This window comes from Desulfonatronum parangueonense (genome assembly GCF_054656975.1).
The window spans coordinates 2278357-2332973 of the sequence record NZ_BAAHXH010000003.1 but is presented as its reverse complement, the minus strand read 5'-3'; the positions used below and the strand labels follow the sequence as shown (position 1 = coordinate 2332973).

65 protein-coding genes (2 of these 65 only partly in view) are annotated in these 54617 nt (G+C 57.1%); 50 read left to right on the top strand and 15 right to left on the bottom strand.

Features of this window, described 5'->3' with window-relative positions:
- The 3 genes from ACYQ15_RS10725 to ACYQ15_RS10715 form a co-directional block, all read right to left on the bottom strand.
- On the bottom strand, positions 1–271 hold the 5' portion of the coding sequence (locus tag ACYQ15_RS10725) for a PIN domain-containing protein (RefSeq protein ID WP_459937504.1). It extends 167 nt beyond the left edge of the window; only the first 271 of its 438 coding nucleotides appear in the window; it begins with the start codon at positions 269–271; its stop codon lies off the left edge, out of view.
- Positions 261–491 (bottom strand): hypothetical protein, encoded by a 231-nt coding sequence (locus ACYQ15_RS10720; protein ID WP_459937503.1) that lies wholly within the window; start codon positions 489–491, stop codon positions 261–263. The genes ACYQ15_RS10725 and ACYQ15_RS10720 overlap by 11 nt, the downstream gene beginning before the upstream one ends.
- A gap of 145 nt (positions 492–636) precedes the next feature.
- The gene (locus ACYQ15_RS10715; RefSeq protein ID WP_459937502.1) at positions 637–1116 is read right to left on the bottom strand and encodes a hypothetical protein; all 480 of its coding nucleotides are present in this window, start codon (positions 1114–1116) and stop codon (positions 637–639) included.
- 269 nt (positions 1117–1385) lie between these two features.
- Between ACYQ15_RS10715 and ACYQ15_RS10710 the strand changes: the two genes are divergently transcribed.
- The 10 genes from ACYQ15_RS10710 (at position 1386) to ACYQ15_RS10665 (ending at position 9609) form a co-directional block, all read left to right on the top strand.
- Entirely contained in the window at positions 1386–1787 is a 402-nt protein-coding gene (locus ACYQ15_RS10710; protein WP_459937501.1) for a TVP38/TMEM64 family protein, read from the top strand.
- Positions 1788–1904: 117 nt separating this feature from the next.
- Complete coding sequence (locus ACYQ15_RS10705) at positions 1905–2444, top strand: Na+/H+ antiporter subunit E (protein ID WP_459937500.1); 540 nt, start codon at positions 1905–1907, stop codon at positions 2442–2444.
- Positions 2444–2731: an MrpF/PhaF family protein gene (locus ACYQ15_RS10700; RefSeq protein WP_459937499.1), complete on the top strand. Its 288-nt coding sequence runs from the start codon at positions 2444–2446 to the stop codon at positions 2729–2731. The genes ACYQ15_RS10705 and ACYQ15_RS10700 overlap by 1 nt, the downstream gene beginning before the upstream one ends.
- Entirely contained in the window at positions 2715–3023 is a 309-nt protein-coding gene (gene mnhG / locus ACYQ15_RS10695; protein WP_459937498.1) for a monovalent cation/H(+) antiporter subunit G, read from the top strand. The genes ACYQ15_RS10700 and mnhG overlap by 17 nt, the downstream gene beginning before the upstream one ends.
- Before the next feature lie 6 nt (positions 3024–3029).
- The gene (locus ACYQ15_RS10690; RefSeq protein WP_459937497.1) at positions 3030–3983 is read left to right on the top strand and encodes a hydrogenase subunit MbhD domain-containing protein; all 954 of its coding nucleotides are present in this window, start codon (positions 3030–3032) and stop codon (positions 3981–3983) included.
- 8 nt (positions 3984–3991) lie between these two features.
- On the top strand, positions 3992–4288 hold the full coding sequence (locus ACYQ15_RS10685; protein ID WP_459937496.1) for a sodium:proton antiporter: 297 nt from the start codon (positions 3992–3994) through the stop codon (positions 4286–4288).
- 206 nt (positions 4289–4494) lie between these two features.
- Positions 4495–5766, top strand: coding sequence for a complex I subunit 5 family protein (locus ACYQ15_RS10680; protein ID WP_459937495.1), 1272 nt, complete (start codon positions 4495–4497; stop codon positions 5764–5766).
- A gap of 5 nt (positions 5767–5771) precedes the next feature.
- Complete coding sequence (locus ACYQ15_RS10675; RefSeq protein WP_459937494.1) at positions 5772–7484, top strand: complex I subunit 5 family protein; 1713 nt, start codon at positions 5772–5774, stop codon at positions 7482–7484.
- A 50-nt stretch (positions 7485–7534) separates the two neighbouring features.
- Entirely contained in the window at positions 7535–8593 is a 1059-nt protein-coding gene (locus ACYQ15_RS10670; RefSeq protein WP_459937493.1) for a radical SAM protein, read from the top strand.
- A 17-nt stretch (positions 8594–8610) separates the two neighbouring features.
- Complete coding sequence (locus ACYQ15_RS10665; protein WP_459937492.1) at positions 8611–9609, top strand: ABC transporter substrate-binding protein; 999 nt, start codon at positions 8611–8613, stop codon at positions 9607–9609.
- Positions 9610–9664: 55 nt separating this feature from the next.
- On the opposite strand, the gene ACYQ15_RS10660 is transcribed toward ACYQ15_RS10665, so the two are convergent.
- The 4 genes from ACYQ15_RS10660 to ACYQ15_RS10645 form a co-directional block, all read right to left on the bottom strand.
- Entirely contained in the window at positions 9665–9829 is a 165-nt protein-coding gene (locus ACYQ15_RS10660) for a hypothetical protein (RefSeq protein WP_459937491.1), read from the bottom strand.
- Positions 9830–10114: 285 nt separating this feature from the next.
- Positions 10115–10516 (bottom strand): type II toxin-antitoxin system tRNA(fMet)-specific endonuclease VapC, encoded by a 402-nt coding sequence (gene vapC / locus ACYQ15_RS10655; RefSeq protein ID WP_459937490.1) that lies wholly within the window; start codon positions 10514–10516, stop codon positions 10115–10117.
- A complete protein-coding gene (locus tag ACYQ15_RS10650; protein ID WP_459937489.1) occupies positions 10517–10747 on the bottom strand; it encodes a hypothetical protein in 231 nt (76 codons plus the stop codon).
- An 82-nt stretch (positions 10748–10829) separates the two neighbouring features.
- The gene (locus ACYQ15_RS10645; protein WP_459937488.1) at positions 10830–11093 is read right to left on the bottom strand and encodes a hypothetical protein; all 264 of its coding nucleotides are present in this window, start codon (positions 11091–11093) and stop codon (positions 10830–10832) included.
- A 280-nt stretch (positions 11094–11373) separates the two neighbouring features.
- On the opposite strand from ACYQ15_RS10645, the gene ACYQ15_RS10640 reads away from it, so the two are divergent.
- The 6 genes from ACYQ15_RS10640 to ACYQ15_RS10615 all read left to right on the top strand — a co-directional run bounded on the left by ACYQ15_RS10640 (position 11374) and on the right by ACYQ15_RS10615 (position 14071).
- Entirely contained in the window at positions 11374–11628 is a 255-nt protein-coding gene (locus ACYQ15_RS10640) for a type II toxin-antitoxin system HicA family toxin (RefSeq protein WP_459937487.1), read from the top strand.
- On the top strand, positions 11625–11984 hold the full coding sequence (locus ACYQ15_RS10635; RefSeq protein ID WP_459937486.1) for a type II toxin-antitoxin system HicB family antitoxin: 360 nt from the start codon (positions 11625–11627) through the stop codon (positions 11982–11984). The genes ACYQ15_RS10640 and ACYQ15_RS10635 overlap by 4 nt, the downstream gene beginning before the upstream one ends.
- Before the next feature lie 260 nt (positions 11985–12244).
- Positions 12245–13012: an ABC transporter permease gene (locus ACYQ15_RS10630; protein ID WP_459937485.1), complete on the top strand. Its 768-nt coding sequence runs from the start codon at positions 12245–12247 to the stop codon at positions 13010–13012.
- Positions 13009–13788, top strand: a complete 780-nt coding sequence (locus ACYQ15_RS10625) for an ABC transporter ATP-binding protein (protein WP_459937484.1) — start codon at positions 13009–13011, stop codon at positions 13786–13788. The genes ACYQ15_RS10630 and ACYQ15_RS10625 overlap by 4 nt, the downstream gene beginning before the upstream one ends.
- A 48-nt stretch (positions 13789–13836) precedes the next feature.
- Positions 13837–13923, top strand: a complete 87-nt coding sequence (locus tag ACYQ15_RS10620) for a glycoside hydrolase family 99-like domain-containing protein (protein ID WP_459939575.1) — start codon at positions 13837–13839, stop codon at positions 13921–13923.
- Positions 13883–14071: a glycoside hydrolase family 99-like domain-containing protein gene (locus ACYQ15_RS10615; RefSeq protein WP_459939574.1), complete on the top strand. Its 189-nt coding sequence runs from the start codon at positions 13883–13885 to the stop codon at positions 14069–14071. Before ACYQ15_RS10620 ends, ACYQ15_RS10615 begins: the two co-directional genes overlap by 41 nt.
- Positions 14072–14097: 26 nt before the next feature.
- On the opposite strand, the gene ACYQ15_RS10610 is transcribed toward ACYQ15_RS10615, so the two are convergent.
- Entirely contained in the window at positions 14098–15393 is a 1296-nt protein-coding gene (locus ACYQ15_RS10610) for a tetratricopeptide repeat protein (protein ID WP_459937483.1), read from the bottom strand.
- A 12-nt stretch (positions 15394–15405) separates the two neighbouring features.
- Between ACYQ15_RS10610 and ACYQ15_RS10605 the strand changes: the two genes are divergently transcribed.
- From ACYQ15_RS10605 to ACYQ15_RS10550, 12 genes are all read left to right on the top strand, one after another.
- On the top strand, positions 15406–15708 hold the full coding sequence (locus tag ACYQ15_RS10605) for a hypothetical protein (RefSeq protein WP_459937482.1): 303 nt from the start codon (positions 15406–15408) through the stop codon (positions 15706–15708).
- 298 nt (positions 15709–16006) lie between these two features.
- A complete protein-coding gene (locus tag ACYQ15_RS10600) occupies positions 16007–16147 on the top strand; it encodes a hypothetical protein (RefSeq protein ID WP_459937481.1) in 141 nt (46 codons plus the stop codon).
- A gap of 3 nt (positions 16148–16150) precedes the next feature.
- A complete protein-coding gene (locus ACYQ15_RS10595) occupies positions 16151–16495 on the top strand; it encodes a redoxin domain-containing protein (RefSeq protein ID WP_459937480.1) in 345 nt (114 codons plus the stop codon).
- 168 nt (positions 16496–16663) lie between these two features.
- A complete protein-coding gene (locus tag ACYQ15_RS10590) occupies positions 16664–18514 on the top strand; it encodes a glycoside hydrolase family 15 protein (RefSeq protein ID WP_459937479.1) in 1851 nt (616 codons plus the stop codon).
- A 164-nt stretch (positions 18515–18678) separates the two neighbouring features.
- A complete protein-coding gene (locus ACYQ15_RS10585; RefSeq protein ID WP_459937478.1) occupies positions 18679–19491 on the top strand; it encodes a DUF547 domain-containing protein in 813 nt (270 codons plus the stop codon).
- 113 nt (positions 19492–19604) lie between these two features.
- The gene (locus tag ACYQ15_RS10580) at positions 19605–20285 is read left to right on the top strand and encodes a flavodoxin family protein (RefSeq protein WP_459937477.1); all 681 of its coding nucleotides are present in this window, start codon (positions 19605–19607) and stop codon (positions 20283–20285) included.
- Between the two features lie 97 nt (positions 20286–20382).
- Positions 20383–21090, top strand: a complete 708-nt coding sequence (locus ACYQ15_RS10575; RefSeq protein ID WP_459937476.1) for a TVP38/TMEM64 family protein — start codon at positions 20383–20385, stop codon at positions 21088–21090.
- Between the two features lie 228 nt (positions 21091–21318).
- Positions 21319–22791, top strand: a complete 1473-nt coding sequence (locus tag ACYQ15_RS10570) for a dihydrolipoyl dehydrogenase family protein (RefSeq protein WP_459937475.1) — start codon at positions 21319–21321, stop codon at positions 22789–22791.
- Between the two features lie 40 nt (positions 22792–22831).
- Complete coding sequence (locus ACYQ15_RS10565; RefSeq protein ID WP_459937474.1) at positions 22832–23086, top strand: UPF0175 family protein; 255 nt, start codon at positions 22832–22834, stop codon at positions 23084–23086.
- 135 nt (positions 23087–23221) lie between these two features.
- Positions 23222–24334 (top strand): radical SAM protein, encoded by a 1113-nt coding sequence (locus tag ACYQ15_RS10560; RefSeq protein ID WP_459937473.1) that lies wholly within the window; start codon positions 23222–23224, stop codon positions 24332–24334.
- A gap of 203 nt (positions 24335–24537) precedes the next feature.
- Positions 24538–24981 (top strand): PhzF family phenazine biosynthesis protein, encoded by a 444-nt coding sequence (locus tag ACYQ15_RS10555; protein WP_459937472.1) that lies wholly within the window; start codon positions 24538–24540, stop codon positions 24979–24981.
- On the top strand, positions 24945–25319 hold the full coding sequence (locus ACYQ15_RS10550; protein ID WP_459937471.1) for a PhzF family phenazine biosynthesis protein: 375 nt from the start codon (positions 24945–24947) through the stop codon (positions 25317–25319). The genes ACYQ15_RS10555 and ACYQ15_RS10550 overlap by 37 nt, the downstream gene beginning before the upstream one ends.
- A 12-nt stretch (positions 25320–25331) precedes the next feature.
- Here ACYQ15_RS10550 and ACYQ15_RS10545 read toward each other — a convergent pair whose 3' ends face one another.
- From ACYQ15_RS10545 to ACYQ15_RS10530, 4 genes are all read right to left on the bottom strand, one after another.
- A complete protein-coding gene (locus ACYQ15_RS10545; RefSeq protein WP_459937470.1) occupies positions 25332–25586 on the bottom strand; it encodes a hypothetical protein in 255 nt (84 codons plus the stop codon).
- 21 nt (positions 25587–25607) lie between these two features.
- Positions 25608–26141: a GNAT family N-acetyltransferase gene (locus tag ACYQ15_RS10540; protein ID WP_459937469.1), complete on the bottom strand. Its 534-nt coding sequence runs from the start codon at positions 26139–26141 to the stop codon at positions 25608–25610.
- On the bottom strand, positions 26132–26410 hold the full coding sequence (locus tag ACYQ15_RS10535) for a type II toxin-antitoxin system TacA family antitoxin (RefSeq protein ID WP_459937468.1): 279 nt from the start codon (positions 26408–26410) through the stop codon (positions 26132–26134). The genes ACYQ15_RS10540 and ACYQ15_RS10535 overlap by 10 nt, the downstream gene beginning before the upstream one ends.
- A gap of 151 nt (positions 26411–26561) precedes the next feature.
- The gene (locus ACYQ15_RS10530) at positions 26562–26795 is read right to left on the bottom strand and encodes a hypothetical protein (protein ID WP_459937467.1); all 234 of its coding nucleotides are present in this window, start codon (positions 26793–26795) and stop codon (positions 26562–26564) included.
- Positions 26796–27071: 276 nt separating this feature from the next.
- Here ACYQ15_RS10530 and ACYQ15_RS10525 point away from each other — a divergent pair, with 276 nt between their 5' ends.
- The 8 genes from ACYQ15_RS10525 (at position 27072) to cas2 (ending at position 33843) form a co-directional block, all read left to right on the top strand.
- A complete protein-coding gene (locus ACYQ15_RS10525; RefSeq protein ID WP_459937466.1) occupies positions 27072–27608 on the top strand; it encodes an ORF6N domain-containing protein in 537 nt (178 codons plus the stop codon).
- A gap of 383 nt (positions 27609–27991) precedes the next feature.
- A complete protein-coding gene (locus ACYQ15_RS10520; protein ID WP_459937465.1) occupies positions 27992–28414 on the top strand; it encodes a hypothetical protein in 423 nt (140 codons plus the stop codon).
- 67 nt (positions 28415–28481) lie between these two features.
- Complete coding sequence (locus ACYQ15_RS10515; RefSeq protein WP_459937464.1) at positions 28482–29438, top strand: ParB/RepB/Spo0J family partition protein; 957 nt, start codon at positions 28482–28484, stop codon at positions 29436–29438.
- Positions 29362–30741 carry an IS21 family transposase gene (gene istA, locus ACYQ15_RS10510; protein ID WP_459937463.1) on the top strand — a complete coding sequence of 460 codons (1380 nt, stop codon included), beginning with the start codon at positions 29362–29364 and terminating at the stop codon, positions 30739–30741. Before ACYQ15_RS10515 ends, istA begins: the two co-directional genes overlap by 77 nt.
- Positions 30742–31473: an IS21-like element helper ATPase IstB gene (gene istB, locus ACYQ15_RS10505; protein WP_459937462.1), complete on the top strand. Its 732-nt coding sequence runs from the start codon at positions 30742–30744 to the stop codon at positions 31471–31473.
- A 172-nt stretch (positions 31474–31645) separates the two neighbouring features.
- Complete coding sequence (locus ACYQ15_RS10500; protein WP_459937461.1) at positions 31646–32515, top strand: hypothetical protein; 870 nt, start codon at positions 31646–31648, stop codon at positions 32513–32515.
- Positions 32516–32561: 46 nt separating this feature from the next.
- Positions 32562–33524, top strand: a complete 963-nt coding sequence (gene cas1 / locus ACYQ15_RS10495; RefSeq protein WP_459937460.1) for a type II CRISPR-associated endonuclease Cas1 — start codon at positions 32562–32564, stop codon at positions 33522–33524.
- Positions 33502–33843 carry a CRISPR-associated endonuclease Cas2 gene (cas2, locus tag ACYQ15_RS10490; RefSeq protein ID WP_459937459.1) on the top strand — a complete coding sequence of 114 codons (342 nt, stop codon included), beginning with the start codon at positions 33502–33504 and terminating at the stop codon, positions 33841–33843. Before cas1 ends, cas2 begins: the two co-directional genes overlap by 23 nt.
- A 538-nt stretch (positions 33844–34381) precedes the next feature.
- On the opposite strand, the gene ACYQ15_RS10485 is transcribed toward cas2, so the two are convergent.
- Positions 34382–35008 (bottom strand): transporter substrate-binding domain-containing protein, encoded by a 627-nt coding sequence (locus ACYQ15_RS10485; RefSeq protein WP_459937458.1) that lies wholly within the window; start codon positions 35006–35008, stop codon positions 34382–34384.
- Positions 35009–35484: 476 nt separating this feature from the next.
- Between ACYQ15_RS10485 and ACYQ15_RS10480 the strand changes: the two genes are divergently transcribed.
- The 5 genes from ACYQ15_RS10480 to ACYQ15_RS10460 all read left to right on the top strand — a co-directional run bounded on the left by ACYQ15_RS10480 (position 35485) and on the right by ACYQ15_RS10460 (position 41929).
- Positions 35485–35760 (top strand): type II toxin-antitoxin system Phd/YefM family antitoxin, encoded by a 276-nt coding sequence (locus ACYQ15_RS10480; protein WP_459937457.1) that lies wholly within the window; start codon positions 35485–35487, stop codon positions 35758–35760.
- Positions 35750–36004, top strand: a complete 255-nt coding sequence (locus ACYQ15_RS10475) for a Txe/YoeB family addiction module toxin (protein WP_459937456.1) — start codon at positions 35750–35752, stop codon at positions 36002–36004. The genes ACYQ15_RS10480 and ACYQ15_RS10475 overlap by 11 nt, the downstream gene beginning before the upstream one ends.
- 461 nt (positions 36005–36465) lie before the next feature.
- Positions 36466–39231 carry a DEAD/DEAH box helicase gene (locus ACYQ15_RS10470; protein WP_459937455.1) on the top strand — a complete coding sequence of 922 codons (2766 nt, stop codon included), beginning with the start codon at positions 36466–36468 and terminating at the stop codon, positions 39229–39231.
- 425 nt (positions 39232–39656) lie between these two features.
- Entirely contained in the window at positions 39657–41396 is a 1740-nt protein-coding gene (locus ACYQ15_RS10465; RefSeq protein WP_459937454.1) for an IS1634 family transposase, read from the top strand.
- A 2-nt stretch (positions 41397–41398) separates the two neighbouring features.
- On the top strand, positions 41399–41929 hold the full coding sequence (locus ACYQ15_RS10460; RefSeq protein ID WP_459937453.1) for a transposase: 531 nt from the start codon (positions 41399–41401) through the stop codon (positions 41927–41929).
- Between the two features lie 587 nt (positions 41930–42516).
- Here ACYQ15_RS10460 and ACYQ15_RS10455 read toward each other — a convergent pair.
- A complete protein-coding gene (locus ACYQ15_RS10455) occupies positions 42517–42696 on the bottom strand; it encodes a hypothetical protein (protein ID WP_459937452.1) in 180 nt (59 codons plus the stop codon).
- Between ACYQ15_RS10455 and ACYQ15_RS10450 the strand changes: the two genes are divergently transcribed.
- From ACYQ15_RS10450 to ACYQ15_RS10440, 3 genes are read left to right on the top strand one after another with little or no spacing between them, the layout of a single operon-like run.
- Positions 42674–43975, top strand: coding sequence for a glycosyltransferase family protein (locus ACYQ15_RS10450; protein ID WP_459937451.1), 1302 nt, complete (start codon positions 42674–42676; stop codon positions 43973–43975). The genes ACYQ15_RS10455 and ACYQ15_RS10450 overlap by 23 nt on opposite strands.
- A 50-nt stretch (positions 43976–44025) precedes the next feature.
- Positions 44026–45321, top strand: coding sequence for a glycosyltransferase family 4 protein (locus ACYQ15_RS10445; RefSeq protein WP_459939573.1), 1296 nt, complete (start codon positions 44026–44028; stop codon positions 45319–45321).
- A gap of 23 nt (positions 45322–45344) precedes the next feature.
- A complete protein-coding gene (locus ACYQ15_RS10440; protein WP_459937450.1) occupies positions 45345–46610 on the top strand; it encodes a glycosyltransferase family 4 protein in 1266 nt (421 codons plus the stop codon).
- Between the two features lie 41 nt (positions 46611–46651).
- On the opposite strand, the gene ACYQ15_RS10435 is transcribed toward ACYQ15_RS10440, so the two are convergent.
- On the bottom strand, positions 46652–46792 hold the full coding sequence (locus ACYQ15_RS10435; RefSeq protein ID WP_459937449.1) for a hypothetical protein: 141 nt from the start codon (positions 46790–46792) through the stop codon (positions 46652–46654).
- An 11-nt stretch (positions 46793–46803) separates the two neighbouring features.
- Between ACYQ15_RS10435 and ACYQ15_RS10430 the strand changes: the two genes are divergently transcribed.
- From ACYQ15_RS10430 to ACYQ15_RS10405, 6 genes are all read left to right on the top strand, one after another.
- Positions 46804–47523, top strand: coding sequence for a histidine phosphatase family protein (locus ACYQ15_RS10430; RefSeq protein WP_459937448.1), 720 nt, complete (start codon positions 46804–46806; stop codon positions 47521–47523).
- Between the two features lie 587 nt (positions 47524–48110).
- A complete protein-coding gene (locus tag ACYQ15_RS10425) occupies positions 48111–49373 on the top strand; it encodes a glycosyltransferase family protein (RefSeq protein ID WP_459937447.1) in 1263 nt (420 codons plus the stop codon).
- Positions 49374–49627: 254 nt separating this feature from the next.
- Entirely contained in the window at positions 49628–50482 is an 855-nt protein-coding gene (locus ACYQ15_RS10420; protein WP_459937446.1) for a polysaccharide deacetylase family protein, read from the top strand.
- Between the two features lie 230 nt (positions 50483–50712).
- Positions 50713–51432, top strand: coding sequence for an ABC transporter permease (locus tag ACYQ15_RS10415; RefSeq protein WP_459937445.1), 720 nt, complete (start codon positions 50713–50715; stop codon positions 51430–51432).
- A gap of 280 nt (positions 51433–51712) precedes the next feature.
- Positions 51713–52477, top strand: a complete 765-nt coding sequence (locus ACYQ15_RS10410) for an ABC transporter ATP-binding protein (RefSeq protein ID WP_459937444.1) — start codon at positions 51713–51715, stop codon at positions 52475–52477.
- A 26-nt stretch (positions 52478–52503) separates the two neighbouring features.
- Positions 52504–54617, top strand: partial view of an ABC transporter permease gene (locus tag ACYQ15_RS10405; RefSeq protein WP_459937443.1) — the 5' portion only. Its footprint extends 2944 nt past the window's final position; only the first 2114 of its 5058 coding nucleotides appear in the window; it begins with the start codon at positions 52504–52506; its stop codon lies beyond the right edge, outside the window.

Genomic DNA, 54617 nt, shown 5'->3' with positions numbered 1-54617 from the left:
ATGCGCGGAGAACGTCCTGGCCAGTGGGCGTGACGACGTGCCAGGCACAATAGGTTTCAATCAGGCCGCGGGCAGCCACAGGCGTCAGGGGCCGGGGAATTTTCCTGGTGATGTTGACATAGAATTCTTGCAGCACCTGGACGCTGATCATCCCTTGACCTGATTCCCAGAGTTCAGCCACAAGCGAGGCAGCCAATTTGTGCCGTAGCCCAGCATCCAGGTCGTGGGCGTAGATCAGGATGTTTGTGTCCAGAAATTGTTTATCGGACATGAAGATCTTCCCTGGACGCGGGCCGTCCGCCGAGGTGATACCCAGTTCGCAGTGCGTCCAACGCTTTCTTTTTGCACTTTTCGTACTGCTTTTCTCGCTCTACGATCTCCTTGAGCTGGCTGCTGAGCATGCCGCTTATGGACATGGACCGCTGGGCGGCGATGACTTTCAGCTCAGCCAACAGATCCTTCTCCAGGGCCAACGTGATGTTCTGTTTCATTCCCGATCTCCCTTTTCACGTAAACACGTGCTGCACGAATAGCACGTGTGAGTTGCATAAGCAAGGATGCTTAGGAGAACCTGTCAAGTCTTTGAAGCATGCAGGAGCAGGGAAGGTGGAAGGCAGTATATTGACGCGCCCTTGGTCATATCTTGCCTGCCACGGTCAGCGCGGCATGAATGGTTTTGAGCGGCGAAAACTGGGAGAGGGGCTGATTCTGGAGGGGCGTGGCGCCGTAACGGGAATACCACTGTGTGGCCCGTTCGTCTTTGGCATCGATGAGCAGGGCAATTCCGCCTACCTGGGACGCAGCCAACAAATAGCGACGGCCGGCAGCCAAAATCAGCTGGCCGCCCAAGCCGCGGCTTTGCATTGATCGGGCCAGGGCCAATCTGGCCAGCCTGTCCACGGGAATCTCATAGCGGGCAAGCCCGCGTTTGATCACTGTCGGCGTGAGCTCAAAAGCCAGGGAGGCAGGAGCGAGACTGTAAAATACGAGGATGATCGCCTTCTCCGAAAAAGAATCGGCAGGGTAACTACTCAGCTCATCCGAGAGAAATCGGACTGGATACCGGACTTCGCCGGTATGACATAAATTGGAAAGGACATGGTATGGATACGTCATTCCGGCGAGTGACCACAGAGCATGTGCTGAATAGTTACTCGGCAGGAACAGCTGCCTGCGTCTGCGGAGCGAAGATTTTTTCTCCAGCCGATCCGAAGTCCTTCTTTGTCTGCCTTCCAGTCTGATTCATTCTGATTTGACTCGAGTTTCGAGTTGTCATTATTTTTCAAGTTTTGACGAGATGCGAGCAAGTTGGCGCAGCGGCTGCCGCATTTCACCGAAAAATTGAGGAGCCGTCCTGCTTTCCGCAGGGGCGACAAGGAAGGGTGATGCAATCGAGATCACTGCAAAAAATCGTCTTGGTACTGGTTGTGCTCGCCCTTGCGGGCGGGTTTTTCTTCTTCGATCTGGGCCAGTACCTTTCCCTGGAATACCTCAAACAGTCTCAGCAACGCTTCCAGACTTTGTACGCCGAGCAAACCTTCTCGGTCATCGCTGGGTACATGGGCATATACATTCTCGCCACAAGTCTTTCTCTGCCCGGAGCCGCGGTTCTGACCCTGGCCGGGGGGGCGCTGTTCGGTCTGTGGGTCGGGACCCTGATTGTCTCCTTCGCCAGCACCATCGGCGCAACGCTGGCCTGCCTGGTTTCACGGTTCGTGCTGCGGGACTGGGTGCAGCGCAGGTTCGGCCATAAAATGGAGACGATCAACAAGGGCGTCGAACCTTGACTTAAATTTATCCAGAAAGGATAGTCCATTGGAATAAGTCAGCAGTCTGTGGCTGGTAAGCATGGGGTCGGCAGAAAGAGGGAATTCTCAGTGTATTTCTGGATGGAGATGGCGGCGATGGTGAAGAATGCATCGATAGAAAGCAAGGTCGAAAGATTCTGGCGGATGCAGGGTAGCGGCGTAGGTCTGCCCATACGTTTGACTACCGCTGCACTGATCTGGTGGGTTTTGATGGACGGAGCATGGTACAACATGCTGCCCGGCATTCCGGTGATATTTTTCGTGGCTCTGGTTTCCCCCTATCTTGTGCAAAGTTCCAGCTGGCGCTGGAGTATTCCCGCGCTGTTGCGCTTCGTTCCCGTTTTTCTATGGCTCTCTTTACGTAGCGGGGTTCAGATTGCCTATCTGGCTTTGCGCCGCCTTCAAGTTCTGACTCCTGAAGTGGTGGAGTATCGCTGGCGTTTGCCGCCAGGTCCGGCCCGACTTTTTTTGGCAAGCATCATCAATCTGGTTCCTGGAACTCTCAGCATGCAGATTCGGGATGAGTCACTCGATATCCATTTTCTGCACGATGCCCGGGGCAGTATGCCGTCTGTCCAGGTACTGGAGGAGATAGTGGGATCCCTTTTCCGGATACCTCTGAGCGAGACATCATAATGACCACCATGTATCTTATCCTGGTCTGTATTTTGATGGGAAACATTGCAGTGGGTTTGATCCGCATCCTGCGTGGTCCGACTGCCGCGGATCGGATGCTGGCTGCCGGGCTCCTCGGCACTGTCACCGTGGCCATAATTTTACTGCTGGCTATTGTCCTGGAGAAACCGGTTTATATCGACGTTGCCCTGGTTTTTGCACTACTTTCGGCATTGGCTGTGGTGGCCTTTGTCACCCGCAGCTGGCCAAGTCCGGAATCCGGGGAACAGGATGATGAGCGCGGCTGATATTCTGGGCGCCGTCCTGGCTGTAGCCGGCGTGGTGTTTTTTCTCGCAGGCACGCTCGGTTTGATGCGTTTTCCCGACATCTACACCCGGATTCATGCCTTGACCAAGGCGGACAACCTTGGCCTCGGCCTGATCTGTGTCGGCTCTGCATTGCAATCAGGAAGCCTGATGACGACCTTGAAATTGCTGCTTGTCTGGATCCTGGTGCTTATTGCCTCCGCCACCGGTGCCAGCCTGATCGCCCAAACAGCCCGTGGGAGAGGCATTCGTCCCTGGGAACGGCAGGAATAATTCTTCATGGCGGTTTTTGATCTGATCCTTGGCCTGCTGCTCGTGGTCCTCGTTCGGAAGAGCCTGAACGTAACGGATCTTTTTGGCGCGGTGATCAGCTTCATGGCTTTTGGTCTGCTTATGGCGGTAGCCTGGGTCCGGCTGGAGGCGCCCGATATTGCCCTTGCGGAAGCAGCTATCGGATCGGGATTGACCGGGGTTCTTCTGTTTTCCACTCTCGGCCGACTGCCGCACTCTGAATCAAAACAACCGATACTTTCAAGAGCTGTGAGAAGCGGCCCCGGGTATTGGATGGCGACCGGGTTCTGGTGGCTGTCAGCCATGCTGTTGTTGGCGCTCTTTGTTCTTTCCTTTCAGGATCTGCAAGCCCCGGGGTTGGGCAAAGTGATTCAAGAAAGGATAGCCGAGTCCGGCGTGTCCAATCCGGTCACTGCTGTGCTGCTCAATTTCCGCTCCCTGGATACCGTTATGGAAGTCGCCGTTCTTCTCCTGGCAGTGGTGGTGGTGTGGTCCATGGGAACCGTGGGGGTGCAGACGAAGCAGAAGCTCCCTTCGCCTTTGCTGCCCGGTTTGGTTCGCTTGTTGACTCCGGCTTTTGTGCTGGTGGCGCTTTCCTTGCTTTGGAGGGGCAGTCACGCCCCCGGCGGGGCCTTTCCCGGGGGAGCGATATTGGCAGCAGCTGGAATCCTGCTGCTTCTGACCGGCATGACAATTCGAATCAGCCCAGGTGCCATGTCATGGCTGCGATGGATTCTGGCCGGAGGACTTCTGGTCTTTGTCCTTGCGGGAATGAGCCTGATGATCGCTGGATTCGGCTTTCTCGAATATCCCGAACCATGGGCCGGAACAATTATTTTCCTGATCGAGGCAAGCGCCGGCGTATCCATCGGAGCTATGCTGATGGCCCTGTATATTGGCGGCGAGCCGGATATACATCCAGCCCAACCTACGTCTAGGTGAATCCCCGGATGACAGCTTTCTACTTGATTTTAGCCAGCGTGATTCTGGCTATGGGCTTTCATGGCCTCGTGACCAGACCCAATCTTCTTCGCAAGCTGATAGCGCTGAACATCTTCACCAGCGCTGTTTTCTTGTTCCTCGTGACGTTGGCTCGGCTGGCCGAACCTCTTGATCCGGTTCCCCATGCCATGGTGTTGACCGGTATCGTGGTGACCGTGAGTACGACGGCGGTGGGCTTGGCATTACTGGTTCGTCTGTATCGTCGCAGCGGGTCTCTTTCCCTGCAGAGCACCAACGATGACTAAGCCTGGAGTCCAGTATGAGTGACTGGATTCCCGTTGGGATCATTTTCGTCCCACTGATGGCTGCCGTGCTTGTTTTCACACGGGCCGTACGAGGCTCAGCCGCCACTTTGGCGACAGGTGGACTCGTGCTGACCGGAATTCTCGTCTTAGGTGTCGAGGTTGGCAGTCATGGGCCATGGCTGACTTGGCAACCAGGTGGTTGGCCAGTGCCCCTCGGGTTATACTGGCAAGCCGACAGTTTCAGTGTGACCATGCTGGCGATGACGACCCTGGTGGCGGTGAGCGGAGGGGTGTTCGCGCTGGGATATCTTCCCGCGGCTCTGCCATCGGCCGATCGGTACTTCTGGTCTCTATGGCTTTTTACTTGGTCAGCAATGAACAGTCTGCTCCTGGCAGCAGATCTTTTCAACATCTACGTCGGGCTGGAACTCATGGCCCTAGCCGCTGTGGGACTGATTTCACTGTCCCGGGAAACCGAAGCCCTTCAGGCGGCAATGCGTTATTTCCTGGTGACGCTGTTCGGTTCCATGCTCTATCTTCTTGGGGTGTCGCTGCTTTACGGGCAGTACGGAATGCTGGACCAGGCGGCCCTGGCCACTGTCATTGAACCTGGTCTGGCAAGCGGATCCGCCGCAGTGTTGATGTCCCTCGGGCTGTTGATCAAGACCGCGCTGTTTCCCGTGCACTTCTGGCTGCCTTCGGCCCATGGCAGGGCACCTGTGCCGGTCAGTGCCCTGTTGTCCTCCGTGGTCGTGGCGGTTTGTTTTTTTGTTTTATATCGGTTCTGGAGCGGCCTTTTTTTTGTTTTTCTAGCTGTACAACCGGCTTCAGTTCTTGGGGCCATCGGCCTGGCGTCGATTCTTTGGGGTGGATTGATGGCACTGCGTCAGAAACGCCTGAAAATGATCGTAGCCTATTCCACCATCGCCCAGTTCGGTAATGTGATGCTGATCTTTCCGGTGTTCGCAGCCGGCGGCGCTTCAATTCTCGCCTTGCATGGGGCGGCCCTAATGGTGCTGGCTCACGGCTTGGCCAAGGCGGCCCTATTCTTTGCCGCCGGCTGCATTCATGTCGCCCATGGCCATGACCGGATTCGAGAACTACCCGGAGCGGCCGGCCGTTTGGGCTGGGTATGGCTGGCCTTCGCCCTGGCGGGGGCCAGCATAGTTGGATTGCCCCCCAGCGGAGGATTTGTTGGGAAGTGGCGGTTGCTTCAGGCTGCCCTGCTCGGTGAGGCCTGGTTCTGGGCCGTGGTGATGGTGTTCGGAGCATTGCTGACTGGAGCATACATGTACCGGGGGCTGGAAGCAGCTTGGCGACCGACTGACCCCGAGGCGACGGTGCGAACTGTCCCGGGATTGATGGTGATTGTGACCTTGTTTTGTGCCATGGGGGCAATGGCCATTGGCTTCCTGGCAGTTCCGCTGGAGGTCTTTCTGGGTCAGATATTTCAGCCGTTGCCGAGCGCAGACCATTGATCGCCATGCCCATGGATTTTTTCTCCGGCGGAGGAGTGTCGCTGTTGCTGTTGCTCATTCCGGCCGCTCCCCTGGTCATGCTGATGACCCTGGCTTGGCCCGAATGGAGGGAAAAGCTGGTCAAAGTCGCACCCTGGTCAGCCCTGCCGGCATTGATACTCGGGTATATTCTCCCGTCAGGAACACAGCTCGATTTGCCTGGAACATGGTGGCATGCCGGTTTGATCCTGGACGATACGGGTCGTTTTTTTCTGGTGGTCAATGCTCTCCTTTGGCTCCTTTCCGGTATTTTCGCCACAGCCTGGTTCAAGGGGAATCCTGGGGGCCACTCTTTCATGGCCTTTTACCTGGCAGCCATGGCCGGTCATTTGGGGTTGACTCTGGCTCTGGATATTCCCACCTTCTATCTTTGTTTTGCGTTGATGGGCTTCTCCACCTATGGGCTTGTCGTTCATGACGGAACCTGGTCCTCCCGGCGTGCTGGCCGGCTTTACCTGTTCATGCTGATGATCGGTGAATTGGGATTATTCGGCGGGGTGGCTATGGCGGCAACGCAATCGACGTCGATGATGCTCCCAGGTCTCGGCGGCTCCTGGATTCCCGGCTTTGGTGCAGTATTTCTTTTTGCCGTGGGATTTGGCATCAAGGCGGGTATGCTGGGAGGGCACGGCTGGCTGCCCTTGGCCCACCCGGCAGCCCCAGTGCCGGCAAGCGCCGTACTTAGCGCCGTGATGATCAAGGCCGGATTGTTCGGCTGGTTGAGGTTGACACCGTTGGAGGGCGGTTGGACGGCTGCCTGGTCCGAGCCATTTTTTTTCGGTCTGCTGATCCTGGGGGGAGTAGCCGCAGTATATGGCGCGGTGGTCGGATTGTGGCAAAAATCTCCGAAAACAATCCTGGCATATTCCAGCGTCAGTCAGATGGGATGGCTGACAATGCTCCTGAGTGCGTATCTGGCCTATCCCGGAATGGGCGGTCTTGGGCAAGGCGCACTTTTACTGTTTGTCCTTCACCATGCCCTGGCCAAGGGTTCCTTGTTTCTTGGTGTGGGAATCATGCAGCGCAGCATGGGAATGTCCCGTCGTCTAGCCTGGTGGCTGTTGCTGCTGCCTGGGGCTGCCCTGGCAGGAGTGCCGGCAACCAGTGGCATTCTGGCCAAATATGCCCTTGGCGCAGTGGTCGGATTCCAGGAGGGAGTGACGTTCCTCGCACCCATGTTGTTCCTGGCAACCCTGGGCACCACCCTCTTGATGGCACGTTTTCTTCTGGTGGCAGCAAATCATGGACCGGATGCAAACGCGGGTGTATCCAATAATCTCGGGATGTGGCTCCCGTGGCTGCTCCTGCTGGGACTAAGCGTGACGCTTCCATGGTTCTGGCTGCTGCAGGCATTTCCTGATGAAGCCGCTGCATGGATCGGTGCGGTCTGGACCACATTCGTTTTGTTTAAATCTCTTTGGCCTTTGTTGCTGGGCGGTGTTTTGGTGGTCATGGTTCTCCGCATGCCATGGCCCCAGCCCTTGACGTTCTGGACAGCTCTGGTCACCGGTCTCCGCATCCGGCGTCGTCAGCGGGAACGCCGCGTTTATCGCTGGTGGAGGCGACAGGAGGCTGCGGCTCTGCTTTTCGAACGCCGGCTTCAGCAATGGCCCACTGCAGGCAGGGCCTTAATCCTGTTAGCGGTTGTTCTCGGAGTGAGCCTGTGGTTCGCAGTTTGATCTAAGTGAAGCCATGACTTTAATTTTTCCCTATTGAACAAGGATGATTGATGACCTTCAAGCTTTCCGACAAGGTGGCGGAGATACTTCGCAAAGCCGAGGATTTCGAGGAACTCGCCCAGGACGAAATCGTGCACCTGCTGCGGCTGGATCTTTGTTCCGCGGAAACCTACGCCGTGATGCATGCGGCCAATGCTCTTTCGCGGGCCACGTTCGGAACCAAGGGCGAGCGGCATTTGCATATCGGGCTGAACGTGGAACCCTGCCGGTTCGACTGTCTTTTCTGTTCCCTGACCCGCACGGCAGGCATATTCACTGAAGCCGTGGAGTTCAGCATAGAACAGGTTCTGGACTGGGCCCGGGATGGGCAGAGCAAGGGCGCGGACGGCATGAACATCATGACCACGGGCTTTTATCCTTTTGAAAAGCTTCTGGACATGGGTCGGCTGCTGCGCCGGGAGGTCCGCGTTCCTCTGGTGGCCAACACCAGGGACATCAGCCACAGGGAAGGCGAAGCCCTGCTGGAAGCGGGCTTCGTAGGCTGCTATCATGCGATCCGCCTGGGCGAGGGGCGGGACACTCCGTTTTCTCCGGAAAAGCGCCGCCAGACCATCCAGGTTTTCAAGGATGTGGGGTTGCTCTGGATGAACTGCATCGAGCCCGTGGGACCGGAACACAGCCATGAGGAAATTGCCGGTCTGATGCTTCTGGCCCGCCGGATGGGGGCCACGTATTCCGGCGTGATGCGCCGAATCAATTTTCCGAAGTCGCCCATGGAGCATCATGGGATGATCTCCGAGCGGGAGATGGCCCGTATGGTAGCGGTCAGTCGACTGGTGATGGGCAACGTTCCCCGGGCCCACTGCACCCACGAGCCGCATGCCGCATCGCTGATGGCCGGCGCCAACCTGTTCTTTCCCGAAGTCGGCTCCAGCCCCCGCGACCTGCAGGCCGATTCGGCCAAGGGGCGAGGCTCCGATCTGGACGCATGCGCCGCGATCTTTCAGGAAATGAACCTGGACCCGCTGCTGCCTTCGAACTGCTTCACGGCCGCGCCACCTGACTTTTCCGGCAAAGCAGGCAAATGCGGCGGGCAAATCATGGGTTAGATTTGACGAGGCGCCTCATGTCCAAGCAATCGTTACTGTTCGTACTCTTGGTTATCGGCTGCACGCTTTTCAACTCCAGCACGCACGCATCTGCCCAGCCCTGGCGGGTCGGCACCTGGAAAACCGCCCAGACCATCCAGCCCTACTTCTACGACCGGTTCGCGGAGGGCCAGGAGGTGCGCGTCTTTCCCTTCACCAACCCGGCGGATCAGAAAGCTGCTCTGTTGGCCGGCAGTCTGGACATAACCGGCACGACCCTGGCTCATGCCATTGCCTCGGCCTCCCGGGGAGAACCCATCGTGATCGTGGCCGCGCTGTGCAACAAGAGTTCGGCCCTGGTGGCGGGCCGGGATGATTCGATCCGGGACGCTGCCGATCTGCGGGACAGGCGCATCGGCTATGTTCCCGGAACAATGCACGAGATCCTGCTCCGGGAAGTGCTGGCGCGAAGCGGTCTGGACCCGCGGCGGGATGTTACTCTGGTCCGGGTGGATTTTTTTGACATGGGGCTGGCCCTGGCCCGGAATGACATTGACGCCTTCCTCTCCGGAGAACCGTTTCCGTCCATGGCCATGCATCAGGGATACGGAAGAATCCTGGCTTACCCTTATTTCGACGATTCCATCGGCCCCATCAACGCGGCAATGATCGTGTCCCGCAAGTCTGTTGAACAGCGTTCGGATTTGGTTCAGCAGATGGTTGAAGCCCATGTCCGGGCTACCAAGCATCTCGTGGAAAATGAGGACGAGTGGCTGCAGGCGGCCTCAGAGTTCGGCACTGGGCTGGAAGTTTTGCGGATTGCCGCGGAGAATATCGAGCTGGCCTGGAAAATGGATACAGTCTTTATCCGCCAGGTAGCGGCCCTGGGCAGGCGGATGCTGGAACTGGGGCTTATCGAGCGGGAACCGGATTACGAGCGGCTGATCGATCCGCGTTTTGTCGCGCGGGTTGCCGCAGTGCAGAATTCAGGGTCATTTCGCAAACGCGTCTATTCCGTCCAGGAAGGACACCCGTAGAGACAAGGCATGCCTTGTCTCTACGAATTTCGGCGCGAACCAAACGGACATACGGTCAGAATACGCGAAGAGGTTTGAAGATCTTGCCTCCGTGCAGGGCATGGACAAACCGTTCCACAGGCCAGACATCCAGGTCATCGAAGCGGTAGGACCGAGTCCCGTCATACACGGCGATCATCTTCTCCACGACGACGCCCTGCTGCGCGGCCAGTGAGCGCAACGGGGCTTCCCATTCCCGACGTCAGGCATTGTCTCGCTTCACCTCCAAGGCCACAAGGAGGAAGAGGAGGATGAGTAGGATTGGCAACCTTCAAGATTTCGCGGACGTCTGATTGTTCGCACAGCTCTTGAAAATCGTTCCGGGTGTCCACTCCTTCATCTCCGCTGTTGGTTTTCTTATGTCGTATGCCATGCTGCAACTTCCTCATGTGCGTAACCAAAAAAAAACAAATGCCAAGGGCCTGAAGTCACAGAAAAAACCAGCGTTTTTGATTTCGCCAAGGGCTCAAGCCGTAACCCAGTTTTCCAGCTTCAATCCCCTGATTTTCTCGAATTCCTTGATGTTGTTCGTCACAAGCGTACCGTCATGGCATTTGACAATGGCGGCGATCATCATGTCGTTTGGCCCGACGACATTTCCTTTCATCTCGACGGCCTCTCGAATTTCGGCATAGGCGTATGTGGTCGGATCATCAAATGATGTAATCTCGAACGGTTCAAGGAATTTTTCGATCTTCTCTAAATTTTCCTGTTTCTTTCGGCTCTTGAACGCGCCAAACAGTAGTTCGGCCTTGACGACGCATGGAATGGAAATCTTGCTTGGCGGCAGGGCCAGGATTTTTCTCTTGATACTTTCGTATTTCCCGTTCAAGTAATAGATGCAGGTGTTTGTATCGAGGAAATACATCTAAAGAGGCTCCCTATGGCTGTCCGCGCCCGCGGAAACATCCGGCGGCTCGACAAAGGTGTCGTCGTCAATCGATCCGAAAAGCTGTTCAAACCCGGTTGGATAGACAGCATCGACCCGAGACCTGATCTGGTCGGCAACCCACTTGGATATGGAGACCTGTTGAGCCTTGGCGGCGGATTCCACCTTTCTCAAGGTCGGTTCATCAATATACAATGATATTTGCGGCATGTTCACTCCTTTTCTTGTACACCTATCGAAAATGGCCGCACATGTAAAGTATATGTCCAAGTATATTTTGACGATTAAGAGCTCAGAAGATCTCGCCCCTGTGCAGGGCATGGACAAAACGCTCCACGGACCAGACATCCAGGTCATCGAAGCGATAGGACCGAGGCCCGTCATACACGGCGATCATCTTCTCAACGACTACTCCTTGCTGCGCGGCCAGAGAGCGCAAAGGGGCTTCCCATTCCCGACACCAGGCATTGGCGCGCTTCACCTCCACGGTCACAATGCGGGTCTTTGGACAATTCCAAATGCAAGGATGCGTCCAGCAGGTCAAGGTGAAGTGCATTATCGAACACCTGCTTGAGCCAGGTGGTCTTCCCGGTGCCTCTCGGCCCGAAAAGGAAAAAGGAGTGATCCGGTCGTTGCAGCAACCTTGGCGTGACTTCGAATTTTCCAGCCCTCATGCATTTCTCCATCGATAATGTAAAAATGTAATGCAAAATTACATTTCAAATGGAAAAATGCGAGAGAGTGGGAGTGATGCAGCTTCTGGGCGGAGTCGCAATCATCAGCCTGATACCTTTCCATGTGCTTGCATCATTTCGCTTTGTTGCTATCGTTAATCCATGAACAGCAAGCATCGAAAGACGCTTGAAGCGATTCGCGCCGACCCTGTCAATGGGAACATCGAATGGGCACGCATCGCGGCTTTGTTGGCGGCACTTGGGTGTCGGATCGTCGAAGGCGCGGGCTCTTCGATCACTTTTGAGCGCGAAGACCACAGGGCCACTTTTCACCGTCCCCATCCGGGAAAGGAAGCGTTGCGCTATCGCGTCAAGGCCGTCCGGGAATACCTTGATCGTTTGGAGGTGGAATCATGATGAACGTCATGACGTATCGCGGCTATACTGCAAGCATGGACTTTGACCCTGAGGACAAAATCATCGTTGGCAGGGTTCTTGATATTTCCGATATTATTACCTTTCATGCGGAATCAGTGGGAGAATTTGAAGCCATTTTTCATTCTGCCATCGATGATTACCTGTGCGCTTGCGAGCAGCTTGACAGTTTACCGGAAAAACCGGCCAGCGGCCGACTCATGTTGCGAATCGCGCCCACGGTTCATGCCGCGGCATTGAAAGCAGCCGCCCGAAGCGGAACCAGTCTGAACAAATGGGCCGAACATGTTCTGTGTTCCGCGAGCCGCTCGGGGCGGCAAAAACAAATCAATACGTGACGGGTAACCATTCAGCACATACTCTGTGGCCACGCGCCAGAGCTGGATTCCGGCTTTCGCCGGAATGACGTATCGTCACGTTCTTTCCAAGTTTAGTCATACCGGCGAAGGCCGGTGTCCAGTCCGATTTTTCCCGGGAGATCTGAGTAGTTACCGTGACGTAAAACGTCTGGGAGTCTATTTCTCCTCAAAGGATCATCACCCCCAGTGCACTGCCAGAATTGAAAGCCGTAATCCGACAACTTTTCACCAGAGCGACCATGTCCCGTTTACTGCCGCTACTCCTGCCCCTGCTGATCCTGCTGAGCTGGGCGCTTTTGAGCTACACCGGGACCGTTCCGGCCTACATGCTGCCCGCCCCGGACACGGTGGCGACAACCTTGTGGGTCTACGTGACAGGTTTCGGAACGGGCATGTATGCCGGGAGATTCCCGGCTGATTTGGCGGCCAGCATGGCCAGGATCGGCGTCGGATTCGCCCTGGCGACGTTTCTGGGATTGTCCCTGGGCATCCTCTCCGGGAGAAGCGCCTTCATGCGTCTGCTGCTCAAGGATTTCGTGGATGCCCTGCGGTCCGTGCCCGGGATTTGCTGGCTGCCTTTGGCCCTGGTCTGGTTCGGCATCGGGCTGAAGACGACGGTTTTTCTGATTGCCCTGGCGGCGTTCTTTCCGATCTATCTGAATACCATGGCTGCTGTGACGGCTGTTCCGACAACCTATCTCCGGGCGGGCAGCATGCTTGGGCTGGGCAGATTCGGCTTGATGCGCCATGTGGTGCTGCCCGCAAGCATGGGGCAGATTCTGAGCGGGCTGCGACTGGGGCTGGGGATCTCCTTCGCCTACCTTGTCCTGGGTGAGCTGACCGGAGTGGCGGACGGACTGGGGGCGTTGATCATGGATGCGAGAATGGTGGGCCGCGTGGACGTTATCATCACCGGCATTCTCGTGATTGCTCTGCTCGGGTGGGTTTGCGATCAGCTTCTGGTTCGCGGGATGCGCCTGTTCTCCAGGTCGGCCAGGCGGTTATGAGCGGCAGCGAGGGGAGGGGGCAGGATGGAGCATATCTCCAGGTCCGGGATCTATGCAAAGGTTACGGCACCGGAGCGGAGCGTCGGGAGGTGCTGCGGGACGTCTCCTTCGAGGTCCGCCGCGGCGAGATCCTCGCCCTGCTGGGTGCAAGCGGCTGCGGCAAGACCACGCTCCTGAACATCGTTGCCGGATTTCTGACCGCGGATCAGGGAAATGTTGCCATCCAAGGCAGGCTTTCCGAGGGTCCCGGACCGGATAAGGCAGTGATTTTTCAAGAAGACGCCCTGTTTCCTTGGCTGACCGTGGAGGAAAACGTCAGCTTCGGCCTCCGGGTGAACAGCGTCTCGCGCACCAGGCGCAGGGAGATCGCCCGTCGCATGCTGGACCTGGTAGGACTGGCCGGACGGGAGAGTATGCTGCCCGATCAATTGTCGGGCGGCATGCGCCAGCGCGTGGCCCTGGCCCGGGTCCTGGCCCTGGAACCCAAACTGCTGCTCATGGACGAGCCCTTTGCCGCCCTGGACGCCCTGACCCGGGAGGATATGCACGACCTGCTGCTGGCCCTACATGCCGATTTCCAGCCGGCAGTGGTCTTCGTCACGCACGATGTGGTCGAGGCGGTGAAGCTGGCGGATCAGGTCCTGGTCATGGGCGGGCGGGGCATTGATGAACGGACAACACTCTCGGACAAACGTCCCAGGGATCCAGAGAGTGCGGCTTTCATTGATAACGTTCGCTATCTGCGCCGAATATTACGGCAGATATATGATTCATGAATAAGGACATTGATATGAATATTATTTCCATGCAGGCGAGACGAGTCCATGGTTAAGGTGGTAGCATTTTATCTTCCGCATGAAATTTCTGAAAATAACCATTGGTGGGGGAAAGGCTTCACTGAATGGGAATAACGTCCGAACCGCAAAACCTTTATTTCAGGGGCACAATCAGCCCAGGATTCCACACAGTGCAATCGGCTATTACGACCTGAAAAGTAAATCCTTCTTGAAATATCAGCATGATATGTCCCTTGATCATGGTGTCTACGGGTTCTGTTAATTCCGCTCCGTAACGGCTGATGGATTCTACCGCGTATTATTTCTCCTCGATTCGGCCATTTCCAAGCCCTTGAGAGCATTGCGACGGTTGGGGGTGCGCTGGAGGGATGTCTCGAAAGCGGCTTTCGCCTGCTCAAAACGCTCCTTCTTGAGCAGCAACTCCGCGTAGAGTTCGCGGACGGGCAGCACCTCACCCGGCGTGGTCGGGTGCTTGTCCATGGAGTCCTCGAGATCGGCCCCTTCTCTCATGAGCGAAAGCGCCTGCTCGGTTTCGCCCTGTTCATAAAGAATCCAGGCTTCCACTGCTTTGCCGAGTGCTTCAGTCATGGACGCCCAATACGCATCATCTTCATCCCGCAAGGTCTGAATCCGCTCCTGAAGCCGGTCGTGGTCCTTCTTGGCCTGTTCCAGGTTTCCGGAACGCGCTGCGCCGATACCCCGGCCATAATAAAAAATGGCTTCAGCCGCGGGGAACTGCTCCCAGGGAAGTACCTCCGGCATCACCGGTTCGAGGTCTGCTGCCTGATGCCATTGCTGTTGTTCCAGGAAATGACGAACCTGAAGCGCCGCCAAATTGTAAGCGGCAAAGGGTACGGGGTGCACCTGATCGAGTGTTCGTGCACGCTCAAGAGTTTTTCGCGCATTCTCGGCGTCGCCGAGTTGGAGGTAAGCGTACATCACATAGTCCAGGGAATGGACATAATGAGCACTGGCGTGTGGATCGTCCTTCATAACGTGACGTGCCGCCTTGGCCGCCCGCTTGTCCCGATCGATCGTCTCCTCCCATAGACCGAGCCGCACGAAGATATGGCTGGGCATGTGCAAGGCGTGGGGAGTATTCGGAGCCAGCTTGTCGTAGCCTCGGGCCGTTTCCAATGCTTTATGTGCCAATTCTGAGCTGTCGTAGGCGTGGAGGAGGTAGTGAAAAAGGCCGGGATGCTCCGGATGGTCCTCGAAATATTCCTCGATCAAGGCTCCCGCCCTGCGTTCGCGGGTGAAGTCCCGCTCCTCGTGCGGCGAGAATTGGGTCATCGCGTAGCACACCTCCGCCAGGGCGTAAAATGCCGCTGCATCTACGTCTTCAGGATAGGATTCATGCAGCTCCCGCTGGGCCTTCAACCAGGCCTTGACCCGTGCCTCATGATCCCGAGTGGGACTTTCTCTCCGTGGTTCAGGGTCGGTAAAAAAAGCCTCAACTGCCGCGATGTACCCTTTCTCGCGCTCAGTGGGCGCGCCGAGTTCCCGAGCCCTTGCCAACGCCGCTTGACCACGTTCAAGTCCCTCCGGGGACGTGGGATGCCAGAGCGGCTGAAAACTTGTCATGGCAATGCCCCAATGCGCCATCGCACACGAGGGATCGACTTTCGCCGCCGCTTCAAAATGCGGGCGTGCCTGTTCGTACATCATGTGATGCAGATGAGCCAAGCCCGTATGAAATTCCTCTTGCGCTTTTTCGTTGCAAGAAATGGGAAAGTTGACGACCCCGAGTTGAACTTCGTGTTCTGCCTTTTGCTGAGCCAAAGCGAACGTGCTCAAACCAGCACTCAGTGCCAGAAGTACGGCAATGATTCGAAATATGTATTTGCTGTTCATGATAACTCCTTGTCTCTGGTGATCTTATGGTTAGTTGAAAAATAAGAGTGGGTATGTATGAATGCCATACGGGAAACTCGGTATTTATTGATACAGATTTGCAGTAGGTTTTTTTTGTGGAAGGGGAAAAAGGGCATCCACGATTGGATTTGCTCTACCTGTTGGTCCATATCCCCCCGTGATTTAACTTCGGCTTCATAATTCTTCTGACCTGGACCAGGATCCTGTAACATATCAGTTTGTTGAAACACTCCTCATCGCGACGTCGCCGCTCCTTGCATTTGGAATTATTAAACGGACTGCCGAAGAAGGAACTTTTCAACACGCAGATAAGGAGGCCGTCATGGCGAAAATCGGGTTTGGTTTGGATGCGGGGGATTTGTTTCCAGAAATGCATGTTCGACTGACATCCGGGGAGGTAGTTGACGTCCCCGACTGGTTCAAAGGGGCATACGGCGTTTTCCTCGTCTATCGGGGCCACTGATGAATGTTCTGCCGTCAGCAGTTGGCTGACTTTCAGGCATCCTCCGCCGCATTTCAGTCCGAAGGGATTCCAATCCTGGCGGGATCGGTGGATCCCTTGGACAAGGCCCGCGATATCATGGAGAAAGCGAACATCACATATCCCGTGGTCCACGGTCTGAACGCGGAGGAGGTTTCCAGGTCTACCGGCGCCTACTTCGAACTAGAGAAGAAGTTCCTGCACGCCGCCGGCTTCATCATTGCTCCAGACCGCAAGGTTGCGGTGGCCTGCTACAGCAATGGCGCCATCGGTCGCCTGACCGCGAAGGATTCGCTGGCCCTGATCAGGTATTTCAAGAAATCCGGGTAGCGGAAGACAAGGAGGTTTTTGGAACCACTCGGCACGGTGCCGGCCTTGTCATGGGCGGGGGATGATCCTCTCCCCCGGGTTTGCCGCCGGGGCCAAGCTTTTCAAGGAAAGCACATCCAATCCCGCGATATTGCTTGACCGAATCGTATTCACAAAAGAGGTATTGCCATGGCCTATCAGCCCATCGACAACTACGCCTTGATCGGGAACATGCACACCGCGGCCCTGGTCGGGGTCAACGGCTCCATCGACTGGCTCTGTTTCCCCCATTTCGATTCGCCGAGCATTTTCGCCGCCATTCTGGACGATGAGCAAGGCGGTTTTTTTCAGATCGCGCCGAGCGTCGCGGATGAAGTGACCACGAAACAGCTCTACTGGCCGGAAACCAATGTCCTGGTGACACGGTTCTTTACGACAAAAGGCGTTGCCGAACTGGTGGATTTCATGCCCGTGGTTCGTGGTGAGGGTGATGAACGTCAACACAGAGTCGTTCGCCGGCTAACCATGGTTCGCGGCAACATGAACTTCAGGCTGGAATGTCGGCCTGCCTTTGATTACGCCCGGTCGCAAGGCGAGGTGGTCGTCACGGGGCGCGGGGTAATCTTCCGTGGCCCGGGACTGCATCTGGCCTTGAGCGGGCAACCAGCCTTCACGGCGCTTGACGCCGGTGACGGGCACGCAGCGCCTGGGGCAGCCTGCGAATTCCACCTCCGGGAAAACGAGAGCCTGACCTTTGTTCTGCACCAGATTCCGGAAGATGCCGGATGCAGTCCGGCTGTTCCGGACCAGGAGTCCGAGGAGCTTTTCCGGAGCACGGTGAACTACTGGCGGAAATGGATCGGCAAGTCCACTTACAAGGGGCGATGGCGGGAAATGGTTCACCGTTCCGCGTTGACCCTCAAAATGCTGACCTTTGATCCAACTGGGGCCATCGTGGCCTCGCCGACCGCCGGCCTCCCGGAGGATGTCGGCGGAGAGCGGAACTGGGATTACCGTTATACCTGGATTCGGGACGCGGCCTTCACCCTCTACGCCCTGCAACGCATTGGCTTCACTGAGGAGGCCGGGTGCTTCATGCACTGGATCGAGGCCCGAACGCGGGAACTCAACCCGGACGGTTCCCTGCAGATCATGTACGGGATCGACGGTCGTCATGATCTGACCGAAACAACTCTGGATCATCTCAAGGGATACCGTGACTCCCGTCCGGTGCGCGTGGGCAACGGAGCCTGCAATCAGCTGCAGCTGGACATATACGGCGAGCTGATGGATTCGGTGTATCTCTACAACAAGCACGGTGCGCCGATTTCCCATGATTTCTGGGTGCAGTTGCGCAAGCTGATCAACTGGGTCGTGGACAACTGGCAACGCGAAGACAAGGGGATCTGGGAGATGCGCGGCGGCAGCCGCCATTTCACCTATTCCAAGCTGATGTGCTGGGTGGCCTTGGACAGGGGCCTGCGGCTGGCGGAGAAGCGTTCGTTTCCGGCTGATCGGGAGCGCTGGCTGGCGGCGCGGGATGCCGTCTACGAGGAGATCATGACCAAGGGCTGGAACCAGGATCGTGGAGCCTTTGTTCAGTCTTACGGCAGCGATGCTCTGGATGCGTCCAACTTGCTCATGCCGTTGACGTTTTTTGTCGCACCCATGGACAAACGAATGCTCTCCACCTTGGATGAAACTCTGAAGCCCCCTCAACAGGGCGGTCTGGTTTCCAACAGTCTGACCCACCGTTACAACCTGAACACTTCCAAAGACGGACTGACCGGCGAGGAAGGAACGTTCAATATCTGCAGCTTCTGGCTGGTGGAGGCGTTAACCCGGGCCGGACGCACGGATCCGAAACGCCTGGACGACGCGAGGCTGATGTTCGAGCGCATGCTTGGGTATGCCAACCACGTAGGCCTCTATTCCGAGGAAACCGGTCCCTGCGGCGAGGCATTGGGCAACTTCCCCCAGGCCTTCACCCATCTGGCCCTGATCAGCGCGGCCGTGAACCTGGACAAGGAACTTGGTTGAGTTTTTGCAGCCCCTCCGTGTGATTGTTTCACCACGTGGCACACGGGGTTCACGGGAAAAGAAACCCTGGTTTTTAAGGAAAATGTTCCCCGTGTCCCCCGTGATCCCCGTGGTCAAATCTCCAGCGAGTCGTGTGTTTTTTAATGTCGCCGTAGTGCTGAGGATTGAGGAATAAAGCCATCTCCTGCCGGGTTGCGTCCTTATTGCTCATGGCCCTGGCCGCGCCCAAGGCGGACCTTTGGCCGCGTTGGGAGACCCATGATCCCGATTCAACCCTGCGGGTAGACCATGGCCCCTGGAATTCTTTTCTGTCCGCGTATCTGGTGACTTACGATCCTTCGGGCGTGCATCGGGTCAGGTATGGCGAGGTGTCGCCGGCGGATCGAAAGGCTTTGCAAGGCTACCTTGAACAGCTGCAGGCCACTCCGGTCTCCCGGCTGAACCGTGACGAGCAGATGGCCTACTGGATTAATTTCTACAATGCCTTGACCTTGGAAGTAATTCTGGAACACTATCCGGTCGCCAGCATCCGACGAATCAATATTTCCCCCGGGTTTTTCACCCGCGGCCCTTGGGACGCGCCCCTGGTGGAGGTCGAGGGGGAATCCCTGACCCTGAACGACATCGAGCACCGCATCCTGCGCCCCATATGGCAAGACCCACGCATTCACTATGCCGTGAACTGCGCCAGCATCGGCTGTCCGAACCTGCAACGAAGGGCCTTTACCGCCGAAGATCTGGAAGACATGCTGGATGCCGCGGCTCACGAATTCATCAACCATCCCCGCGCGGTCCGATTCGACGGACGTCGCCTGCGACTGTCCTCCATCTTCGACTGGTTTTCCGAAGATTTTGGACGGAATGAGCGGGAGATTCTGGAGCATGTCGCCGCATATGCCGAGCCACCTCTGGCAGAGACGCTGCGCAGTTACAGCGGTCGCATCTCGTATGATTACGATTGGGCCCTCAACGAATGAACCAAGCTTTCGCTCCACCAAATCTCATGGATCTGAAAATCGATGCTCACGTCGCCAACTTCTCGAGGATATAGCCGTATGACAAAAACAAGCGGTGAAACGTGATCCTTGCCATGCACTCCAGCCCCCGGAAGCAGGGAAATCTGGAAAGGCTGGTCATCCGGGCTGCCCAGGCTTCAGGTCATGAATACAAATTGATTCGACTGGCTGAACTGAGGATCTTTCCCTGTACCGGGTGCGTAAAGTGCGCTCATAGCAAACGCTGCGTCCAGGACGACGACATGCGTTCCCTCTACCCGGAGCTTGAACGGATTGATGGTCTGATTATGGGCGGCGTCAACTACAACGGCCGGGTCAACTCCTTGGCGCACGTATTCATGGAACGCCTTTTTCCGTTGTATCATCAGGAACCGGCCCTCAGGGACATGCCGACGGCGATCGTGGCGGTCGGGGGCGAGGCGCCGGAAAAGGCGGCTCAGGACATGGCCGACTACTTGAAAAACATCTACTTTTGCAATGTGATCGGGGCGGCTCTTTTTACCTCCGATACGCCTCCTTGTTTTTCCTGCGGCCTGGGGTCGGAATGTCCGGTCGGCATTCCGGCTTTGACCTGGAAGGAAAAGGATTTTCAATCGTTCACTCGGGTCAGCAAGGATATGTTTTTGCGGTTTGAAGACAATCCTGATGCGGTTCTGGCAGTCCGTCGTCTCGGTGAAACCTTGGCGAGATCCATCGCCGGCGACTGGGATAGGCCGAGATCCGGCGGGGGATTCTATCTGCCCTCTTCCGGGTAAGCTGGTCGTGGCGAATACGGCGGCTTTGCGGCTGCCGTACTTCGAGCGAAAATGTCAATGAGTTGCTCCGCCTTTTTGGAGGCGACAAGGAAGGGTGATGCAATCCAAAACTTTGCAGAAAATCGTCTTGGTACTGGCCGTGCTCTCCCTGGTGGGTGCGTTTTTCCTCTTTGACCTGGGCCAGTACCTTTCTCTGGAATTCATCAAGCAATCCCAGCAACGCTTCCAGACCCTGTACGCGGATAAGACCTTTTCAGTCATCGCCGTGTACATGGGCATTTACATTCTCGCCACAAGCCTTTCCCTGCCCGGAGCCGCGGTTCTGACCCTGGCCGGAGGGGCGCTGTTCGGTCTGTGGGTCGGGACCCTGATTGTCTCCTTCGCCAGCACCATCGGCGCCACGCTGGCCTGCCTGGTTTCACGGTTCGTGCTTCGGGACTGGGTGCAGCGCAGGTTCGGCCATAAAATGGAGACGATCAACAAAGGGGTTGAACGCGAAGGGTCCTTCTACTTGTTTACATTACGCCTCGTGCCTATCTTTCCGTTCTGGATGATCAACCTGGTCATGGGCCTGACTCGGATGAAACTGTGGACCTTCTTTTGGGTCTCCCAGGTGGGCATGCTTCCCGGCACGCTGGTCTACGTCAACGCGGGACGGGAACTGGGCCGGATCGAATCCACGGGCGACATCCTCTCGCCGGGGCTGATTCTTTCCTTCGTCCTGCTGGGTCTCTTCCCCCTGGCCACGAAAAAGATCATGGCCTGGTACAGGGTGAGACGGGACAAGCCGAAGGTTGTGGAATAGCGGAATCAGCTATCATGAGGTCAACCAGGCGCGGACTTGCTGTTCGTTTCGTAATCCATGAACAGCAAGCAGCAAAGGACGCTTGAAGCGATTCATACCGAACCCACCAATGTTCACCGCCAATGCACTGCCCTGGAATATGTACGCAAACTGCGCGGTTCCTTGCACACCAAGTGTTTTCTGAAGATCGTCGCAACAACCTATTCCTGAAGGATAACAAGGTGAAACATGGCCACCTATGACTACGACATCGCGGTGATCGGCGCGGGAGCGGCGGGGTTGACCGTGGCCGCGGGAGCTTCGCAGGCCGGGGCCAGAACGTTGCTTGTGGAGCAGGAGCCGAACCTGGGGGGGGATTGCCTGCACTACGGTTGCGTGCCCAGCAAGACCCTGATCAAGACGGCAAAGGTCTATCACCAGATGAAGAACGCCGTGCAATACGGCTTACCGGAGATGGATGTTCCGGAGGTGGACTTCGCCCGCGTGCGAGAGCGGATCCAGCGGGTTATCGCCTCGATCCAGCCCCATGATTCGCCGGAGCAGTTCTGCGGGCTCGGGGTGGCAGTAAAATTCGGACATGCTGTTTTCCTGGACGACCATCAGGCGCTCATCGAGGCTAGCGACGGAAAAGCCGAAAAAGTCTCCGCCAAAACCTGGGTGGTGGCCACCGGTTCTACAGCCGCCATCCCTCCTGTGGAAGGGCTCGATGCAACACCCTATCTGACGAACCGTGAGATTTTCTATCTGGATGCGTTGCCGTCCTCCCTGGTGATCATCGGCGGCGGCCCCATTGCCGTGGAATTGGCCCAGGCCTTTGCCCGCCTGGGTTCCAGGGTGGAGGTGATCCAGCGCAGCGCCCAGATCCTTTCAAAGGAGGACGAGGACATGGCCGGGCTGGTCCAGGCCTCTTTGGAGCGGGAGGGCGTAAGGTTTCATCTGAACACGGAATTGGTGCGGGTCCGGGATCTGGGACATGAGCGTGAGGTTGTCTTCAGGACCGGCAATGGAGAGGAAAAGTCGGTCACGGCGGCATCTCTGCTGGTGGCCCTGGGACGCAAGGCCACGGTGGACGGGCTCGGCCTGCGCGGGATTCGCGTGGAGTATGACCGTAAAGGCATCAAGGTCGATGCCCGACTGCGGACCTCCCAGAAGCACATCTATGCCTGCGGCGACGTCACCGGAGCCTACCAATTCACCCATGCCGCCGGATACGAAGGCGGGGTGGTGGTGGCCAACGCCGTGTTTCATTTGCCGCGCAAGGCCGACTATACTTGGCTGCCGGCCTGCACCTACTCCGACCCGGAATTTGCGAGTATCGGGTTGAACGAGAAACAAGCCCGGCAGCAGGGTCTGGAATACACCCTCTGGACCGAGGAATTTGCTGAGAACGACCGCAGTCTGGCCGAGGAAGAGCGGGAAGGACGGATCAAGCTGCTCCTGGACAGGAAGAACAAGCCCCTAGGCATCCAGATCGTCGGCCCCCAGGCCGGAGAACTGCTGTCCGAATGGGTGGCCGTGGTCAACGGCAAGGTCAAGCTGTCCACCATGGCCGGCGCCGTGCATCCCTACCCGACCCTGGCCGAGATCAACAAGCGGGTCGCGGGCAAGCATCTGAGCGAAAAGATTTTCTCCGAGGGCGTACAAAAAACGCTGCGGTTCTTTTTCGGTTTCAAAGGGCGGGCGTGTGGTGAAAGGAGTTGAGTCGGGCTTCAGAAAATGAAGAACTATGGAGGATTTGACTATGTCATTCCAGGTTACCATTCATCTTTCAGAGGATATACTGCCGATATTACGCACATCACCGGAAAATTTTGTCCATGAATTACGACTTGCAGCAGCGGTAAAATGGTATGAAATGGGCAAAGTGTCTCAAGGCAAAGGTGCGGAATTAGCGGGCATAAGCCGTCAGGAATTTATTGATGCTCTGGCCGCCTTCGGAGTATCGCCCATTCAAACGACACCCGAGCAGCTTAAAGCGGAGTTCCGGTCTTCCTGACCCCGATATGCGGATAAGCGGTCTTGATCGATGGAATCGCGCTCCCGGCCGATGAAGAAGGTGCATGAATTGACCAAGAACGTCTCAGCTTTCGGCATGACATGCAAGCAACCATCCGGTCGCCGGAAGAATCTGATGTGGAACATGACACGGAAGTGCAACTTCCGCTGTTCCTACTGCTATTTTCCGCACGATGCCTCGCCGGTCACGGAAACGCTGCCCGTGGAAGGCATTCTGAATCTTCTGGAAGCGCAGACTTCCTCCGAAGCGGCTGGGAACCAGGATGATGATTTGCGCGGCAACGGCTGGCTGGTCGGCCTGACCGGCGGCGAGCCGCTGCTGTATCCGGGTTTCGTCGGGATCTGCCGGGTCTTGACCCGCAACCACTTCATCGGCCTGGACTCCAACCTGAGCGTTTCGTCAAAGGTGCGCGAGTTCGCGGAACGGATCGATCCAGCCAGAGTGGCCTACATCTATGCCTCCCTGCACATCGAGGAGCGGGAGCGGGTCAGGGGTGTGGACGCCTTCATCGCCAACGTGGTCCTGCTCCAGGATCGCGGTTTTAACGTCATCGTCAATTCCGTGCTCCATCCGACCCTGATCGACCGCTTCTCCGCGGACCAGGAGCATTTCGCCCGGCACGGCGTGACGATCATTCCTCGGCCCTTCAAGGGTGAATTCGAGGGCCGACGCTATCCGGAATCATATGGCCCGGAAGTCCGATCCGTGTTTGCCGCCCACCCCCAGGCTGGCGCAAAGATGGTCTACAATTTCAAGGGCGTGCCGTGTTATGGGGGGATGGCCTTCACTAGGCTGGAGCCGGACGGAACGGTGCTGCGCTGTTCCGGGGACAAGACCAGAATGGGCAATGTCCTGGAATCGGTGCAACTGAACATCGAACCGCTGCCCTGCACTGTTGCCAGGTGTCCGTGCCGGGGATTGGACTGGGTCGTGCTTTCTCCGGAGCAGAGGGCGTTCATCGAGGGGCTGAGGCTGGCCGTGATCGGAGAGCGGGAGGCGGCCCAACGAGCCTGGGAGCTCAGCCTGACGCTGAATCCCGAAATGTCCAATGCCGTGAACAACCTGGGTGTGCTGGACTGGGAACAGGGACATGCCGAAGCAGCCGAATCGCGCTTCCGCCGCGCCCTGGAAATTCACCCCGGTCACGAACTCTATATGGCCAATCTGGAAAAGTGTTTCCTAAAAATCGCTCCGCGATTGAGCAATGAAGTTGCTCCCGTTGCCTGACGCAAGCAGGCGGGTGTATTTCGTTATCCTACTTGAGATCGCCAAGCGTTTCAGTTGAGAGATTGTTCCAAGAACCTGATCCGAAAAAATTACGCAACCATTCCCATGCCTGGGACTCGAGGGTTTCATATTTCGGCAGATTGCATGCAGCACTTTGAAACCTCAAAGACAAACTAAATGATGATCATTGAGCGAGGATTGTGATGAAGATTCCCTATTATCAGGTTGATGTGTTCACGGATCGGCTTTTCAAGGGCAATCCGGCGGGAGTGTGCCTTCTGCCTTCGGGCTGGCTCGCGGATGAGGCGATGCAGAACATTGCGTTCGAAAACAACCAGTCGGAGACGGCTTTTGTGGTGGAGCAGGGGGATCGTTTCGGGCTGCGCTGGTTTACGCCGACGCTGGAAATGGACCTGTGCGGCCACGCCACCGTGGCCCCGGCGCATGTGCTTTTCACGGAATTCGGCCTGGAGGCGGAGCGGATCGTGTTCGAGACCAGGAGCGGCGAGGTGAGCGTCGCCAAGGAGGAGGAAAGACTGGTGCTGGACTTTCCCTCAAGGCCTCCGGCGGCGTGCGAGGAACCCGCGGAAGTGGAGCGGGTCTGGGCAAAATGCCCCTGGAGGTCCTGCGTTCCCGGGACTATCTGATCGTCTTCCAGGACGAGGCGGACGTGCGGGACATGCAGCCGGATTTTTGTCTGATGGAGAAATGGGACTGCCTCGGGGTCATCGTCACCGCGCCGGGGAAAGAGGCGGACTTCGTGTCGCGCTTCTTCGCGCCCGGCGCCGGCGTGAACGAAGATCCGGTCACGGGCTCCGCGCATTCGACACTGATCCCCTACTGGGCCGCCCGGCTGAAGAAAAAGGATCTGCATGCGCTGCAGCTGTCGGCCCGCGGCGGGGAGCTGTTCTGCCGACATGAGGGCGATAGGGTCAAGATCGGAGGCCGGGCGGTTACTTATTTGCGCGGAGAGATTGATCTGTAGATGCGCCTTTGGCTAGTCTGCACTCTCCCTGTCGATGAATGGATTGTGGATGAGCAGTCCTTCAATGGATTGCACGGCTTTGAAGTCTTCGCTGATGACGGCAGTGGCCCCGGTATTGGCGGCGGACACGATGATCATGACATTCCAGAACGACAGACTGTTTCGTTCCTGAATTTCGGATGCGCGGAGAACGTCCCGGGCCATGGGCGTGACGGCGTGCCAGGCGCAATAGGTTTCAATCAGGCCTCGGGCAACCGCGGGCGTCATGGGACGGGGGGACGGCCTCGGTCAGATCTTGCCAGCCGCTGTCAGCGCGGTATGAACGGTTTTGAGCGGTAAAACCAGCGAGAGGGGCTGATCCTGGAGGGGCGTGGCGCCGTAACGGGAATACCACTGTGCGGCCCGTTCGTCCTTGGCATCGATGAGCAGCGCAACCCCGCCTACCTGAGACGCAGCCAGCAAACAGCGACGGCCGGCAGCCAAAAGCAGCTGGCCGCCCAAGCCACGGCCTTGCATTGATCGGGCTACGGCCAATCTGGCCAGCCTGAACACGGGAACCTCATGGCGGGCAAGCCCGCGTTTGATCAATGTCGGCGTGCGCTCAAAAGCCAGGGAGGCCGGAGCGAGACTGTAAAATCCGAGAATGATCGCTCTCTCCGCGTCTCTAATGGCCAGGAACGTCTTGGCCCCTCCCAGGTCATGGCTCTTGCGGGCGTGGAGTCGCAGGAATTCATTCAGGGCGGGATTGGCGCAATCAAAGGCATTCCGGTCGTGCTCCCTGGAAATGGGCTCCTCATGCCAGGACGGAACGCTCACCCCCATTTTGGCAGAGCTTCCGCGGCCTTGAGCAGTTCGGCCTTGGGCGCGGGCGGGTTTTCCAGCACTTCGAGGACGTATAGGCTGTCCCGTTCACTCAGCGCAACCCGTTCGGCTCGCCGGACCACGGTTCGGGCCGCCTCCAAGGAGGAGCGGGTGACGAAGCTTGTCAGGGTCGTGCCTTGGAGAGCCACGGCCCGCATCAACAATGCTTTTTCCTCCGGTTCGATCCTCAACGACAGGCGTTGGCAGCTTTCAATGGAAGGTTGGGGCAAGGCTTCACTCCTCTGTAATGTGTGTCATGAAAACGTACAAATGCAAGAGCGCCTTGTCAAGTCGTCATTTTGTCCTTTAATCGACAAGCATTTGTAATAATTGAGGTTCGGAAAGCACGGTCCGGCTGTCCGGCACGCGATTTTTGACCTGTCACCACTCCTTTCCGGCCTTCTCAACAACATAAGCAAAATACTCCGGGTGCTCGCGAAACACGGGCAAGGCCAGTTCCAGGGCCGCTCGGAACAGATCCATGCGTTGAACCCCCAGTTCCCCGCACAACCTTTCCACCTCCGCAGCCCGGCCTTCGGACAACCTGCCGCAAATCAGTTCAGCGACCTCGTCGTCGCTTTTCGGTTTACCCGTCCATCGTTCCAGTATGCCCATGGAACATCCCTCCTGAATTCTTCATCGACCACCGAAAAATCGGCAACTACGATTGCACGCAACCTCGGCGGATCTTTCGCCAGGCGTTGCGGACAACATGACTTCCAATACAATAGCCAGCTCCAAGGCAGAGAAACTTTCAAGAAGGTGCAAGGGCATGAGCAGAGGAATGATGTTCTTTCCTTCTTGACGCGGCTTTACAGGGGCGGATAACCAAAGGCGAATTGCTACACCCCGGAGGAGAGGGGCAAATAACCGCCAACTGGGAGGAGCGCCATGGCAGATTTGGTTCCGATGGAGACCATCACGCGAAAAATTCTGCTCTTGAGAGGCATGAAGATTATTCTGGATCGTGACCTGGCGGAACTTTACAAGGTGGAAACCAGAGCTTTGAAACAGGCCGTCAGGAGAAACATCAAACGGTTTCCAGAAGATTTCATGTTTGAATTGTCACTTGATGAGGATCGAGCTTTAAGATCACAAAATGTGACCTTAAAGCGCGGAGGTCATGCCAAATACCCTCCAATGGCCTTTTCAGAACAAGGTGTGGCCATGCTTTCGTCTGTTTTGAACAGTGAGCTGGCTATTCAGGTCAACATCCAGATCATGCGCGCCTTTACCAAGCTGCGCCAAATGCTTGCCACTCACGAGGACTTGCGACGCAAGATTGAAGAGATGGAATCGAAATACGATGAGCAGTTCCAGGTCGTGTTCGAGGCCATCCACCAGCTTTTGGCCACAGAGGAGAAGCCGGAGCGGAAGATCGGGTTTGTAAAGGAAGAGACGCCGGGCTTTGGGAGTACGGCCGCGTAGGAGCCGGGAAAGCGGGATTTGCCGCGTTGAGGGGACTGGCGGCCAGTCTGGAAAGAACCCGAAGAAGTCAAGACAAAGGCGGTGAATATGGAGCAACGGACCCCGGAAAGCCTGGCCCAGCCGGATTCAGCCAGGGATCCCCTGGAGCCTCAACGCTCAGAGATTTGACCCACCCTATGCTCAGATAATTTGACCCACCTACTTTCAACTACCTCAGAATTGACCCACCCTTTCTGCCGCTGTCCGGCATCGCTCTGCCTCTTTTTCCTTGGCCGATCTCGCAGTTCGCATCTTTATTCCTTCCTGTCAGATCGTAATTTCCTGTCGTCCTGATCATTCATATTTCATGAACCACCAGCATCGTCTTTTTCAAAGAGGTGGCCATGAGACAGAAGCGTTCGTGCAGGGAATGCCGACGACTATTCACGCCCTCGCCCCGGCGTCCTGACCAACGGTATTGTTCCCGGGAGCAATGCCAGAAAGCCCGCAAACGGGATTGGCAGCGGGAAAGGCTCAAGACCAACGAAAAGTATCGCGCCAATCAGCAAGCATCTCAGCAGGCGTGGCAGGCGAAGAACCCTGGCTACTGGGCCAAGTACCGCCAGGAACATCCAGAATATGTCCAACGCAACCGGGAAAAGCAGCGCGAGCGCGGTGCCCGGCTGCGGATTGCAAAGATGGACGTCTTAGGGCTGGAAAGGTCATTTGAATCAGGTACATACAAGATTATTCCTGTCCATGGAGAAATTGCAAATATGGACGTGATATTCGCCAAAATTGAATTGGTTTCAGCAGGTTGCGGATGATTCGGGTGTTGATTGCAAATATGGACGTTATAGGCATCGACGCATTTGTTCTGCTATGACCTACAGCATGTCCATCAAAAACATCGAACGCTTCCAGATCATCCCCCGTTACGCGCATACGCGCATGGCCAGAGCCAAGGCGTTGAACGCGATGGTCGTCTCCATGAACCGGTTTGGGCAGATATCTCCGGTCCTGGTGACCAAGGAGGAACAGGGTTTCGTGCTCATCGACGGCTATTTGCGCCTGCAAGCCGTCAGAATACTCGGGATGGACGTTGTGCGCGCCGATATCCGGGAGGAAAGCGAAGCCGACATGCTGGCCATGGTCTTGAGCAAAAGCAAGGAGCGCCAGTGGGAGTCCGTGGAACAGGGTTTTCTGATCAGAGACCTGACGAGCCGTTTCGAGTGGAGCATGGCTCAGGTGGCCCGGAAACTGGGATGCGATCCCAGTTGGGTCAGCAGACGCTTGGCCCTGGTCAACGACCTGCCCGAAGAGGTCCTGGACGCCTTGTGCAAGGGCCATGTCTCCACATGGGCGGCTGGTCGGATCCTGGCGCCCTTGGCACGCGCCAACAAGGATCATGCCGTCAGGTTGACCGGCGCCCTGATCGAACAGCCCCTGTCCGCAAGAGATTTGAACGTGATTTGGCAACATTACGCGAAATCCAACGCCAAGGTCAGAGACAATCTCGTGGACAATCCGCACCTGTTCATCAAGGCTCACAAGGCCCAGGCCGACAGTGAACAGGACCAGGCTCTGGCCAAAGGGCCGGAAGGCGGATGGGTCAAGGATCTACGTATCATTTGCAGTATTCTTCGGCGTCTGAAACGCAATGCCGGCGTTGTTCTGTATGGAGGCCAAGAGCAGCGAAAGCCGCATCTGCAGGCATTGGAGCAAGCACGCACAGTATTTGATGAACTGCAAACCACTGTCATGGAGGTTACAGGTGGCCAAGCACGAGCAATGCACGGCAGTGCTGGAAATGCACAAGGCCGGAATGTCGATTCGAGAAATCGGATATAAGCTGAACATCTCGCGCAACACCGTACGCAACATCCTCAGGGGCAAGGTACCGCAGCCGAGGCAGAGTCCGTTTCTGGATCACCTGACGAGAATCAGGGAGATGTGTCGTCGCAGCAAAGGCAACCTGGTCCGAGTCCAGGAACTCCTGCACGATGAAGGAATTCAGATCGGCTACACCACCTTGACCCGCCTGGTCCGCGATCACGACCTCCGGGACGCTCCGATCAAACGGGCTGGATTCTATGAGTTCCCGCCCGGGGAGGAGATGCAGTTCGACACCTCGCCTCATACCATCACCCTGGACGGGCGCAGAGGGCTGGCTCAATGCGCCTCGCTGGTCCTGGGCTACAGCCGAAAGCTCTACGTCCAGTACTATCCCGTGTTCACTCGCTTCGAAGCCCGGGCGTTCCTGACCAAGGCCCTGGCCTTCATGGGAGGAGCCTGCCGCCGCTGCATCGTGGACAACACCAGCGTCGTAGTCATTGCCGGCAGCGGAGAAACCGCTCACTTCGCACCAGAGGTGGAAGCCTTCGCCAGGCATTACGGCTTCACCTTTGCTGCCCATGCATTACGTCATGCGGACAGAAAGGGAAAAATAGAGCGACCCTTCGCCTATATCGAAGGCAATTTCCTGGCCGCAAGGGAGTTTACAAGCTGGGAAGATATCAACATCCAGGCTTTGGCTTGGTGTCTGAACTCCGCCAACAAGAAAACCAAGCGCGTTCTGGGGATGAGCCCGGATGCCGCCCACGTCATGGAACTGCCCTCAATGGTTGCGCCGCCGGCCTATATCCCGCCGGTCTATGAAAGCCTGGTCCGCATCGTGGACACGCAGGGATTCGTTTATCTGGAGACCAACCGCTATTCCGTCCCGGACAAGCTGATCGGCAAAACCGTTGAAGTCCAAAAGCATCTCGACATCGTCCGGGTCTACTTCAAAAACGATATGGTTGCCGAACACCGACGACTTGTGGGTGCCCGGGAAAAACGCGTGATCTTGCCCGGTCACCATGCTCCGCTGACCAGAAAACAGCGCTCCGGTCCCAGCCGTGAAGAAGAACTGCTGCGCGGCCAGACCGAAACGCTGGACAAATATGTCGATCTTCTACGGGAAAAATCCCCCGGACGGGGCATCCGCAAACTCCAACGACTGCTCGAACTCAAACGAACTTACCCCCAGGACGCGTTCCAGACCGCGGTAACCAAGGCCCTGGCCTACCTCATGACCGACCTCGTCCGCCTGGAAAACATGATCCTGGATCATATCGCCGGGGACTTCTTTCAACTGGACCAGGAGGAATAGATGCGCAATCAACTCAATGACCTGACCAGGCAACTCCGGCTGGTCGGGATGGCCCAAGCACTGGATCGGGAACTCGACCTGGCTCAGGAGCAGGGCCTCCCCGCCAGCCAAACCCTGTTCAACCTGCTCTGTGAAGAGCTCCGTCACCGCGGTGAGCGCTCCATCCTCTACCGCGTCAAGCAGGCCAAAATGCCCTGGAGCTGGTCCTTGGCCTCCTTCCCCTTCCAAAGGCAGCCTTCGGTCTCAAAAGCCCAGATCATGGAACTCGCCGGCCTGGAGTTCCTCAACAGCTTCAAAAACATCCTGTTCATCGGCCCCACCGGCGTCGGCAAAACCGGTTTGGCCATGGGGGTGCTGCGTGAAGCCCTCATGGCCGGAAAAAACGGCCGTTTCTACAGAGCCCAGGACCTGCTCGACGAACTCTACGCATCCCTGGCCGACAAAAGCTCGCCCAAGCTCTTCAAGCACCTCGCCAAGCTCGACCTCCTGGTCATCGACGAGGTCGGCTACCTGACCATGAACCGCGAACAGTGCAACGCCTTCTTCAAGCTCATGGACGAACGATACAGCAAAAAATCCACCATCATCACCACCAACTTGGAACTCGACGAGTGGTACGACCTGTTCAAACCCAAACACATGGTCGACGCCCTCCTGGACCGACTCCGCCACCACTGCATCACCATCCGTATCAACGGCCCCTCACTCAGGGAACCCGACCAGAACGCCTGACCACCACTCCAGGAGGGCCTTACGGCCCTCCTGTTCGAAAGCCCACCTCAAGATCGTCGAATCGCAACCGACACCAATGGTGTCCGTTCCCGTAATCATCCACGGCCGCACAGCCAAAAAATGCTGTGCGGTCAATGGGTCAGTTTATCTGAGCGCTAGAGGGTTAAAATATGTGAGCGTTGAAGTGGAGGACAAAAAGGCCCTGGACGAACTGTTCATCCAGGTGAAAACATTCCGAAAAAGCACTGATTTTAAAGGGCTGCTCACTTTTATCAAAAGATTTCGCTTCTATTCCCCCTACAACGCCATGCTCATCCAGATTCAGATGCCCGGGGCCACGTTCGTGGCCACGCCGCGGGTCTGGCTGAAAAAATACAAGCGTACGGTCAAGCCCAATACCCGGCCCATCGTGATCCTGCAGACCATGGGGCCGGTGATGTTCGTGTTCGACGTCAGCGACACGGAACCGCTTCCCGGCGCTCCGGCCCTGCCCACGGAGGTGACCAACCCTTTTGACATCCCAGCCGTGGATGTCGAAGAGCCCTACATCCGGACTGTCTCCAACGCGATCCGGGACGGGGTGGAGGTGGCGACCGAGAACGCGGGCTCCCAACTGGCGGGATCCATTCTGCCCTGGGCATCGTCAGGGCAGTTGAAATTCCAGGTCCGGGTCCAGCCCAAGGAAAGCTTTGTCGATGTTCCCAAACGCTACCACCTGTCCCTCAACGCCAAAACCAACACCGCGGGCCGCTACGTCACCCTGGTCCACGAACTCGCCCACCTCTACTGCGGCCATCTGGGCAGTCCCAATGAGAAGTGGTGGCCGTCCAGAAGGGGGTTGAACCAGAACATCCGGGAATTCGAGGCCGAAACCGTGGCCCACCTCGTCTGCATCCGTAAGGGCATTGACAGCAAGTCAGACGCATACCTCTCCGGCTACCTGGAAAAAAACGACGAAATCCCGGATATCAGCCTGGACCTGGTCCTGAAAACCGCCGGACTGATCGAGCGGATGGGGCGGGAGAGGTTGAAGAAGAGGTAGGGGGCGACGAACTTGTTTTTGATATTGCGGTATCGGTGGACATCCTTTGTCGCGTCAGGGATCCGGGGCCGCGATCGTGACTGGGCGCGTGGTGGAGATCGCTCGTGACGGCCTCCATCTTTCCAAGGAACGCGGTTTTTTGGTGGTCAAGGCCCAGAAGGAGGAAGCCGGGCGCATCCCCCTGGACGACATCGGCATGGTCATTACTCATGCCCACGGCCTGACGTACAGCAACAATCTCCTGATGGCCCTGGCCGAACGCTCCGTTCCCGTGGTCTTGTGCGGCGATCGGCATACACCGGCGGCGCTGGTCTGGCCTCTGGTGACGCACCACCGCCAAACCGAGCGGCTGGAGGCCCAGGTCCGGGCTGGAGCGCCGTTGAAGAAACGCCTTTGGCAGCAGATAGTGAAGGTGAAAATCCGTTTTCAGGCCAGGGCGCTGGCGCATGCCGGGCAAGATTTATCTCCGGTGGCTCTGCTGGAGCGCAAGGTCCGCTCGGGTGATACCGGGAACTGTGAAGCCCAGGCCGCAAGGCTGTACTTTCCTCTTCTGTTCGGAGCCGACTTTCGGCGCGAACGTGCGCAGGAAGGAGTCAACGCCCTGCTCAACTATGGCTACACTGTCTTGCGGGCCATCACTGCACGTGCTGTCATGGGTGCGGGGCTGCACCCTTCCTTTCCCTTACATCATAAAAATCTGAATAATCCCATGCGGCTGGTGGACGATTTGATGGAACCGTTCCGTCCGCTGGTGGACTTGCGGGTGCTTACACTGGTTCGGCAAGGGCGAACGGAAGTGAACCCCGAAGCCAAGCGCTTTCTGTCTGCCGTGGGGGATCTGGACATGCAAGGGGAGCGAGGACGGAGTCCCATGGCGGAATGCCTGAAGGTTCTGGCTACTTCCCTGGCTCAAACCCTTCTTGGCCAACGACAAAAGTTGCTGCTGCCGCTGGATTTGGTGGCGGCGGAGTCAGAACGGGAGCGCCATGACAAGGACGACGCAACTTAGCGGATACCGGATCATGTGGATGCTGACCATGTTCGACTTGCCGGTGATCACGGACTTTGAGCGGAAGGAGGCGACACGTTTTCGTAACGTGCTTATTGAACTGGGATTCGAGAGGACGCAACTGTCCGTGTACATGCGATTCGTCGCCTCTCGTGAACAAAAAGATTCCTTGCTGAGAGCTATTCGCCGACAGCTCCCTCCGGGTGGCGAGGTCGCCATTATGTTTCTGACGGACAAGCAGTTTGAGCAGACAGTGAACTTTCACGGCGGAAAGCGTCGAAAGGTACAAGAAAAACCGGAACAGTACACCCTTTTTTAACTAGCCGCGGACGCTTTTTTTGTCTTTGAATAAAAAATAAGTCCCCAAAAACGGGGACTTATACCCGCTTCATTGTAGCGGGTGGGGAAATGGGGTCAAGCCGCAACTGGTGATCGTCGGCGTGACCAGCACCGATCTGCGGCGCAGGCATCGCGGCGAGATTGGGGGCATTACGCATTTTTGATGAGCCTCATCGTTTTAGGCCGCCTACAGGGCTGAAAAAATATCTCATTGATATCCCAGGGCGTTGCCCTGGGCTGTAGTTGTTTCGCCCTTTCAGGGCTTGATTTCAGCCCCAAAGGGGCGACATGTTAGAGCCGCCCAGGGCAGCGCCCTGGGACAACGATGGAAAAGCAGACAAGCCCTGTAAGGGCGACCTACCTCAGTGAGCGCGGTGTGTCATAAACGCGTAATACTCCCGTGGCCGCGACGTGGAGATTGCCGAACCTTACAAAGACAAGTCGCCTACGACCATTGCCGTGCGCTTGACGGACAAGGTGCCGGGGGCGAAAAAAAAGTGTGGCGAACCTGTTCGACGTCAGCCAGGTTCTGGCCTGGTTGGCCAGGCAGCGCCGGGATGTGCAGGAGCAGCTTGCCTGGAGGGAGAAAATCCCGGAGCTGCTGAAGCCACTAATGAATTGATGTGCATTTGCCCGCACATTACGGGTACGACCTTGGAGGCAAAGGAGGCCGCCAGCAGATGATCATGCATGATATCCCCTTTCTGAACCAGAACTCGGCGGCCACGCAGGTCGTCCAGGGATTTGATCGTCGAACCGTCGCGGACGAACAGGCCGGAGGAGACCATGGTATGTGGGACGGAAAAGCCGAAGGTGCGCGCGCGATCGTCGGAATAATACATCCCGGCGAGAATGTCGGCACGACCCGTTTCCAGATCATGTTTGACCGCCTGCCACGGCCCGAGGCGCAATTCAATGGGAAGGCCCAGGATATCGGCCACGGCCTGGATCAACTCGATGTTGAAGCCCGTGGGCCGGCCGTCGTCCAGGTATTCATAGGGAGGGTAGGCATGGTCCGCGCTGACGATGAGCACGGTTCTGTCAGCGGGCCAGGGTGAGGGGGAGTCACTTCCCCGGGCCGTCCAGGACCAGGGCAAAATTGCCGCGACCAAGGCAATAACCAGATAAAGTCGATTCGGCGCCATCTGATTCCCTGTTGCGGGTTGACTCGGCAGGATTATGCAACGTGTAGCACGCTTGGAAGCGTCCGTGCAAGATACAGCGACACGCGTACACTCACGATGTACAAAGCCATATTTTGATCAGCGCATTCCCCTCGGTGCATTTCAAGTCAGGCTGGTCCGGCCGTAACTACTCAGCACATGTTGCTCAATCTGCCTCCGACAATTCGGAGTCGGAATCGGAATCAGAAAAGGAATCGGAATCGATTTTGAAAACGTTGAGGAGCACATCGCAAGGCTTCGCTTTCGATACCGATACCGACGGCGATGTCAAATTCCGCCCGGCAACAGCATGCTGAATAGTTAGGTCCAGCCTTTTATTTTGCCCATTCCTATTGCAAGGGTCCAACTGATGCAGATCCTTGAACCTTGGACTGCTTGCTTGACAAAGGTACAGGATCACGTACATGTACATATTGCCGAAAAGGAGGTGAATGAGCATGGAAACGATGAGTTACACCAAATTGCGGAACAATCTTGCCAAGGTGATGGATCGTGTCGTTGAAGACCATGATACCGTCATTGTCACTCGAAACAACGAACCTGGCGTGGTCATCCTGAGTTTGGAAGACTACGAGGCTCTCCTGGAAACGGCATACCTGATGAAGTCTCCGGCCAATGCCCGGCGCATGATTGAAGCCGTGGAACAGATTCAGCAGGGAAAAACGTCCTCCCATTCATTGGCGGACATTGCCGAGTTGGCCGATGATCATTGAGTGGGCGGATCATGCCTGGGACGACATGATGTACTGGGCCGAAAACGACAAGAAAATTTTAGCTCGAATCATGAAGTTGATCGAAGGGATTCGAAAAGATCCCTTTTCCGGAATAGGAAAGCCAGAGGCACTGAAGAATAATCTTTCGGGATACTGGAGCCGTCGAATCAATTCCGAGCATCGACTGGTATATCGAATCCATGACGGGAAACTGCAGATTGTCATGGCGAGGTATCATTATTGATCTGGCCATGACTCCTTCCGAAGTAACTGCTCAAAACTTGAAGCAATCAACGAATAAATCCTGGGAGCGACACACCCCAGTGCGATAGCGGTGTAGCGCACTGGGAACCAGGTTCCGGCTGGAGCTTGGCCTCGATAGCTGGATCACGAAGCTTCGCTAAGGGGACCCTTTGCACAGGTCAACTCATCGCCTGACCTTATTGAGCAGTTGTCCGGGTCATTGATTCACGAGAAGGCCTGGGCTAAGCGTATGCGAGCCATGACCCGGCAGTTGCAAACATGCTTGGACAAGTGGCCGCATCGAGGTCAGTGCAAAAAGTCCTTTGTCTGCATTTGAGTCAAGAGCGGGTTTGCAAGTCATTGTTTTACTGACTTCCGTCCTCTGCCATCTGACCTCTGTCGTGTGCAAAAAAGACTTTTTGCACACGACTCCGCACCTCAAATTCATGATACGGAGAAAAGATGCTTGCAATCGATACGACAATGATCCGCCGTGCCGCGGATTCCACAACCATTTTCGAGCGTGGCAACAGGTTGTATGCCCAGGGGGCGTACCACATGCTCGAGGTGGACAGGGAGGCGATGCGGTTTGTCTACGAGATCGACGGAAACTACGGCGATTATGTTACGGAAATCCAGCTTGACGGAGACGGGCTGGCCAGTTCCTGCACCTGTCCTTATCCAGGTCAAGGCTGCAAGCATGTGGTGGCCGTGCTTTTCGACGTGGCCAAACGCCTGGGCAGCAATGGGCAGGTGAAGCGGGCAACAGCCGAAGCCACTGTCTCGTTGCCAGACGCGCCGATACTGGAGCCGGACGAGGGGCCTGTCGCGGACAGCCGGTTTCTGACTCCGGAGGAGCTGAAATGGCAGGTCCTGGAAGAGCGCGCCAAGCGCGCCCGGAAGGAGGACCTGGAAGCGGAGATGGGCGACATGCTTGCCGGAGAGCACGTCGTGCGCACGGCCAAGGGCCGGGCCTACACCGTTACCCTGCACGATCCGTCGGTCGGGGAGGGGCACTGCACCTGTCCCGACTATTTGAGCAATCAATTGGGAACGTGCAAACATCTGCTCTTTCTCCTGGAACAGTGCCGCGAACGATCCTTCAAGAACGGAAGTGCGGGGATTTTTCCGTTCCTGGACGTGTACTGGGATTCGCGGATCTCAGGTCCGCGTCTGTTCGGCCATCCCAAGGTCTTGAGGGCTTCAGGGCTGGAACAGACCCTTGGCGACTATTTCGACGAACAGGGCCGTTATCGTGATCCGGACGTGAGCCGTTTTCCTGTCCTGCTGGACGCCCTGAACGGGGCAAAGATCGTGCGGGTGCGCTCCGCGGTGCTGGACAAGGTCAGTGCGTTTTTCGACCGTCAGGAATTGCTGCGCATGGAGGGGCAGGACCTGCCAAGCCTGGATGGCATCAGGGCCACGCTGTACCCCTACCAGATCGAAGGCGTCCGCTATGCCCTGTACAAGAAAGCCGCGTTGATCGGGGACGAAATGGGTCTGGGCAAAACCTTGCAGGCCATTGTTCTGGGGGTTCTCAAAAAACAGGTATTCGGTTTTTCACGGATTCTGGTGGTGACCTTGGCCTCGCTTAAGGACCAGTGGAAACGGGAAGTGGAGCGCTTCACTTCGGAACGGGCCCTGGTCATCAGCGGATCGGTTTCTGAGCGACGGCGAAAGTATCTAGAAGACCGCAGCCTGTTCAAGATCAGCAACTACGAGGCTGTCCTGCGCGATGAAGACACCCTCGCCGCCTTCTCGCCGGACTTGGTGATTCTGGACGAGGCCCAGCGCATCAAGAACTTCAACACCAAGACCGCGGAAAGCATCAAGCGCGTTCCGCGTTCGCACAGCCTGGTGCTCACCGGCACGCCTCTGGAGAATCGACTGGAGGATCTCTATTCCATTGTCCAGTTTCTCGATCCGGAACTGCTCAGCCCCCTGTGGCGCTTCGCCGCGGAGCACTATCTGCTCAGCAGGGAGAAAAAGGACCATATTCTTGGCTACCGCAACCTGAACGCGCTGCACAACAAGCTCAAACCTCTGGTTCTGCGGCGGCGCAAGGAGGAGGTGCTGCGGGACCTGCCCGACCAGGTCACGAACACCTATTATGTGGATCTGCATCCCAAGCAGGCCGAGATCCACAGGGGCCTGGCCAGTCAGCTCAGCCAGTTGTTGCATAAGAAATTCCTGACCCCCATGGATGTGCGCCGGATACAGGAACTGCTATTGTGCATGCGCCGGGTGTGCGACTCCACCTACCTGTACGACCGAGAAACCCAGATTTCTCCAAAACTGGAGGAACTGCGCGACATCCTGCGGGAGGTCGTGGTCCAGACCAGCCGCAAGGTCGTCATTTTCAGCGAATGGACGGCCATGACCTATCTGATTGGAAAACAGCTCTCGGACTTGGGCATCCCGTTTGTCGAGCTCTCAGGTAAAATTGCCGTTCCCAAACGTCAAGCCTTGATCGACGAGTTCACGAACAACCCGGAATGCAGGGTTTTTCTGTCCACGGACGCCGGCGGCACAGGTCTGAACCTGCAGGCCGCGGATTGCGTGATCAATTTTGAACCGCCCTGGAACCCGGCCAAGCTCAATCAGCGCATCGGCCGGGTGAACCGGATCGGGCAGGCCAGTTCCTGCGTGAACGTGATCAACCTGGTGGTCAAAGGATCCATCGAGGAACGGATTCTGGCCGGATTGCAGCTCAAGACCGACCTGTTCAAGGGAGTCATCGACGGCCAGGGCGACCAGGTGGATTTCTCCCAGGAAAAACGTAATGAGCTTCTGAATCAGCTCCGGGAGATGCTGGGCGAGGAGCCGACGGAAATGCCCAAGACCGGGGAAAGCGTGGAACTTCCGGAAGATACCCCGCATTATCTCAATCCCGAGGTACTGGGCGACAGGGAAGAGGCGGGGGCGGTTTCGGACGAGGAGCCCATGGACGATGAGCCCATGGATGCGGCATCCGACGAAGCGAGAGATGTCGTGGCGCAGACTCCGGGACAATCAGGAGGGGCTACGGATCAAAACGATAATGTTTTGGCCGGCCAGTCGCCGGAGAAAATCGAACGGGTGCTGAACAACGGAATGGAGTTCCTCTCCGACCTCTTCGAAATGGCCACCGGTCAAAAGATGGAGCGCACGGACAAGGACAAACCGCTGATCAGCATCGACCGGTCCACTGGCGAGGTGACCATGCGTTTCAAATTGCCGGGGATGTGAAACAATGTAGGAATATGTCGGGCATCGTAGAGACAAGGCATGCCTTGTCTCTACGTGGGTTTTGTTGAATCATCGACGCACAGAATGATGCCATGTTGTTTTTCTGAGTAGGAAATTTGTAAATCCGTGAGAAACCATTCCAATTGTAGAGACAAGGCATGCCTTGTCTCTACGGATGCGATTTGAACCACAATGGACAGATTTCGAAATAAATATCGTATCCCATCAACCAGGTTGCAAAACTGGGACTACGGGGCTGATGGGTTTTATTTCGTTACCATTTGTACAAAAAATCGTGCATGCTTTTTTGGAGATGTCGTTCAAGGCAAAATGCAATTATCTCACATCGGGATTCTGGCAGATGTGTTACTCACCATTCGCGTAATCTGATTCCAATTGTTTTAATTTCTTGTTAAAATTGGAGGATGAACAACACAACTCCGACAATTACCAGTGAACGAGTGGACGACCTTCCTCTTCTGATAGAATTTATCACCAGAATGGGGGTCCGAGAGATCTTTGACCAACATATTCCACGGCACTGGCTTCACGAAGGGTTGAGCTGTGGATGGATGGCCGTGATATGGCTTGCCCATATCATCTCTCAAGGGGATCATCGAAAGCTGACCGTTCGTGATTGGGTCAGCAACACTCATGATGCATTGGAAAGAATTACCGGGCTGAGTATCCGCGAAACGGATTTTACTGATGACAGGCTGACAATTCTTTTGAGGAACCTGAGTGATATTGAAACTTGGCAAAAGATTGAGACGGATTTGGGTAGCAGGACGATTGCTGTCTACAAACTCGATCAGCAGGTTGTGCGTTTGGATGCTACCACTTTTTCCGGTTACCATGAAATCACGGCGAACGGGCTCTTTCAGTTCGGTAACAGCAAGGATGATCCATCGCTTCCACAGATAAAAGTAATGGCGGCGACATTGGACCCATTGGGACTTCCTCTGGTCACTCTTGCGGTATCCGGAGAGCATGCCGACGACCCGTTGTATATTCCGGCCATTGACAGAGCTATGGCGATGTTGACTGAGAAAGGTTTGTTGTTCGTGGGGGACTGCAAAATGTCGGCTTTGGCGACACGCGTCCACGTAGCTCTTGGAGGGAATCACTATTTGAGTCCACTGGCATTGGTCGGAGAAACGGCCGAACAGATGCCGAATTGGATCAAGCAGGGGCTGGAAGTTGATAGGAAGCTGGAACACGTCTATGGGCATAAACTTGATAAGGACGGCAAGCCTTGCCTGCTCTGCAAAGGCTATGAATTTACTCGAACCTGCTCGTCTGATGTTGCTGGAAACACCTTCACCTGGAACGAACGAGTCCTGTTGGCATGCTCCGTGAGCCACGCCCGAACCTTGCAAGAGGGGCTGGAAAAACGACTTCAAGAGGCGCAAATCAAGTTGAGAGCACTGACCCCGGCTCCTGGTCGCGGAAAACGCCAGATCAAAGAGGAAACTCAATTCGAACAGGCAGTGGGAGCCATACTCGACAAATACAAAGTGCGAGGTCTGCTTGATTGCCGATCTGAACGTCAGGAGAAGGAATTGGTTCGTAATAAAGGGCGTGGCAGAAGCGGAACGAATCGAGAACAGATAGTAATCAAGCAGGTCAGATATCAGGTGGTTTCGGTTGATCGTCGGGAAGACGCCATCGAGGAGTTGAAGCGGACGTTGGGGTGGAAAGCATTTGTTACCAGCGAATCCGCAGAAAAATTGAGCTTTGAAGCCGCGATGCTGAGCTATCGAAAAGAGTGGACGATCGAGAGAGGGTTTCATCGACTCAAAGGCTCGCCTTTGTCTCTGAGACCTTTCTTCGTTATGCGCGATGATCAGGTAATGGGCTTGAATTATTTGATGAGCATAGCGTTGCGAGTTTTGACTCTGTTCGAGTTCGTCGTCAGCCGGGAACTGAAGCGAAACAACGAAAAACTTGCCGGTTTGCATCAGGAGAATCCAAAGAAAATGACTGACACGCCGACGACTGAAAGGCTGCTTCAGGCGTTCTCGCATGTTACTTTGACGATAGGAATCGTTGCTGGCCATAAATTTCGTCATGTCAGTCCACTTTCTCAGTTGCAAACAAAAATCTTAACCCTCTTGGGAATAAGCGATAGTATCTACTACGACCTGGAGCATAATTCCGCATAGTCATGAGGGATAACGCGAATGGTGAGGTGTTATGGTACGAAATAAAACATCACGCAGATAATGTCGAATTGGATGCATTTGTTGTCATGCCGAACCATATTCATGGCATTTTGATTTGGACGGGCAACGACAACGATATATATAATAAAAATCATAAATCAAATCAGTCGATTGAATCCGTCGTAGAGACAAGGCATGCCTTGTCTCTACAGGGCCGATCGCAACCACAATCCCAGTCGCAACCACAATTCTCGCCACGACCCCAAATTCAGTCACCAGCCCAACCGTCGTCGCAATGCCGTGGCCAGAATCGGTTTCAAAATCAGGGAAAAAACACGCTGTCATCCATTGTCGGTTCATATAAAGCGGCTGTCACCAGGCATGCACGTCGTCTAGGTTTTGATTTTGCGTGGCAAGCACGTTTTTATGATCACATCATCCGGGATGCCGATTCCTATCAGAAAATCCAGGGCTACATCCGCGACAATCCGGTGAATTGGCAGGCGGATACGTTGTACGTGGAACAAATGTAGAGACAAGGCATGCCTTGTCTCTACGATACGACAATCCAATCTCACCGACCGTCATCGTCACCGTCCTCCTGATCTTTCAGCCACGACAAATTCCTTGGTTCGGCAAAATTCCCGGCGCGGTTCTGATCTAGCAGAACATCATTCACGTTTGATTGGCAGACAGATTTGCTGTTTGCGGCACGAACGTAGAGACAAGGCATGCCTTGTCTCTACGATACGACAATCCAATCTCACCGACCGTCATCGTCATCGTCCTCCTGATTTTTCAGCCAGCACAAATTCCTGGTTCGGCAAAATTCCCGGCGCGGTTCTGATCTAGCAGAACATCATTCACGTTTGATTGGCAGGCGGATATGCTGTGTGCGGCACGAATGTAGAGACAAGGCATGCCTTGTCTCTACGATGCGACAATCCAATCTCACACCGTCACCTATCCTCCTGACCCCTTCAATCACCTACAAATATCTGGTCCGGCAAAATTTGATGTGGTTCTGATCTTGCAAAACACCCTTCACGTCATAGCCGAGCCCTGAATTATCCTGACCTTTTCGTAATTATTCCGGAATTATCAGATTGCTGTGTTTCGCTTATGCCTTGGATTCATGGCGAATCTGCTCCTGGTCGGGCATGAGGATGATCCGCCGTTCCGGGGCATGCCGCGCAATGGCGCCTGGCAAATGGAAGTGATTGTTGCGCTGCGAACCAGATTCCACCTCAATTCTGCCTGCCGATGCGGGAGCGCCGATGAGCGAAACTACGTTCAACATCCTGATGTACTCCCACGACACCTATGGCCTGGGACATATCCGTCGCACCATGGCCATTGCCGCCGCTTTGCAGGAAAAAGGCGTCAACGTGCTTATCCTGACCGGTTCACCCATTGCCGGTCGCTATTCCTTTCCCACAGGCATCGATTTCGTGCGCATGCCCGGAATGATCAAGCAGAGCAATACCGTCTATCTTCCTCATTCCATTCGCGTCGATCCTCGGCACGCCATCCACATCCGCCGTTCCATCATCGAGGCTACTGCCAAGGCCTTTGATCCGCACATCTTCATTGTGGACAAGGTTCCGCTGGGCTTGAAGGGCGAGATATCGCCCACCCTGGACTGGTTCAGGCGGAAGCGTCCAAGGTCCAAGGTGATTCTTGGATTGCGGGACATCCTGGACGATGCGCGGTCCACGCGTTCCGAATGGGAGGAAAAAGGCTATACCGACATTCTGGACAAATTGTATGACGAGATCTGGATTTACGGACAACAGGATCTCTACGATCCCATCGCTGAATACGCCATTCCCGACAATATCGCCGCCAAGACAACATTTATGGGCTATATTCCACGGCTGACGCCATCCTGCCTGAACGGATCCGGGAACGGCGTCCGGCAGGGTCGCAAGCAACAGGTGCTCGTGACCATCGGAGGCGGGGGGGACGGGTACGCGGTCCTGGAAAACTGGCTGGACATGCTCGAGCATTGGCCGGAACCGCCTTTTTCAACCCTGATGATTACAGGACCTTTTTTGTCGAGCGACCGGCGCGACCACCTCGCGGAGCGAGCCAAGCGCCTGGGGGTTCGCTTCGCCGGTTTCTGCAAGAATCTGGAAAAGAAGATCGCCTGCTCGGATCTGGTGGTATCCATGGGGGGATACAATACGGTCTGCGAGATCCTGTCCCTGAACAAGCCGTCGCTGCTGATACCCAGGAACAGCCCGCGCATGGAGCAGCAGATCAGGGCCATGGTCATGAACAAGCGCGGTCTTGTAGAGTATATTCCCTGGGATGCCGTCACTCCGGAATTGTTGCGCACGAAGACGGAGGCTCTGCTTGAGCACCCGCAGAGCTACGTCGATGCGGTGAAGGCCTTTTCCATGACCGGCCTGGAGAAAATGCGCGCTCGGGTGGCGGAGTTTCGCCGTGAGGCAGGACGCGGGAAAACGACATCGGCTCCATTGTCCTTCACCGCAAGCGCCTCCAGACGCATTGATGCGGTTTATCGGGACGTCCAGGAACTGAAGGCGAGATGGGCGAGCAAACAGTCAACATAGTTGGCAGTGCGGCTCCGCGAAGGCGGGAGATCAAGTCCAGTTCCAATCTCATGCCGGTCCTGGGAATGGTCCTCAAGGGCTATCCCCGCATTTCCGAGACCTTCATCTCCAACGAAATCCGGCTGCTGGAGGAACTCGGCTTTCGGATCCATATTTTTTCCATGCGCCGGCCCAGGGAAGGATTCAGCCATGCCTCGGTCAAACAGATCCGGGCACCAGTGACGTATCTGCCGGAAAGTTTGTTCTGGGGTCTTGGCCGACTGGCGAAAGCGAATGTCCGGCTTTTCCGGACTGACGTGCAAGCCTATCGTCGTGGGACCGGTCTGATGCGTTCCCGCTACTCCGGAACGCCCAAGAAACACACGTGGCTGAAGCATTTTCTGCAGGCCGGCTTCCTGGTCCAGAAAATGCGTACAGATCCGGATGCCGGCCAAATCGAGCACATCCATGCTCATTTCGCGCACACGCCCAGTTCTGTGGCCCTGTACGCGGCGGCCATGGCCGGATTGCCCTTCAGCTTCACCGCCCATGCCAAGGATATCTATACCCAGGCTCCGGAACGGCTTCGGGAAAAGATGCGCCTTGCCCGCTTCGTGGTCACCTGCACGGAATACAACCGCCGCCATCTGGAGAACCTGAAAGCGGCATCCAGTGGCAAGGAGACCGTAAGCACGCCGGTGCATACAGTCTATCACGGGATCGACCTGTCCCTGTTCGCGGACTCGGGCGGTTGTGCCCGGGCGAAGCCGCCCTATTCCCTGCTGACGGTGGCCAGACTCGTGGAGAAGAAGGGGCTGCCCACGATCCTCGAAGCCCTGCGCCTGCTTCGGGAGAAAGGGCTGGATTTCGTCCACACATTGGTGGGCAGCGGCAGCGATAAAGGCAAAATTGAAAAACTGATCCGGGATCTGGGACTCGACGAGAGGATCCGTATGACCGGCACCATCTCCCACGAGGACGTGATCGGGCTTTACCGGAAAGCCGACCTGTTCGTGCTGGGCTGCAGGGAAGCCCGCAACGGTGACCGGGACGGCATTCCCAACGTGGTGGCCGAGGCTATGGCCATGGGTGTGCCCGTGGCGGCCACGGAGATCTCCGGCGTGCCCGAGCTCGTGGAGCATGAAAGGACGGGACTGCTCGCGCCCTGCGACAATTCCGTCGCCTTGGCCGCGAACATGGAGCGGTTGCTCACGGATCAGGCTTTGCGCGCCAGGATCATTCCCGCGGCAAGATCCAAGGTCGAGGAAGTTTTCGACAACAGGATTCTGGCCCGCAGGCTGGCTGACATCCACCTGCACCATTCCGGAGGTGGAACCTGGCGAGATCATCGGACTCGTGACTTCTGAACGAAAACAACAGGTATTTTTTCATGCGCATCCTGCTCAACACGCCGTTCAAGCCGCTGGATCATGATCGTCTTTCAGGCGACGTGACCATTGCCCGTGATCTGTATGATTATTTGACCCGGCGCGGCCATCAGGTCCGGATCTGTCCGTATTTGCCAATGGAGTGGATCTTCTGGAAACCGTGGCTCTGGCCCGATCTGGTTCGTCTGCTCAGGAAGGCGACTGCCTTGGCGGATGATTTTCAGGCCCAGATGGTTCTGACCTATCACAGCTACTACAAGGCGCCGGATCTGCTCGGACCGTACATGCGCCGCCGCGGCACGCCCTATTGCATCTTTTCCGGAGCCTACGCGGCCAAACGGGCAGCACAATTGAAAACCTGGCCCGGTTATCGGTTGAACAAGCATGCCTTGATGGCGGCTGATCACATTTTTGCCAACAAGAGTTCGGATTACCGTGCCTTGAGACAACTCCTGCCGGACGGGGCCTCTACGTTTCTGCGCCAGGGGCTGCCCGTCGAGCGATTCAGGTTCAATCCGCGGGCACGGGAGGAGTATCGCCGTGTTTGGCTCGATTCGGGAGCAGACGGCGAGAAGAGGCCGGTTCTGATGACCGCGGCGGTGCTGCGGCCGGGAGTCAAGGCCGAGGGGGTGGCCTGGGTAATCCGCTGCGCCGCCGAACTGCGCAATCATGGACTGCGTCCCCTGCTGGTGGTGGCGGGCGACGGGCCGGAACGGGGAGGACTGGAGGAACTGGCGAGGAGGATTTTGCCCGGCGGGGTACGCTTCCTGGGACTGGTGGAGCGGGATCGGCTCATGGACGTGTTCAGCGCCGGCGATGTCTTCGCGTTTCCGGGGATCAATGAGGGCTTGGGAATGGTTTACCTGGAAGCCCAATCCTGCGGTCTGCCCGTTGTGGCCACCAGCCACGCCGGGGCCAGGGACGTGGTCCGGCATGAACGCTCAGGTTTTCTGGTTCCACACTTGTATATGGAGGCGTTCGCCACTGCCTGCGCCAAGCTGTGCGCCGACCACGTCCTGCGGCGGAAGATGGGCCAGAACGCTGCCCGTTTCGTGCGTGAAGAACATGATATCGATGTCAACTACCAACTGATGGAGTCGGTCCTGGAGCGAATTGTGGATCAAAACAGGGTGGACTGGCCCGCACTCAATCTGTCCTGGCAGACCGTAGCAAGTGAGAACTTTCCTGAACAAAGTGAGGGCGGGGCAGGCCGCTTTGTTCAGGACTCGAAGGACGCCAAGAAGGATCTATGTCTTCCACGGCAATGACGCGGAGGTGACAAGGCTTAACGCCTGTCGAAAAAATGATTTCACCCCTTGGGGTGAGGCAACCTTTTGGAAAGCAGCTTTTTCCCTGCTTTCCAAAAATGTTTCTTGGCGAACTTGGCGACTTGAGCGAAGCGGGCGGTTCCCATTCTCTTAATCGCTTCGCCAGGAAAGTCGATAATCAAGACATCTCTCCATGACACAAAGGACCTACTTCACACTGATGCGCCACGCTCCGACGGACTGGAACAAGGAGAAGCGGATTCAGGGGCAGACCCAGACCGGTATTGCCGCGGAGGCGCGGGATGTCTGCCTTCGATGGGGTGAGGCCTTGCGGGAGCATCAGGCCGGTTGGGGAGAACCGGGACCACTGAGCAGGATCGTCAGCAGTGATCTGGACCGGGCGGTGCAAACGGCGAATCTATTGAACAGGGCTCTGCAACTGCCCTTGGCCGCGGATTCCGGGTTGCGTGAACAGGACTGGGGCCGGTGGACCGGGCGGCGAATCCGGGATCTGCGGGCCACGGTTGGGAAAGAGTTGCGCCAACAGGAGGCGCTGGGCTGGGAGTTCGCGCCTCCCGGCGGCGAGTCGCGCAAGGAGGTGCTCAGCAGGGCGAGGCGGTCCCTGGATCGCCTGGCTGGAGAACATCCAGGGGAGCATATTCTGATCGTGACCCATCTGGGAGTGCTGAAATGCCTGATTAACAGCCTGCTGAAGATGCGTTTCCTGCCCGAGGAAGGTGATCCGCTGCTGCCGAATACCGTGCACGGGCTTGTGCTGATGGCCGGTGAACATGCCGGGCCTTTGGTGGAGAATGATAGACAATACGGTTGCGTGGAGAATGGGAGTGAGGGCGACTGCTACAATTGCCGGAACAGGTTGGAACTGACGGCGCTGAATCAAGGAATATTGTAACTGCTCGAATGAATGCTGAAAAACCTGGGAGCGCCGCACCCCAGTGCGGCACATATTTCAAGTTGGAAGAAAGCAATCCGTACCGAACTGGCTCGAACTTTTGAGTGGGTATTGCATCTGGATGTCCCGTGACAATACGTGCCGCACTGGGGTGCGGCGCTCCCGGGGGGAGGATCGTGTCTTCAATGTTAAAATGTTGGAATGCGCAAAGAGAACGGGCGCGTTGGTGCCTGGGAGCGCCGCACCCCAGTGCGGCACGTATTTTAAGCAGGAAGAAGAGCAAGCCGTGTCGAGATTGATTCAGGTTTGATGGGGTATTTGATCTGGATGTCCCGTGACAAGACGTGTCGCACTGGGGTGCGGCGCTCCCGGGGGGAGGATCGTGTCTTCAATGTTAAAATGTTGGAATGCGCAAAGAGAACGGGCGCGTGGGTGCCTGGGAGCGCCGCACCCCAGTGCGGCACGTATTTTAAGCAGGAAGAAGAGCAAGCCGTGTCGAGATTGATTCAGGTTTGATGGGGTATTTGATCTGGATGTCCCGTGACAAGACGTGCCGCACTGGGGTGCGGCGCTCCCGGGGGAGGATCGTGCGTATCGTTCACTACTGTCAGCATGTCCTGGGAGTCGGGCACCTGTTTCGCAGTCTGGAGATTGCCAAGGCCCTGGCTCCGAGCCGTGTGGATCTGGTCACCGGCGGGGAGCACGTGGCGGTGGATCTGCCGGATCATGTCCGGCACGTGCCGTTGCCCCCGCTGCGCATGGATTGCGACTTCCAGCGGCTGATGACCGCTCGCTCCAACCAGGGAGACGATGATCCTGATCTGGTTGCAACGATCATGGAAGAGCGTCGCAGCCGCCTGATGGAGCATGTCCAGCGGGTCCGGCCGGATATTTTTCTCGTGGAGTTGTTTCCCTTTGGCCGCAAGCGGTTCGGCTTCGAGATCCTGCCTGTTCTGGGGGCCATCCGGGACGGGGAGTTCGGGAACTGCAGGGCGGTGTGCAGCGTGCGCGATATTCTGGTGGAAAAGACCGACCAGGATAAATTTGAGCAGCGGGTCCTGGACCATCTCAACAGGTTTTTCGATCTGGTGCTGGTGCACGCCGATCCTTCTCTTGTCCGCCTGGACGAAACATTTTCCAGGGTCGCGGAGATTGTCCCGGAGCTTCGATACACCGGTTACATCACTCCTGCCGTAGATCCGGCCGCGGGCGACGCCCTGCGCCGGGAACTTGGGTTGACCGCCACGGACAATCTGGTCGTGGCCAGCGCCGGCGGCGGCGCCGTGGGCGGCGAACTGCTGCGGGCCGTGGTGCACGCCTCGAGCATGATACACGAGAAACGGCCACATCGCCTGCAAGTTTTCACGGGACCATTCATGGACCGGACCGTGGCAGAGGAATTGCAACATTTTACCCTGACCCAGGGTCATATCCGCATCGAGCGCTTCACGGATCGCTTCCCGGCCTGGCTATCCGCGGCGGATCTTTCCGTATCCATGGCCGGATACAACACGACCATGAATCTGCTGGCCGCCGGTGTTCAGGCGATGGTGCTGCCTTTTGCCCGGAACAGGGAACAGAGCATGCGGGCTGAGCGGCTGCAACAACGAGGCGTGCTGACCATGCTCCGTGCCGATGATCTCGCGCCCTCCGTCTTTTCCGGATTATTTTCCAACGCCTTGAATGGCGGCTCCGGGAGATGCCGGCGTTGCGGACCAAGTCGCCGGGACAGGGACGCGGGACAGGTCGTGAATCTGAACGGCGCCGTGACCACGGCTCAGATTCTGACTGGTTGGGAGACGACCGGATGGGCGGTTCGCGCTTCTTGGCCCGAGTCTGGTCTGCGCTGATCTTTCGGCCTTGCAAGCTCGTTGGAGGCTTTGGGAGTGAGGATCGACAGTGACTACTCAGCATGCGCTACCCTTGCCCAGTCGGTATCGCTGTCGGTATCGGTATCGGTATCGAAAACGAAGCTATGTGAAGGCTCTCCAACCTTTTGAAACCGATTCCGATTCCGATACCGACTCCGACCCCGATTGCCGGAGGCAATCACATAACGTGTGTTGAGAAGTTACGATCGACAAAGAATTATTGAGAAAGGGCCATGCCGCAAAAACCTCACCTCAGCCCGATGTGGCGCGAGCCTGATTACTCGGCCGCGGGCCGTCTGGCCCAGGCGTTGGAGCGGGGCATTTCCTGTTCCGTGTCGAGACTTCCGACAGTCTGGTTCCGCGCGGACGATGTGGCCATTCCATCAGGAAACTTCGCGGCCATGGCGGACTGCTTCCGCCGCAACCGGGTTCCGCTGGCCCTGGCCGTGGTCCCTTCGTGGCTGAGCATTTCCCGCTGGCGTGGGGTTCAAGCTCTGACCGGCAAGCATGGCAGGTGGTCTTTTCACCAGCACGGGAGACGCCACGTCAATCACGAACCCGAGGGACGCAAAAGCGAATTCGGCCCTGCCAGATCAAGGGATGCCAAGCGCAGGGACGTCCTGCTCGGCAGGCAGCGCCTGGAGCGGATCATGGGCCATGCATTCGTGCCCGTGTTCACTCCGCCCTGGAATCGATTCGATGCCGTCACCGGGGATTGTCTGGTCGAACTGGGCTTTCAGGCGGCATCCAGGAACGACAAGGCATTGGATCGTGAATCCATCGATCTGCCGGAGATCCCGGTCAATTGCGACCTGCACACCCGGCGCGGAACGCCGCGGCAGACCTGGACCGACTTCTTCGCGGAAATGGAGAGCGGACTCCAACGCGGACTGCTGGGGATCATGCTCCATCACCAGCGGATGAATTCCCGTGCCCTGGAGTTCCTGGAACTTCTGGTGTCCACTGTGGCTGCCTCGCCACGGCTGAGAATCGCTTGCCTGGAGGAGTTGGTGGTCGAAGCGAGATCCCGAAAGCAGATTCCGGATGACGCATATTCCGTGGTCGGCAAGCCGGAACCGGTTTCCTGATTGCGAATGTGCAACGATGGCAAATTTTCAGCATGCTACGGCTGTTGACGTTTTTTGAATCGGGGTCGGTATCGGAATCGGTATCGGAATCGGTATCGGAATCGGTATCGGTATCGGAATCGAAATCATGTGAAGGACTTTTTATTGCTTTCGAAACCGAACCCGATTCCGACCCCGACCCCGATAATCAGAGAAGAGCAGACAAGGCGTGTTGAGATGCAGGATGGAGCATGACCATGGCCGACGCAACCTATTCCTCGCTGCGCGACGCAAGCGGCAAGCCGATGTCCAGGCGGTTCGTCCAGCGGGCCGTGGTGCTCACGTTCCGCAAATCCCTGGAGATCAGCGTCAAGAATCTTCAGGTCCGCTTTTTCCGCTCCCTGATCACCGTCGGCAGTCTGATCCTGGCCACGGCGTTCCTGAGTTTCGTGCTGGTCAACCTGAACGTCGCCGCCGGATTGATGGCCCAGGGGGGAGAGGACGCCGCCGTCATGCTTTCACGGGCCGGCTTCGATGTGGACGAACAGGCGCGGACCGTTTCCATGACCCCGCGGGAACGCTGGATCATCATCCTTTCGCTGCTTGTCTGCGCCGTGGGCATCGTCAATGCGCAACTCATGGCCGTGACCGAACGTTTCCGGGAAATCGGGATCATGAAGTGCCTGGGGGCGCTGGATTCCATGATTCTCCGTCTGTTCATGATCGAGGCGACCTTGCAGGGCCTGGCGGGCGCGACGCTGGGAGCGCTTTTCGGTTTTCTGTTCTCCATGGCCACGAACTGGATCCGGTTCGGAACCCAGGTCTGGACGACCCTGCCCTGGACCTCGGCCGGCCTTTCCATGCTCATTGCCGTGGGCGTGGGGGCGGTGCTCAGCCTGATCGGAGTCCTGTATCCGGCCTATGTGGCCGCCCGGATGCGTCCGGTCATGGCCCTCAAGGCCGAACACTGAGGTCCGCTGCGGAAGAGGAGCTCTGAATGTTTCTTCGTAACTATTCAACATATCCAGTCTTTGCTCATTCGCTTGCACTGGATTCCGGCTTTCGCCGGAATGACTTTGCAACAAGCTGTTTCCACGTCAGTCATGCCGGCGGATGCCGGCATCCAGTCCGAATATTATCGGTTGAGCCGCGGAGTTGCCTTTCTTATTGCGCACATTCCATCGACTTTCTCGGCATGGCGGTCATGCAGCGTATGCCTACGGGCGGCGTTTGCCTCTTTCGGAGAAAAAGATGACGCAACGCACCATTGTCCGGGTCATCGGCGTGACCAGAAGCTTCAGGATGGGCAAGCAGGACGTTCAGGCCCTCAAGGGCGTTGATCTGGAGATCTTCGCCGGGGAGTACATCTCCATCATGGGACCGTCCGGTTCCGGAAAAAGCACCCTGTTCAACATGGTCGGCGGTCTGGACAAGCCCAGCGAGGGCAAGGTGTTCATCGACGAGGTGGATATCGCCCAGTTGGACGCCTATGAACTGGCATGGCTGCGCAACAGGAAGATCGGGTACATTTTCCAGACGTTCAACATCATCCCGGTCATGACGGCCCTGGAGAACGTGACCCTGCCCATGACCTTTGCCGGGTTGCACAGCGACGCGGCCACGGAAAAGGGCATCGAGCTGCTCAAGCTGGTGGGCCTGGGCGATCGTTTCCAGCACAAGCCCCTGGAATTGTCCGGCGGACAGCAGCAGCGTGTGGCCATTGCCAGGGCCCTGGCCAACGACCCGGCCATCATCCTGGCGGATGAGCCCACGGGCAACCTGGATCTGGTCACCGGCGAAGAGATCATCGACCTGCTCAAGATGCTCAGTTCGGAGCGCGGCGTGACCATCATCTCCGCGACTCACGACCACAAGATGCTGGCGGTCTCGGACCGGGTGGTCTGGATTCGCGACGGTAGGGTGGACAAGGTCGAACTGCGCCGGGAACTGAAGATTTCCGTGGGCGCGATTCATGGAGTCTCAGGGAACGAGACCGGAGACAACGAGGCTGGATGATTGGCCTGAAGTCGATGAGAATCGCCATGCAACACCGTAGATCACATCCTCTTTCCGCCGTACTGACAGCTGTTTTTCTGCTGTTGTGGGCCGTTGCGGCAATCTGCGTGATCCCTGCTTCTGCCGGAGCCGAAAATCCATTTTCCGGTGAGCCGGATTTCGATTCTTTCCGCTCCTCGGATAACGCTCCGGTTGAGGCTGCCGAAGATATGGCGCCTGGAGATATGGCGCCTGGAGATATGGCGCCTGGAGATATGGCGCCAGAGGCGGTTTCGGCAGCGGATTGGGTGGCTGTTTTCGCCGGACTGGAGGACCGCGTGGTCGGCAGTCGGGGCAATGCCCAGGCCGCGGACATCATCGAACGGGCATTCGCCAATCTGACCAGGGAGCAGGGACGGATCATCGGCCGCCAGTCCTTCGCGGTACCGGTCCAGCAGCACGTCGAAAGCTCCCTGACGCTGGAACGGGACGGGCGATCCATTCCACTGCGGCCTTTGCGGCTGAACATGCTTTCCGCTCCGGCGATCACGCCGCCCGGCATCACTGCCCCGCTCATCTACGCCGGAACCGGAAGGTTCAGCGAGTTCAACGGCCATGTGGTCGAAGGGGCCGTGGTGCTGCTGGACATGGATTCCGGCAAGAACTGGATCAATGCGTCCATGCTCGGCGCTTTGGCCCTGATCTATGTCGATCCTGGCCCGGAAGTGACCGCGGCGCCGCGCAATCTGTTCGAGGACAAGCTCGAGCAGACGCCCATCGACTTCCCACGCTTCTGGATGACCAAAGCCGAGGCCGAAGACTTTTTCGGGGACCTGGAGCGGCTTCGCGAACCCGGAGCCGCACCCATGATCACCCTGTCGTCGCGAATCGCCTGGGAGAACATGGCCGCGGACAACATCTACTGCCTGCTTCCGGGAACCGATCCGGAGCTGGCGGGCGAGCTGACCGTGGTGCAGGCGTTCTACGATTCCACCGGTTACGTTCCGGACAGGTCTCCAGGCGCCGACGAATCCGTTTCCATGGCCACGCTGCTGACCGTAGCCGAGGCCCTGGGACGCGAACCTCCCCGGCGGCCGACCCTGCTTCTGGCCGCGGGCGGACAGGCCCAGGGAGCGGCCGGGGTGCGGGAGTTCATCTGGGCTCTGGTCACAAGCGACGGCAAGCTGCCGGGAATGGAGGCGGAACTGACGCGGCGGGCCGATCAGGCCGAGGCGACGGTCCGGCTGCTTGCCGCGGACGATCCCTTTACCCCTGCCGTGCTGGCCGATGCCGACCAGAGCCACCTGCTGCGTCTGGCCTTCCAGGACGTGCTTCGGGACAGAATTGACGAACTGAGCACCAAATTGATGCGCCTGCGCCTGATGCGCCATGAACCGACCGTGGACGAGCCGGAGGAGGAACTCGAGCGGCGGATTCGGGATGCTGCCGCCCTGCGCTTGACGTTGATGCGGATGCGCTGGGTCGGCGCTCCCAGAGGCATGGACGTGACCATGACCCCGGGAGAACGAGACCTGCTGCTTCAACACCTGGAACGGACCTTGGTCCGTCAGCGGGACATGGCCGAGGATGCTCAGGAGCAGCTTCGTCATGTCCGCGGTTCCCGCGAACTGCGCGCCCATCTGAACGGGCTGCAGATCGTGGCTTCTGCATCCCTGCATCTTTCCAGCCAGGGCAACGGCGTGGGCGCCTTCGACCGGGGCTGGCTCTATGAACTCCTGGACGTGGTGGTCCGGACCAGGCAGTTCAGCAACATCGACGAACTGCTGCGCAACACGGGTCGCACGCTCCGGGGAGCCGACGGCGAGGATCTTTCGGGGATGTTTCACGACACGCTGAGGCCAAGCCGGATCCGTCCCTGGCAGAGCTGGCTGCCGGACCGACCCTTCATGGGCGGCGAACCCGTGGCCCTGGCGGCTTTGCCGGGCTTCACCCTGGCCACGGTGAACGATGCCCGGGTCTTCTGGGGAACCCCGTACGACGTTCCGGAACACATGAACCTGGAGTACGTCCGGCGTCAGGCCGAGGTCGTCAATGGCCTGGTGCGGGCCCTGGTGGACGACCCCATCCCCGATGCCCGCGCTGATCCGCAAAACGGTTTTGCCGAACTCACGGCCCGGGTCAACCTGCTCCGGCAGGGAGA

Excerpts from the sequence above, each read along its gene's own strand:
- ACYQ15_RS10720 (WP_459937503.1), bottom strand. The coding sequence starts at position 491 with ATGAAACAGAACATCACGTTGGCCCTGGAGAAGGATCTGTTGGCTGAG.
- ACYQ15_RS10715 (WP_459937502.1), bottom strand. The coding sequence starts at position 1,116 with ATGACGTATCCATACCATGTCCTTTCCAATTTATGTCATACCGGCGAA.
- ACYQ15_RS10710 (WP_459937501.1), top strand. The coding sequence starts at position 1,386 with ATGCAATCGAGATCACTGCAAAAAATCGTCTTGGTACTGGTTGTGCTC.
- ACYQ15_RS10705 (WP_459937500.1), top strand. The coding sequence starts at position 1,905 with ATGGTGAAGAATGCATCGATAGAAAGCAAGGTCGAAAGATTCTGGCGG.
- ACYQ15_RS10700 (WP_459937499.1), top strand. The coding sequence starts at position 2,444 with ATGACCACCATGTATCTTATCCTGGTCTGTATTTTGATGGGAAACATT.
- mnhG (WP_459937498.1), top strand. The coding sequence starts at position 2,715 with ATGATGAGCGCGGCTGATATTCTGGGCGCCGTCCTGGCTGTAGCCGGC.
- ACYQ15_RS10690 (WP_459937497.1), top strand. The coding sequence starts at position 3,030 with ATGGCGGTTTTTGATCTGATCCTTGGCCTGCTGCTCGTGGTCCTCGTT.
- ACYQ15_RS10685 (WP_459937496.1), top strand. The coding sequence starts at position 3,992 with ATGACAGCTTTCTACTTGATTTTAGCCAGCGTGATTCTGGCTATGGGC.
- ACYQ15_RS10675 (WP_459937494.1), top strand. The coding sequence starts at position 5,772 with ATGCCCATGGATTTTTTCTCCGGCGGAGGAGTGTCGCTGTTGCTGTTG.
- ACYQ15_RS10670 (WP_459937493.1), top strand. The coding sequence starts at position 7,535 with ATGACCTTCAAGCTTTCCGACAAGGTGGCGGAGATACTTCGCAAAGCC.
- ACYQ15_RS10665 (WP_459937492.1), top strand. The coding sequence starts at position 8,611 with ATGTCCAAGCAATCGTTACTGTTCGTACTCTTGGTTATCGGCTGCACG.
- vapC (WP_459937490.1), bottom strand. The coding sequence starts at position 10,516 with ATGTATTTCCTCGATACAAACACCTGCATCTATTACTTGAACGGGAAA.
- ACYQ15_RS10650 (WP_459937489.1), bottom strand. The coding sequence starts at position 10,747 with ATGCCGCAAATATCATTGTATATTGATGAACCGACCTTGAGAAAGGTG.
- ACYQ15_RS10645 (WP_459937488.1), bottom strand. The coding sequence starts at position 11,093 with ATGCACTTCACCTTGACCTGCTGGACGCATCCTTGCATTTGGAATTGT.
- ACYQ15_RS10640 (WP_459937487.1), top strand. The coding sequence starts at position 11,374 with ATGAACAGCAAGCATCGAAAGACGCTTGAAGCGATTCGCGCCGACCCT.
- ACYQ15_RS10635 (WP_459937486.1), top strand. The coding sequence starts at position 11,625 with ATGATGAACGTCATGACGTATCGCGGCTATACTGCAAGCATGGACTTT.
- ACYQ15_RS10630 (WP_459937485.1), top strand. The coding sequence starts at position 12,245 with ATGTCCCGTTTACTGCCGCTACTCCTGCCCCTGCTGATCCTGCTGAGC.
- ACYQ15_RS10625 (WP_459937484.1), top strand. The coding sequence starts at position 13,009 with ATGAGCGGCAGCGAGGGGAGGGGGCAGGATGGAGCATATCTCCAGGTC.
- ACYQ15_RS10620 (WP_459939575.1), top strand. The coding sequence starts at position 13,837 with ATGGTTAAGGTGGTAGCATTTTATCTTCCGCATGAAATTTCTGAAAAT.
- ACYQ15_RS10610 (WP_459937483.1), bottom strand. The coding sequence starts at position 15,393 with ATGACAAGTTTTCAGCCGCTCTGGCATCCCACGTCCCCGGAGGGACTT.
- ACYQ15_RS10605 (WP_459937482.1), top strand. The coding sequence starts at position 15,406 with ATGCGCCATCGCACACGAGGGATCGACTTTCGCCGCCGCTTCAAAATG.
- ACYQ15_RS10600 (WP_459937481.1), top strand. The coding sequence starts at position 16,007 with ATGGCGAAAATCGGGTTTGGTTTGGATGCGGGGGATTTGTTTCCAGAA.
- ACYQ15_RS10595 (WP_459937480.1), top strand. The coding sequence starts at position 16,151 with ATGTTCTGCCGTCAGCAGTTGGCTGACTTTCAGGCATCCTCCGCCGCA.
- ACYQ15_RS10590 (WP_459937479.1), top strand. The coding sequence starts at position 16,664 with ATGGCCTATCAGCCCATCGACAACTACGCCTTGATCGGGAACATGCAC.
- ACYQ15_RS10580 (WP_459937477.1), top strand. The coding sequence starts at position 19,605 with ATGCACTCCAGCCCCCGGAAGCAGGGAAATCTGGAAAGGCTGGTCATC.
- ACYQ15_RS10575 (WP_459937476.1), top strand. The coding sequence starts at position 20,383 with ATGCAATCCAAAACTTTGCAGAAAATCGTCTTGGTACTGGCCGTGCTC.
- ACYQ15_RS10570 (WP_459937475.1), top strand. The coding sequence starts at position 21,319 with ATGGCCACCTATGACTACGACATCGCGGTGATCGGCGCGGGAGCGGCG.
- ACYQ15_RS10565 (WP_459937474.1), top strand. The coding sequence starts at position 22,832 with ATGTCATTCCAGGTTACCATTCATCTTTCAGAGGATATACTGCCGATA.
- ACYQ15_RS10560 (WP_459937473.1), top strand. The coding sequence starts at position 23,222 with ATGTGGAACATGACACGGAAGTGCAACTTCCGCTGTTCCTACTGCTAT.
- ACYQ15_RS10555 (WP_459937472.1), top strand. The coding sequence starts at position 24,538 with ATGAAGATTCCCTATTATCAGGTTGATGTGTTCACGGATCGGCTTTTC.
- ACYQ15_RS10550 (WP_459937471.1), top strand. The coding sequence starts at position 24,945 with ATGCCCCTGGAGGTCCTGCGTTCCCGGGACTATCTGATCGTCTTCCAG.
- ACYQ15_RS10545 (WP_459937470.1), bottom strand. The coding sequence starts at position 25,586 with ATGACGCCCGCGGTTGCCCGAGGCCTGATTGAAACCTATTGCGCCTGG.
- ACYQ15_RS10540 (WP_459937469.1), bottom strand. The coding sequence starts at position 26,141 with ATGGGGGTGAGCGTTCCGTCCTGGCATGAGGAGCCCATTTCCAGGGAG.
- ACYQ15_RS10530 (WP_459937467.1), bottom strand. The coding sequence starts at position 26,795 with ATGGGCATACTGGAACGATGGACGGGTAAACCGAAAAGCGACGACGAG.
- ACYQ15_RS10525 (WP_459937466.1), top strand. The coding sequence starts at position 27,072 with ATGGCAGATTTGGTTCCGATGGAGACCATCACGCGAAAAATTCTGCTC.
- ACYQ15_RS10520 (WP_459937465.1), top strand. The coding sequence starts at position 27,992 with ATGAGACAGAAGCGTTCGTGCAGGGAATGCCGACGACTATTCACGCCC.
- ACYQ15_RS10515 (WP_459937464.1), top strand. The coding sequence starts at position 28,482 with ATGTCCATCAAAAACATCGAACGCTTCCAGATCATCCCCCGTTACGCG.
- istB (WP_459937462.1), top strand. The coding sequence starts at position 30,742 with ATGCGCAATCAACTCAATGACCTGACCAGGCAACTCCGGCTGGTCGGG.
- cas2 (WP_459937459.1), top strand. The coding sequence starts at position 33,502 with ATGACAAGGACGACGCAACTTAGCGGATACCGGATCATGTGGATGCTG.
- ACYQ15_RS10485 (WP_459937458.1), bottom strand. The coding sequence starts at position 35,008 with ATGGCGCCGAATCGACTTTATCTGGTTATTGCCTTGGTCGCGGCAATT.
- ACYQ15_RS10480 (WP_459937457.1), top strand. The coding sequence starts at position 35,485 with ATGGAAACGATGAGTTACACCAAATTGCGGAACAATCTTGCCAAGGTG.
- ACYQ15_RS10475 (WP_459937456.1), top strand. The coding sequence starts at position 35,750 with ATGATCATTGAGTGGGCGGATCATGCCTGGGACGACATGATGTACTGG.
- ACYQ15_RS10470 (WP_459937455.1), top strand. The coding sequence starts at position 36,466 with ATGCTTGCAATCGATACGACAATGATCCGCCGTGCCGCGGATTCCACA.
- ACYQ15_RS10465 (WP_459937454.1), top strand. The coding sequence starts at position 39,657 with ATGAACAACACAACTCCGACAATTACCAGTGAACGAGTGGACGACCTT.
- ACYQ15_RS10460 (WP_459937453.1), top strand. The coding sequence starts at position 41,399 with ATGAGGGATAACGCGAATGGTGAGGTGTTATGGTACGAAATAAAACAT.
- ACYQ15_RS10450 (WP_459937451.1), top strand. The coding sequence starts at position 42,674 with ATGAGCGAAACTACGTTCAACATCCTGATGTACTCCCACGACACCTAT.
- ACYQ15_RS10455 (WP_459937452.1), bottom strand. The coding sequence starts at position 42,696 with ATGTTGAACGTAGTTTCGCTCATCGGCGCTCCCGCATCGGCAGGCAGA.
- ACYQ15_RS10445 (WP_459939573.1), top strand. The coding sequence starts at position 44,026 with ATGCCGGTCCTGGGAATGGTCCTCAAGGGCTATCCCCGCATTTCCGAG.
- ACYQ15_RS10440 (WP_459937450.1), top strand. The coding sequence starts at position 45,345 with ATGCGCATCCTGCTCAACACGCCGTTCAAGCCGCTGGATCATGATCGT.
- ACYQ15_RS10430 (WP_459937448.1), top strand. The coding sequence starts at position 46,804 with ATGACACAAAGGACCTACTTCACACTGATGCGCCACGCTCCGACGGAC.
- ACYQ15_RS10420 (WP_459937446.1), top strand. The coding sequence starts at position 49,628 with ATGCCGCAAAAACCTCACCTCAGCCCGATGTGGCGCGAGCCTGATTAC.
- ACYQ15_RS10415 (WP_459937445.1), top strand. The coding sequence starts at position 50,713 with ATGACCATGGCCGACGCAACCTATTCCTCGCTGCGCGACGCAAGCGGC.
- ACYQ15_RS10410 (WP_459937444.1), top strand. The coding sequence starts at position 51,713 with ATGACGCAACGCACCATTGTCCGGGTCATCGGCGTGACCAGAAGCTTC.